47 protein-coding genes and 1 other RNA gene (2 of these 48 cut by a window edge) are annotated in these 57,671 nt (G+C 57.0%); 24 read left to right on the top strand and 24 right to left on the bottom strand.

Going from position 1 to position 57,671, the window contains the following annotated elements:
- Both AACY44_RS19100 and yjiA read left to right on the top strand, forming a co-directional pair.
- Window positions 1-30, top strand: partial view of a YbdD/YjiX family protein gene (locus AACY44_RS19100; protein ID WP_003176208.1) — the 3' end only. It extends 168 nt beyond the left edge of the window; 30 of the gene's 198 nt are visible here — the last part of the coding sequence; its start codon lies beyond the left edge, outside the window; it ends in the stop codon at window positions 28-30.
- Between the two features lie 149 nt (window positions 31-179).
- Window positions 180-1,139, top strand: coding sequence for a GTPase (gene yjiA / locus AACY44_RS19095; RefSeq protein WP_339436777.1), 960 nt, complete (start codon window positions 180-182; stop codon window positions 1,137-1,139).
- Window positions 1,140-1,325: 186 nt separating this feature from the next.
- Here yjiA and glyA read toward each other — a convergent pair whose 3' ends face one another.
- Window positions 1,326-2,579: a serine hydroxymethyltransferase gene (gene glyA / locus AACY44_RS19090; RefSeq protein WP_314564904.1), complete on the bottom strand. Its 1,254-nt coding sequence runs from the start codon at window positions 2,577-2,579 to the stop codon at window positions 1,326-1,328.
- 220 nt (window positions 2,580-2,799) lie between these two features.
- Window positions 2,800-6,651: a sensor domain-containing protein gene (locus AACY44_RS19085; RefSeq protein ID WP_339530857.1), complete on the bottom strand. Its 3,852-nt coding sequence runs from the start codon at window positions 6,649-6,651 to the stop codon at window positions 2,800-2,802.
- 315 nt (window positions 6,652-6,966) lie between these two features.
- On the opposite strand from AACY44_RS19085, the gene ettA reads away from it, so the two are divergent.
- Together ettA and gdhA are read left to right on the top strand one after the other, a co-directional pair.
- Window positions 6,967-8,631, top strand: a complete 1,665-nt coding sequence (ettA, locus tag AACY44_RS19080) for an energy-dependent translational throttle protein EttA (protein WP_339436780.1) — start codon at window positions 6,967-6,969, stop codon at window positions 8,629-8,631.
- 342 nt (window positions 8,632-8,973) lie between these two features.
- A complete protein-coding gene (gene gdhA / locus AACY44_RS19075; RefSeq protein WP_339530855.1) occupies window positions 8,974-10,311 on the top strand; it encodes an NADP-specific glutamate dehydrogenase in 1,338 nt (445 codons plus the stop codon).
- On the opposite strand, the gene AACY44_RS19070 is transcribed toward gdhA, so the two are convergent.
- The 6 genes from AACY44_RS19070 to AACY44_RS19045 all read right to left on the bottom strand — a co-directional run bounded on the left by AACY44_RS19070 (window position 10,308) and on the right by AACY44_RS19045 (window position 15,647).
- A complete protein-coding gene (locus tag AACY44_RS19070; RefSeq protein WP_339471440.1) occupies window positions 10,308-10,805 on the bottom strand; it encodes a GreA/GreB family elongation factor in 498 nt (165 codons plus the stop codon). The genes gdhA and AACY44_RS19070 overlap by 4 nt on opposite strands.
- Before the next feature lie 42 nt (window positions 10,806-10,847).
- The gene (locus AACY44_RS19065; RefSeq protein WP_339530853.1) at window positions 10,848-11,231 is read right to left on the bottom strand and encodes a hypothetical protein; all 384 of its coding nucleotides are present in this window, start codon (window positions 11,229-11,231) and stop codon (window positions 10,848-10,850) included.
- Window positions 11,232-11,508: 277 nt separating this feature from the next.
- Window positions 11,509-12,594, bottom strand: coding sequence for a type I restriction endonuclease (locus AACY44_RS19060; RefSeq protein ID WP_339416806.1), 1,086 nt, complete (start codon window positions 12,592-12,594; stop codon window positions 11,509-11,511).
- A gap of 214 nt (window positions 12,595-12,808) precedes the next feature.
- Window positions 12,809-13,108: a chorismate mutase gene (locus AACY44_RS19055; RefSeq protein WP_339416805.1), complete on the bottom strand. Its 300-nt coding sequence runs from the start codon at window positions 13,106-13,108 to the stop codon at window positions 12,809-12,811.
- Between the two features lie 101 nt (window positions 13,109-13,209).
- Window positions 13,210-15,063 (bottom strand): Lnb N-terminal periplasmic domain-containing protein, encoded by a 1,854-nt coding sequence (locus tag AACY44_RS19050; protein ID WP_339416804.1) that lies wholly within the window; start codon window positions 15,061-15,063, stop codon window positions 13,210-13,212.
- A gap of 95 nt (window positions 15,064-15,158) precedes the next feature.
- Window positions 15,159-15,647 (bottom strand): DUF3015 domain-containing protein, encoded by a 489-nt coding sequence (locus tag AACY44_RS19045; protein WP_010206666.1) that lies wholly within the window; start codon window positions 15,645-15,647, stop codon window positions 15,159-15,161.
- Between the two features lie 267 nt (window positions 15,648-15,914).
- Here AACY44_RS19045 and AACY44_RS19040 point away from each other — a divergent pair, with 267 nt between their 5' ends.
- Window positions 15,915-18,353 (top strand): Lon protease family protein, encoded by a 2,439-nt coding sequence (locus AACY44_RS19040; RefSeq protein ID WP_339416803.1) that lies wholly within the window; start codon window positions 15,915-15,917, stop codon window positions 18,351-18,353.
- A 314-nt stretch (window positions 18,354-18,667) separates the two neighbouring features.
- Window positions 18,668-18,976, top strand: a complete 309-nt coding sequence (locus tag AACY44_RS19035; protein ID WP_339416802.1) for a PA4575 family protein — start codon at window positions 18,668-18,670, stop codon at window positions 18,974-18,976.
- 3 nt (window positions 18,977-18,979) lie between these two features.
- Here the strand turns inward: AACY44_RS19035 and AACY44_RS19030 are convergent, their stop codons facing one another.
- The gene (locus tag AACY44_RS19030) at window positions 18,980-20,803 is read right to left on the bottom strand and encodes a hypothetical protein (RefSeq protein WP_339530851.1); all 1,824 of its coding nucleotides are present in this window, start codon (window positions 20,801-20,803) and stop codon (window positions 18,980-18,982) included.
- Between the two features lie 164 nt (window positions 20,804-20,967).
- On the opposite strand from AACY44_RS19030, the gene AACY44_RS19025 reads away from it, so the two are divergent.
- Window positions 20,968-21,456: a TIGR00645 family protein gene (locus AACY44_RS19025; RefSeq protein ID WP_049711466.1), complete on the top strand. Its 489-nt coding sequence runs from the start codon at window positions 20,968-20,970 to the stop codon at window positions 21,454-21,456.
- A gap of 14 nt (window positions 21,457-21,470) precedes the next feature.
- Here AACY44_RS19025 and AACY44_RS19020 read toward each other — a convergent pair whose 3' ends face one another.
- From AACY44_RS19020 to AACY44_RS19010, 3 genes are all read right to left on the bottom strand, one after another.
- Entirely contained in the window at window positions 21,471-22,904 is a 1,434-nt protein-coding gene (locus AACY44_RS19020) for an ArnT family glycosyltransferase (RefSeq protein WP_339530849.1), read from the bottom strand.
- Window positions 22,905-23,038: 134 nt separating this feature from the next.
- Window positions 23,039-23,548, bottom strand: coding sequence for a hypothetical protein (locus tag AACY44_RS19015; protein ID WP_339530847.1), 510 nt, complete (start codon window positions 23,546-23,548; stop codon window positions 23,039-23,041).
- A gap of 338 nt (window positions 23,549-23,886) precedes the next feature.
- On the bottom strand, window positions 23,887-24,156 hold the full coding sequence (locus AACY44_RS19010; RefSeq protein ID WP_339530845.1) for a DUF6124 family protein: 270 nt from the start codon (window positions 24,154-24,156) through the stop codon (window positions 23,887-23,889).
- A 644-nt stretch (window positions 24,157-24,800) separates the two neighbouring features.
- On the opposite strand from AACY44_RS19010, the gene AACY44_RS19005 reads away from it, so the two are divergent.
- The 7 genes from AACY44_RS19005 to AACY44_RS18975 all read left to right on the top strand — a co-directional run bounded on the left by AACY44_RS19005 (window position 24,801) and on the right by AACY44_RS18975 (window position 33,093).
- Window positions 24,801-25,127, top strand: coding sequence for a hypothetical protein (locus AACY44_RS19005; protein WP_339530843.1), 327 nt, complete (start codon window positions 24,801-24,803; stop codon window positions 25,125-25,127).
- Between the two features lie 210 nt (window positions 25,128-25,337).
- Complete coding sequence (locus AACY44_RS19000) at window positions 25,338-25,541, top strand: helix-turn-helix domain-containing protein (protein WP_159906430.1); 204 nt, start codon at window positions 25,338-25,340, stop codon at window positions 25,539-25,541.
- A 94-nt stretch (window positions 25,542-25,635) separates the two neighbouring features.
- A complete protein-coding gene (locus tag AACY44_RS18995; protein ID WP_339530841.1) occupies window positions 25,636-27,195 on the top strand; it encodes a type I restriction-modification system subunit M in 1,560 nt (519 codons plus the stop codon).
- Window positions 27,192-28,421, top strand: coding sequence for a restriction endonuclease subunit S (locus tag AACY44_RS18990; protein ID WP_339530839.1), 1,230 nt, complete (start codon window positions 27,192-27,194; stop codon window positions 28,419-28,421). Before AACY44_RS18995 ends, AACY44_RS18990 begins: the two co-directional genes overlap by 4 nt.
- A 1-nt stretch (window position 28,422) precedes the next feature.
- Entirely contained in the window at window positions 28,423-29,616 is a 1,194-nt protein-coding gene (locus tag AACY44_RS18985; RefSeq protein WP_159906436.1) for an AAA family ATPase, read from the top strand.
- A gap of 250 nt (window positions 29,617-29,866) precedes the next feature.
- Window positions 29,867-29,995, top strand: coding sequence for a hypothetical protein (locus tag AACY44_RS18980; protein ID WP_339530837.1), 129 nt, complete (start codon window positions 29,867-29,869; stop codon window positions 29,993-29,995).
- Window positions 29,992-33,093: a type I restriction endonuclease subunit R gene (locus AACY44_RS18975; RefSeq protein WP_339530835.1), complete on the top strand. Its 3,102-nt coding sequence runs from the start codon at window positions 29,992-29,994 to the stop codon at window positions 33,091-33,093. Before AACY44_RS18980 ends, AACY44_RS18975 begins: the two co-directional genes overlap by 4 nt.
- An 840-nt stretch (window positions 33,094-33,933) precedes the next feature.
- Here the strand turns inward: AACY44_RS18975 and AACY44_RS18970 are convergent.
- The 9 genes from AACY44_RS18970 to AACY44_RS18930 form a co-directional block, all read right to left on the bottom strand.
- Window positions 33,934-34,212, bottom strand: coding sequence for a hypothetical protein (locus tag AACY44_RS18970; RefSeq protein ID WP_256679358.1), 279 nt, complete (start codon window positions 34,210-34,212; stop codon window positions 33,934-33,936).
- Window positions 34,209-35,189, bottom strand: a complete 981-nt coding sequence (locus AACY44_RS18965; protein WP_339530832.1) for an integrase domain-containing protein — start codon at window positions 35,187-35,189, stop codon at window positions 34,209-34,211. Before AACY44_RS18965 ends, AACY44_RS18970 begins: the two co-directional genes overlap by 4 nt.
- A complete protein-coding gene (locus AACY44_RS18960; RefSeq protein ID WP_339530830.1) occupies window positions 35,167-35,526 on the bottom strand; it encodes a hypothetical protein in 360 nt (119 codons plus the stop codon). The genes AACY44_RS18965 and AACY44_RS18960 overlap by 23 nt, the downstream gene beginning before the upstream one ends.
- Window positions 35,510-36,877 carry a YfjI family protein gene (locus tag AACY44_RS18955; protein WP_339530828.1) on the bottom strand — a complete coding sequence of 456 codons (1,368 nt, stop codon included), beginning with the start codon at window positions 36,875-36,877 and terminating at the stop codon, window positions 35,510-35,512. The genes AACY44_RS18960 and AACY44_RS18955 overlap by 17 nt, the downstream gene beginning before the upstream one ends.
- A gap of 904 nt (window positions 36,878-37,781) precedes the next feature.
- Window positions 37,782-39,038 carry an integrase domain-containing protein gene (locus AACY44_RS18950; RefSeq protein WP_339530826.1) on the bottom strand — a complete coding sequence of 419 codons (1,257 nt, stop codon included), beginning with the start codon at window positions 39,036-39,038 and terminating at the stop codon, window positions 37,782-37,784.
- A gap of 185 nt (window positions 39,039-39,223) precedes the next feature.
- Window positions 39,224-39,620: a transfer-messenger RNA gene (gene ssrA, locus AACY44_RS18945) on the bottom strand.
- A gap of 104 nt (window positions 39,621-39,724) precedes the next feature.
- A complete protein-coding gene (locus tag AACY44_RS18940; RefSeq protein ID WP_033898249.1) occupies window positions 39,725-40,003 on the bottom strand; it encodes a hypothetical protein in 279 nt (92 codons plus the stop codon).
- A 150-nt stretch (window positions 40,004-40,153) separates the two neighbouring features.
- On the bottom strand, window positions 40,154-42,964 hold the full coding sequence (locus AACY44_RS18935; protein ID WP_339530824.1) for an FAD-binding and (Fe-S)-binding domain-containing protein: 2,811 nt from the start codon (window positions 42,962-42,964) through the stop codon (window positions 40,154-40,156).
- Between the two features lie 70 nt (window positions 42,965-43,034).
- The gene (locus tag AACY44_RS18930; protein WP_339530823.1) at window positions 43,035-44,729 is read right to left on the bottom strand and encodes a lactate permease LctP family transporter; all 1,695 of its coding nucleotides are present in this window, start codon (window positions 44,727-44,729) and stop codon (window positions 43,035-43,037) included.
- A gap of 251 nt (window positions 44,730-44,980) precedes the next feature.
- Between AACY44_RS18930 and AACY44_RS18925 the strand changes: the two genes are divergently transcribed.
- The gene (locus AACY44_RS18925) at window positions 44,981-45,748 is read left to right on the top strand and encodes an FCD domain-containing protein (RefSeq protein ID WP_028617983.1); all 768 of its coding nucleotides are present in this window, start codon (window positions 44,981-44,983) and stop codon (window positions 45,746-45,748) included.
- Between the two features lie 36 nt (window positions 45,749-45,784).
- Here the strand turns inward: AACY44_RS18925 and smpB are convergent, their stop codons facing one another.
- Complete coding sequence (gene smpB, locus AACY44_RS18920; RefSeq protein WP_049711476.1) at window positions 45,785-46,267, bottom strand: SsrA-binding protein SmpB; 483 nt, start codon at window positions 46,265-46,267, stop codon at window positions 45,785-45,787.
- A 168-nt stretch (window positions 46,268-46,435) separates the two neighbouring features.
- Here smpB and AACY44_RS18915 point away from each other — a divergent pair, with 168 nt between their 5' ends.
- The gene (locus AACY44_RS18915) at window positions 46,436-46,870 is read left to right on the top strand and encodes a type II toxin-antitoxin system RatA family toxin (RefSeq protein WP_339420272.1); all 435 of its coding nucleotides are present in this window, start codon (window positions 46,436-46,438) and stop codon (window positions 46,868-46,870) included.
- Window positions 46,863-47,165, top strand: coding sequence for an RnfH family protein (locus AACY44_RS18910; protein WP_339457328.1), 303 nt, complete (start codon window positions 46,863-46,865; stop codon window positions 47,163-47,165). The genes AACY44_RS18915 and AACY44_RS18910 overlap by 8 nt, the downstream gene beginning before the upstream one ends.
- Window positions 47,166-47,228: 63 nt before the next feature.
- Here the strand turns inward: AACY44_RS18910 and AACY44_RS18905 are convergent, their stop codons facing one another.
- The gene (locus tag AACY44_RS18905; protein ID WP_339420276.1) at window positions 47,229-47,756 is read right to left on the bottom strand and encodes an outer membrane protein assembly factor BamE; all 528 of its coding nucleotides are present in this window, start codon (window positions 47,754-47,756) and stop codon (window positions 47,229-47,231) included.
- 98 nt (window positions 47,757-47,854) lie between these two features.
- On the opposite strand from AACY44_RS18905, the gene fur reads away from it, so the two are divergent.
- Complete coding sequence (gene fur, locus AACY44_RS18900; RefSeq protein ID WP_003194220.1) at window positions 47,855-48,259, top strand: ferric iron uptake transcriptional regulator; 405 nt, start codon at window positions 47,855-47,857, stop codon at window positions 48,257-48,259.
- Between the two features lie 86 nt (window positions 48,260-48,345).
- Here the strand turns inward: fur and recN are convergent, their stop codons facing one another.
- Window positions 48,346-50,019, bottom strand: a complete 1,674-nt coding sequence (recN, locus tag AACY44_RS18895) for a DNA repair protein RecN (protein WP_339420278.1) — start codon at window positions 50,017-50,019, stop codon at window positions 48,346-48,348.
- A 254-nt stretch (window positions 50,020-50,273) separates the two neighbouring features.
- Between recN and grpE the strand changes: the two genes are divergently transcribed.
- The 6 genes from grpE to carB all read left to right on the top strand — a co-directional run.
- Window positions 50,274-50,834: a nucleotide exchange factor GrpE gene (grpE, locus tag AACY44_RS18890; RefSeq protein ID WP_049711480.1), complete on the top strand. Its 561-nt coding sequence runs from the start codon at window positions 50,274-50,276 to the stop codon at window positions 50,832-50,834.
- A gap of 102 nt (window positions 50,835-50,936) precedes the next feature.
- The gene (gene dnaK / locus AACY44_RS18885) at window positions 50,937-52,853 is read left to right on the top strand and encodes a molecular chaperone DnaK (protein ID WP_339471730.1); all 1,917 of its coding nucleotides are present in this window, start codon (window positions 50,937-50,939) and stop codon (window positions 52,851-52,853) included.
- 317 nt (window positions 52,854-53,170) lie between these two features.
- Complete coding sequence (gene dnaJ, locus AACY44_RS18880) at window positions 53,171-54,295, top strand: molecular chaperone DnaJ (protein ID WP_339420282.1); 1,125 nt, start codon at window positions 53,171-53,173, stop codon at window positions 54,293-54,295.
- Between the two features lie 10 nt (window positions 54,296-54,305).
- Window positions 54,306-55,112 carry a 4-hydroxy-tetrahydrodipicolinate reductase gene (gene dapB, locus AACY44_RS18875; protein ID WP_339420284.1) on the top strand — a complete coding sequence of 269 codons (807 nt, stop codon included), beginning with the start codon at window positions 54,306-54,308 and terminating at the stop codon, window positions 55,110-55,112.
- 257 nt (window positions 55,113-55,369) lie between these two features.
- On the top strand, window positions 55,370-56,506 hold the full coding sequence (gene carA / locus AACY44_RS18870) for a glutamine-hydrolyzing carbamoyl-phosphate synthase small subunit (RefSeq protein WP_339420286.1): 1,137 nt from the start codon (window positions 55,370-55,372) through the stop codon (window positions 56,504-56,506).
- A gap of 105 nt (window positions 56,507-56,611) precedes the next feature.
- Window positions 56,612-57,671: the beginning of a carbamoyl-phosphate synthase large subunit gene (carB, locus tag AACY44_RS18865; RefSeq protein WP_045060049.1), read on the top strand. The gene runs 2,162 nt beyond the window's last position; 1,060 of the gene's 3,222 nt are visible here — the first part of the coding sequence; its start codon is at window positions 56,612-56,614; the stop codon falls past the right edge of the window.

Raw genomic sequence — 57,671 nt, 5'->3', positions numbered from 1 at the left:
GGTGGCAAGGGTGGGCCTAAGTGCTGCTGACCCGGCACTCGGGCTTGCGGTGATCCACTGTGGGAGCGGGCTTGCTCGCGAAGGCGGTCTGTCAGTTTAGGTATGTGCTGACTGATCCACCGCCTTCGCGAGCAAGCCCGCTCCCACATTTGTTTTTGTGTTCCTTCAGGAGAATTTCTTTGTCCTCTCCCATCCCCGTCACCATCCTCAGCGGCTTCCTCGGCGCCGGCAAGACCACCCTGCTGCGCCACCTGCTCAAAGCCGAGCACGGCCTGAAAATCGCGGTGATTGAAAACGAATTCAGCGACGCCGGTATCGACACCCAGCTCTTGGGCGCAGAACCGGTGCAAGTCATGACCCTGTCCAACGGCTGCGTCTGCTGCACCATCCACACCGACCTGACCAAAGCCCTCTACTTGCTGCTCGAACGTCTGGACAGCGGCGAGATCGCGTTTGATCGCTTGGTGATCGAGACGACCGGCCTGGCCGATCCGGCGCCGGTGGCCCAGACGTTTTTCATCGACGAGGAACTGCGCGAGCGCTACATCCTCGACGGCATCATCACCCTGGTGGATGCCGCCCACGCCGAGCACCACCTGACCCAGACCATCGCCCAGGCCCAGATCGGTTTTGCCGACCGCCTGCTGGTCAGCAAGCGCGACCTGGTGGATGACGCCACCTTCGACGCGCTCAGCGAACGCCTTACCCGCATCAACCGCCGTGCGCCGATCCGCGTGGTGGATCATGGCAACATCGACTTGGCGGAACTGCTCGATGTGCGTGGCTTCAACCTCAATGCTGGCATGAGCCTGCGCCCGGTGAGCGCCGCGCCGTCCATCGACCGCATTTCCAGCCTGGTGCTGCGCACTGACCAGCCGCTGGATATCGACCGTCTCAGTGAGTTCATGAACGAACTGTTGGAAGACCACGGCAAGCAACTGCTGCGCTACAAGGGCGTGTTGAATATCGCCGGGGAAGATCGACGCATGGTGTTCCAGGGCGTGCTGAAGCTCTACGGTTTCGACTGGGATACCGAGTGGGCCGAAGGCGAGGCACGCGAGAGTGTGATTGTGTTTATTGCCGATGAATTGCCGGAGCAGAAGATTCGCGACGGCTTTGCAAAGGTCTACCAATCCTGAATTGAAATACGATCAAAATGTGGGAGCGGGCTTGCTCGCGAAAGCGGTGGATCAGTCAGCATATTTGTCACTGATACACCGCTTTCGCGAGCAAGCCCGCTCCCACATTTTTGAACGCATTCCAAACTGAAATTGGCATAAAAAAGCCCGGCTCAAAAGCCGGGCTCCTTATTCAAGCAACTGCAATCAAGCGCCGTATACCGGCAGCTTTTTGCAGATGGCCTTGACCTTTTCACGCACCGCGTCGATCACGGTTTCGTTGTTCAGGTCAGCCAGGATGTCGCAGATCCAGCCGGCCAGTTCCTTGCACTCTGCTTCCTTGAAGCCGCGAGTGGTCACAGCTGGGGTACCGAAGCGCAGGCCGGAGGTGACGAACGGCGAACGTGGGTCGTTGGGTACGGAGTTCTTGTTCACGGTGATGAAGGCTTTGCCCAGGGCAGCGTCAGCATCTTTACCGGAAATGTCCTGCTTGATCAGCGACAGCAGGAACAGGTGGTTTTCAGTACCGCCGGACACCACGTCAAAGCCACGGGCGATAAACACTTCAGCCATGGCCTTGGCGTTCTTCACCACTTGTTGCTGATAAGTCTTGAACTCAGGCTGCAGCGCTTCCTTGAAGCAGATCGCTTTAGCGGCGATCACGTGCTCCAGCGGGCCACCTTGGGCGCCTGGGAATACGGCAGAGTTCAGCTTCTTTTCGATCTCGGCGTTGGCGCGCGCCAGGATCAGGCCGCCACGTGGACCGCGCAGGGTCTTGTGGGTGGTGGTGGTGACCACGTCAGCGTAAGGCACTGGGTTCGGGTAGACGCCCGCGGCGACCAGACCGGCTACGTGAGCCATGTCGACGAACAGGTAGGCGCCGACTTTGTCAGCGATTTCGCGAAAACGTGGGAAGTCGAGGATCTGCGAGTAGGCAGAGAAACCGGCCACGATCATTTTTGGCTTGTGCTCGACCGCCAGGCGCTCGACTTCGTCGTAGTCGATCAGGCCGTTGGCATCGATACCGTATTGAACGGCGTTGTACAGCTTGCCGGAGGACGAAACGCTGGCGCCGTGGGTCAAGTGACCGCCGTGGGCCAGGCTCATGCCCAGAATGGTGTCGCCACCTTGCAGCAGGGCCAGGTACACGGCGCTGTTGGCTTGGGAGCCGGCGTGCGGCTGGACGTTGGCGTAATCAGCGCCGAACAGTTCTTTTGCACGGTCGATGGCCAACTGCTCAACCACGTCGACGTACTCGCAACCACCGTAGTAGCGCTTGCCAGGGTAGCCTTCGGCGTACTTGTTGGTCAGCACCGAACCTTGAGCCTCCATCACCGCAGGGCTGGTGTAGTTTTCCGAAGCGATCAGCTCAATGTGCTCTTCCTGGCGCACGGCTTCTTGCTCCATGGCGGCGAAGAGATCGGCGTCGTACTTGGCAATGGTCAAATCACGGCTGAACATGGCGGTCCTCAAGGATCGGGGGCAGAAAAGGAGGGCATTCTAACCCAGGCGCTTTTAGAAGGGGTATGAAAGGTAATCATGCGATGAAGCGCCGGCTTCAAGTTGCAAGCTGCAAGCCTCAAGTAAAAGCAGATTTGCCCTTGCTTGCCGCTTACAGCTTGAAGCTTGAAGCTTGCCGCTGCCCTCTTCATGGTCGATTGATTAGAGCTGTTAGCTCCAATCAATCGAACATGAAGAGGGCGTCGTTACTGAACTGCGCCTCAAACCGATTCGCCGGCATCGGTCGCCCAAACAGGTAGCCCTGCACTTCATCGCAGCCATGCTCACGCAGGAAGTCCAGTTGCTCATGGGTTTCCACGCCTTCAGCGATCACCGCCAGGTTCAGGCTGTGGGCCATGGCGATAATGGCCCGGGCGATCTGTGCATCCTGCTCGCCTGACGGCAGGCCATCGACAAAGGTGCGGTCGATCTTCAACACGTCGATAGGGAATTGCTTGAGGTAATTGAGCGACGAATAACCCGTGCCGAAGTCGTCCACCGCAATGCTCAGGCCCAGGTTTTTCAGGCTGTCGAGAATATGCATGGCCTCGTTGACTTCGCGCATCAGGATACTTTCGGTCAGCTCCAGCTCCAGGCACGCCGGCGGCAGGCCAGTGTCCTTGAGGATAGTGGCAATGCGCGTGCCCAACTGGCCGTCGGAGAACTGCCGCGCGGAGATGTTCACCGAGACTTTCGGCACGCGCACCTTGTTCTGGTGCCAGGTCTTGAGCTGGCGACAGGCTTCGCTGATCACCCAGTCGCCGACGTCCACCACCAGGCCCAACTCTTCCAGCACCGGGATGAAGTCCCCCGGCGGCACCAGCCCGCGACGCGGGTGACGCCAGCGCAGCAGGGCTTCGGCGCCCGTCAGGCGCTTGCCGTCGCCGCTGAACTGCGGCTGGTAATAGAGCACGAATTCGTCCTGTTCCAGGGCGTGGCGCAAATCGCTTTCCAGCTCCAGGCGCTCCAGGGCGCTGGCGTTCATGTCCGACTGGTAGAACTGGAAATTGTTCTTGCCGCGCTCCTTGGCGTGATACATCGCGGTGTCGGCGTTTTTCATCAGTTGGCTCAGCTCGTTACCGTCTTGCGGGCTGAGGGCGATGCCGATACTGGCGGTCACAAAGAATTCTCGGCCTTCCAATACAAAGGGTTTTACCAGGCTGGCGAGGATCTGCTCGGCCACATGGATCGCGCGGTTCAGCGCCATTTCACGGTTGACCCGTGGCTGCAGGAGCAACGTGAACTCGTCGCCACCCATGCGCGCCACGGTGTCGTCTTCGGCCACGCAACCCAGCAGGCGCGTGGCCATTTCCTTGAGCATACGGTCGCCGGCGGCGTGGCCCAGGGAGTCATTGATCGGTTTGAAGCGGTCGAGGTCGAGGAACATCAGCACTACCCACGACTTTTGCCGTTCGGCCGACTGCAACGCGGTGTGCAGGCGATCCTGGAACAGCGTGCGGTTGGGCAGGTGGGTCAGGGCGTCATAGTAGGCCAGGCGGTGGATGCGCTGTTCGCTGGCCTTGCGCTCGCTGATATCACTGAAAAAGCACACGTAGCTGGCCAGGTCGCCCTCATCGTCAAACACGGCAGTGATGCCGACCCACGCCGGGTAATGCTCGCCGTTACGGCGCTTGAGCCACACTTCGCCTTCCCAGGTGCTGTGCTGATGCAGTTGCTTGAGCACGTAGCGCAGGTGGGCTTCCTGCTGTTCGTCGACGGTGAGCATGGCTGGCAATTGATCGAGCACATCGCTGACCGCGTAGCCGCTGACCCGGCTGAACGCCTCGTTGGCCTGCACGATATAACCCGCCGGGTCGGTGATCAGGATCGCCGATGTGGAGTGCTCGAATACCGTGGCCGCCATGCGCAGGTCTTTCTCGGCGCGGCGCTGCTGGCTGATGTCGCGACCCACGCCGAGGATGCCCTCAAAGGCGCCGTGTTCGTCCCACACCAGCACCAGGCGCAACTCAATCGGCACTTTGCGACCGTCGGCGCGCAGGCAATCGAACAGGAACAACTGGGTTTGAATGTCATCACGCAGCTTGTTCAGCGCCTCGGTATCGCCCAGCGCGCGGCTGACCTGCTCCATCAGGCTATAAATGCCGGTCAGTTGCTGCGGGTTGGCAATGATCGACTGCCAGCCGTTCTTGAACACCCAATCCACGTCATAGCCCAGCACGGCATTGACCGACGGGCTGACATAGTTGAGGGCCAATTGGCTGTCGGTGGAGCAGATCACGTCGCTGATGCTTTCGGCCAGCATGCGGTAGCGCTGTTCGCTGTCGCGCAGGGATTCACTGGCTTCGATCTGGTCGGTGATGTCCTTGGCCACGCCGATGATCCGGCTGATCTGCGCGGTTTCTTCGCGGGCCAGGGCTTGTTCACGGATATCGAAACGGCGCCACTGGTTATCGCGATGACGGAAGCGCAGTTGGCAGTGCAACTGAGTGGTGTAGCCGACATTGCGCTGCTGCTGGCGCAAATCGTGGTAATGCTCGCCGTCCTCGGGGTGCAGCAGGATTTCCCAGAAGTACTCGCCCATTTGCTGCAGTTCGGCCTTGTTGTAGCCGAGGGTGTGGCCCAAATGGTGGTTGCTGAAGATCATGCGCTGGCTGATCACATCCTGCACATACAGGTGGTCGGGCACGGTGCGGACCACGTCTGACCAGAAGCTTTCCCGTTCGACCAGCGACAGCTCGATCAGCTTGCGGCTGGTGATATCGCTGATACTGAGGATCACTGCCTTGAAGTCGTCTTGTTGCTCTGGCATGCGCATCACCAGCCACAGGTATTGGTCGTTGCCGGCCACGTCCTTGAGCTGGATTTCCAGCTCCAACTGGTTCTGTTGGGTCAGGACAGCATCGAGTATCTGGTAACCGATGGACGTGGCATTGCGCGGGCAGTCATCGATCAGGCGTCCCCAGGCCTCCTCGCAGGAGCCCACGTTCAACAGGCGCACCGCCACCTGGTTGACCTCGGTGATGCGCAACTCCTTGAGCAGTCGCTGGCGCTCGTCGGGGTTGGCCTGCATCCAGGTGTGCAATTGCTCGCGGGTCTGCAACCCGGTCTTGTCGAAGAAACCGTTCAGGCCCGACAGGTCAAGCACGCACAGGGCCACGCCGGTGCCTTCGAAAATATCTTGGTAGCGCCGCCGGCCTTCATGCACTTGGCGCTGGCGGCGCCGCATGTTCAACAGCACGATCACCGGGATCAGCGAGAACGCCAGGCCCAACAGGCATTTGCCGATAAACGCCGGCAGCAGTTGCTCCAGCACGGCGGTGCGGTCGAATAGCCCACGCAATTGCCAGTCGCTCTTGCTCAGAGGCGTGATCAGTACGCTTTTATTCAGTTCGTCCGGTGTGAGGGCGCTGGCCCACTGGGCCGGCATGCCGCTGTCACGACTGATGACGCGGTGGTTGATGCGATTCTCGATGACCCACATCGGGCGTTGGCCCTGGCTGTCCTGGGGGGTGAGGTTGGCCAGATAGTTGGGTGCCAGGCGCAACGCCCAGTACATCCTTGAACCGCCGCTGGGCTGGTGCAACAACAGATAGATGAGGGTGCCGTTGTCGTTGTTGCTCAGGTAATAGGACTGGGAGTGGCTGCGCTGCACCAGCTCTTCAAGCCAGGCGCCGTCCTGGCTGTCAGTGGCGCTGTCACTGATCATCGCGCCGCTGGGGGCGAGCAGGGCAATGCTGCGTAGCTCCGGCAGCGAGCGCTGCAAGGTGCGCATCAAGGCCTGTTGCTGTTCGCTGTCGCGCGGTGGCTCGACCATCGGTAGTAGGTTCAGAGCGATTTTTGCGCTCAGGGCCATGTTCAGGCTGATCTGTTCTGCCAGGTCGGCACTGTAGTCGATGGTGTATTGCTGCTGGTTCTTCTGGTTTTGCTGCAACTGGTCAAGCAGTTGCCAGAACAATAAGGCGAGCAGCATGAGGACGAGCGTCGCCAATGCGCCTTTGAGGGTGCCGTGCAGGGGCGCTCCCGGCGCTATATGAGCGGCGCGCAGGGGAGTAGGCGGCGTGACTTTGGACAAGCTGTGATCCTGCGGTTTGGCTGGACTGGCGCGCGACATGCACTATAAGCCGGACGCCCGGAGGGCGGCTAGCATGCCCTGACTTGTGGCAAAGTGCCAGCCCCGCCTGGCGGGACACAAGTCAGGCACCTGTGTGGATCAGGTTGTCTGCCAAGCATGAGGGGGGGCTGGAACCTCTGAAGGTATGGGCGGCTAATCTAATAGATAGATTTCGATACGCCCGGCCACTTAGGTTAACCTTGAGGATTCGCAATGCTATGTACAGCGCCATGACGCTACGTAGGCCTGTTCTCACTTTTTCATGAGGTCCACATTTTGGCTCAATACGTCTTCACCATGCATCGGCTGGGCAAAGTTGTCCCTCCGAAGCGGGAAATCCTGAAAAACATTTCGCTGTCCTTTTTCCCTGGCGCCAAGATTGGCGTGCTCGGCCTCAACGGTTCGGGTAAGTCCACGCTGCTGAAAATCATGGCCGGCGTCGACACCGAGTTCGAAGGCGAAGCCCGCCCGATGCCCGATCTGAACATTGGCTACCTGCCGCAAGAACCGATCCTGGACCCGACCAAGACCGTGCGCGAAGTGGTTGAAGAAGCCGTCAGCGTGATCAAAAACGCCCAGGCGCGCCTCGACGAGGTTTACGCCGCGTACGCTGAAGAAGACGCCGACTTCGACAAACTGGCGGCCGAACAAGCCAAGCTCGAAGCCATCCTGCAGGCCAGCGACGGTCACAACCTGGAGCGTCAGCTGGAAGTTGCCGCCGACGCGTTGCGTCTGCCGGCATGGGACGCCAAGGTCGAATTCCTGTCCGGTGGTGAAAAGCGCCGTGTGGCCCTGTGCCGCCTGCTGCTGTCGGCCCCTGACATGCTGCTGCTTGACGAACCGACCAACCACTTGGACGCCGATTCCGTCGCCTGGCTGGAGCATTTCCTTCACGATTTCCCGGGCACCGTGGTTGCGATTACGCACGACCGGTACTTCCTGGACAACGTGGCCGGCTGGATCCTCGAGCTCGACCGTGGCGCCGGTATCCCTTACGAGGGCAACTACTCCGGCTGGCTGGAAGCCAAGTCCGACCGTCTGGCTGCCGAATCCAAGCAACAATCGGCCCATGAAAAAGCCATGAAGGAAGAACTGGAGTGGGTGCGCAAAGGCGCCAAGGCTCGTCAGTCCAAATCCAAAGCACGTCTGCAACGCTTCGAAGAAATGCAATCGCAGGAATTCCAGAAGCGCAGCGAAACCAACGAGATCTACATCCCGGCCGGCCCACGCTTGGGCGACAAGGTCATCGAGTTCAAGAACGTATCCAAAGGTTATGGCGACCGTGTGCTGATCGACAACCTATCGTTCTCGATGCCAAAAGGTGCGATCGTTGGCGTTATTGGCGGTAACGGTGCGGGTAAATCCACGCTGTTCCGTATGCTGATGGGCAAGGAAGCGCCGGATTCGGGCTCTATCGAAGTCGGTGAAACCGTGCAGCTGGCCTGTGTGGACCAGAGCCGCGAAGACCTCGACGGCAGCAAGACGGTGTTCCAGCAGATTTCCGACGGCTCTGACCAGATCCGCATCGGCAACTATGAAATCCCGTCGCGTACCTACGTGGGTCGTTTCAACTTCAAGGGCGGCGATCAGCAGAAGTTCGTCAAGGACTTGTCCGGCGGTGAGCGCGGTCGCTTGCACTTGGCCCTGACCCTGAAAGAGGGCGGCAACGTCCTGCTGCTCGACGAACCGTCCAACGACCTCGATGTTGAAACCTTGCGTTCCCTGGAAGAAGCGCTGTTGGACTTCCCTGGCGCCGCCATTGTGATCTCTCACGATCGGTGGTTCCTTGACCGCGTCGCGACTCACATCCTGGCGTACGAGGATGACTCCCAGGCGGTGTTCTTCGAAGGTAACTACACCGAGTACGAAGCGGACCGCAAGAAGCGTTTGGGCGATGCTGCTGCCCAGCCGCACCGTGTGCGTCACAAGAAACTGGCCTGATTGGGTCAGTGGTTTGAAAGAGCGGAGCCTTCGGGCTCCGTTTTTTTTTGCGTGCTTTCTGAAAGACCTGGGTGGATTCATTCGCGAGCAAGCCCACACATTCGACCGCATTCCAGCGTTGAAACCGATCAAATGTGTGCGGGCTTGCTCGCGAGTGCGGTTTGGCTGTTGGTGCATGCTCCAAGCCTGATTCCCTTATTTGGTGCAGATAAACGCGGTTATTTATATCTAATGCACCATTTAAATTCATAAAGGCGACATCTTGCGCTTTTCAGGTGCATGACGAGTTGCTAAGGTCCGGCTCAATCTCATTTAAAAACAATCAATCTGCCGAGACTTTTCATGATCGAATCCGTCGAATCCTTCCTCGCTCGCCTCAAGAAACGCGACCCTGACCAGCCCGAATTCCACCAGGCAGTAGAAGAAGTCCTACGCAGCCTGTGGCCGTTTCTTGAAGCCAATCCTCACTACCTGGCATCGGGCATCCTGGAGCGCATCTGCGAGCCGGAACGCGCCATTACCTTCCGAGTGTCGTGGGTGGATGATCATGGCAAGGTCCAGGTCAATCGCGGTTTTCGTATCCAGATGAACAGCGCCATTGGTCCCTATAAAGGTGGCCTGCGCTTCCACCCTTCGGTGAACCTGGGCGTGCTGAAGTTCCTCGCCTTCGAGCAGACCTTCAAGAACTCGCTGACCTCGCTGCCTATGGGCGGCGGCAAGGGCGGCTCGGACTTTGATCCCAAGGGCAAGAGCGATGCTGAAGTCATGCGCTTCTGCCAATCCTTCATGAGCGAGCTGTATCGCCATATTGGCGCGGACGTGGACGTGCCGGCCGGCGATATCGGCGTGGGCGCCCGTGAAATCGGCTTCCTGTTTGGTCAGTACAAGCGCCTGAGCAACCAATTCACCTCGGTGTTGACCGGCAAGGGCTTGACCTACGGCGGCAGCCTGATTCGCCCGGAAGCCACCGGCTTCGGTTGCGTGTACTTCGCCGAGGAAATGCTCAAGCGCAATAACCAGCGTGTCGAGGGCAAGCGTGTGGCAGTGTCCGGCTCCGGCAACGTGGCGCAATACGCGGCGCGCAAGGTCATGGACCTGGGCGGCAAGGTGATTTCCCTGTCCGATTCCGAAGGCACCCTGTACGCCGAAAGCGGTTTGACCGAAGAACAATGGTCGGTCTTGCTTGAGCTGAAAAACGTGCAACGCGGGCGCATCAGCGAACTGGCCGAGCGTTTTGGCCTGGAGTTCCGCAAAGGCCAGACCCCATGGGAACTGGCTTGCGACATCGCGCTGCCTTGCGCCACTCAGAACGAACTCAATGCCGATGCTGCGCGCACCCTGCTGCGCAACGGCTGCCTCTGCGTGGCCGAAGGCGCCAATATGCCAACCACGTTAGACGCTGTGGATATCTTTATCGAGGCGGGCATTCTCTTCGCACCGGGCAAAGCCTCCAACGCCGGCGGTGTCGCGGTGAGTGGCCTGGAAATGTCGCAGAACGCCATGCGCCTGCTATGGACGGCGGGCGAAGTGGACAGCAAGCTGCACGCCATCATGCAGTCGATCCACCATGCCTGCGTGCATTACGGCGAAGAAAACGGTCGGATCAACTACGTGAAAGGCGCGAATATCGCGGGCTTTGTGAAAGTGGCCGACGCGATGCTGGCCCAAGGCATCGTCTAAGCCTCGGGCTCGATGCGCAGCACCTCGATCAACTGATCGCCGACGGGGCGCTTCCACAGCACCTCGTCGCCGACCTGAGCGCCCAGCAATGCAAGGCCCAGGGGCGAGCCCCAATTGATCAAGCCTGCACCGGCGTCGGCCTGGTCTTCACCGACCAACTGAATACGCTGCTGCTCGTCCTGATCATTGGCGAAGGTCACCCAACTGCCGATCTGCACCTTATCGCTGGAAGTGGCCGATGCGACCACTTGGGCGCTCTGCACCCGTTGGTTGAAGTAACGCAAATCCCGTTCAAGGTCGGCCTGGCGTTGTTTGTCAGCGTGCTCGCCCTTGGCGGATTCTGCGCTGTGTTCCTGCTGCAACTGCGCAACCTTGGCCTGCAACTGCGCTAACCCTTGCGCAGTTAGGCGGTTGGGCTGCTGGCTCACTTGACGCTCCACCGGCGGGTCGGCCTGGTCGGCGGCGTTGTCCTCGTTTACAAAAGCTCGGCTCATGGTGTTCTCCCTCTATGGAGTTTGGGCCATGTTCGCCGCGCATTAGTTTCGATGGATGTCTGAAAGCGACCTATTGGAGCGATAGGCCCTGGCGGCGTCGCGGTCTTTCTCGTGCTGCCAGGCGCGCTCTCGGTCATCCCAGTGGTTGTCCTTGTAGTTTCGCAACTCTTCGTTTTCACGCATGGCCTTGCACTGGCGAAAGCCATCCTCCCAGCCTTCGGCATATTGCCGATCCTTCAGATAACGCGGCACATTTTTGCGAAACTCCCCGGTAATCACCCCGGCAGCCTGGCGACCGCTGCTGCAGCCATCGTCAAAACCGTCGGCAAAAGCCGGTGGGTACCCCTTGGCCAGCAAATCCTGATGGGTCGTTTGACAACCCGCCAGCCACACCACCGCACACAGCAATAACGCAAACCGCCACATGGCGTACTCCCTGGCCGTTTCACGGCTGATAGGGAGAGTTTAGAAGGGGGGTTGTCAGGGCGGTGTGAAAGGGAAGTGAGAAAGGTGTTGGGCGGTGAGCGCGGCACTTGTAGTGAGCGGGCTTGCCCCGCGCTGGGCTGCGAAGCGGCCCTAATTAAGACAACCGCGGTATGACTGGCGGTCCCCTCTGAGTAGTTTTGGGGCCGCTGCGCAGCCCCGCTCACCACACGGTTATCGACGATTTCGGGAGCGTATTCTAACTAACGCTCTGCGGCCTTCAGTCGTAATAACCCACTGTTTTTTTCAACTGATCGGCGTACTCGTAAATTTCATCAATGGATGAAATCGCGTGCCGTGTTTCATTTTTTTCCTCGTCGAATATTCCGAGGTATTTCTGACTGCGATTGAAGTGAAGACGGCAAATCGGCTTGCGATTATTGTCGTCCAGTAATATCCCAAAATAGCTTTGCGTATCTCTTTGAACAATCCGCTTGGCATCGACCACCGATCGAACAACGGCTCGGACGATGTGATAGCCCTCCAGCTCTTCAAGCGTCGTCAGAATTTTATCTTCTGACTCGTCTCTATCCTGCGCATCTGAATTGGCACTGTGCGCGACGGGCATTGATGCCATTGTTGGTTGGATGGCTCCGCTCATCGCTGACTTGAGTCGATCATTGATCTGATCGTTCAAAAACTGAGCTAACGCTTTTCGTGTCAGTTCGAAAAACTGCTCGCGCACTTTCTGTGTGATGACACCTTCGTAAACTCGGGAAGCGAAAAATTTAACGAAGTCGTCTTCCGGTTTGCTGACCTGTAAGCCAATGAGCTTTTTGAGTTGACTGACGTATTTCAACTCTCCAGCGGCATTGATTATTGAGTCAACGTCGAATGCCGACTTGGTGAGTTTGATCAACTCTGGTACGGAGTACTCATCAATGTCTAATAAATCCAATTCTAGAAATGGCTTTTCATCCATTTTATTTGGAGCGTCCAAGTCGGTAAAAAATCTGTAGACCTGGCCGTTTGTGAGGATTGAGATTCTTGCGCTCGTGACATGAAAGTATCGAAAAAGCTGCGATGCATGATTGATGCTCAATGACTCACCGATTTTTTTGCATTCGATCAGTATTTGGACCTCACCCTCTTTCATGATCGCATAGTCGATCTTTTCGCCTTTCTTCGTCCCTACATCACAGACAAATTCAGGCATCACTTCTTGTGGATCAAATACGTCGTAGCCCAACACCGTATTGATAAAGGGCATTACGAAAGCATTTTTTGTCGCTTCTTCTGTTTGAATGGCAGGGCCTTGCAGACGAACCTTCGCTGCCAGGCTGGTGAGTTTTTCAAAAAAATCCATATAAGCCTCTACCTATTCAGATCCGTGGATAGACGTGGTGGCGATTTGATTGCTACCCGAGACTAGACACAAATCCTCATAAAGCGAGGCTTCGTCGAAGCAAGTTTGTGAATGTTAAAAAAAGCTAAAAAATCCTCTGATTATTCTCGTTTGAAAATCAATAGGTTAAATGTGTGTGAAGGATTTCTGTAGAGATGAATATAGTTGGCAATTCTTAACTGGTTTGTACGAGCGCAGCATGCTCAGCCAACTCCTGCTGAATAAACGCCGCAATCATTGACCGATACACCTGCTCAGTGACCTCTGGATTGGCGCCTACTGTCTGCGACAAATCCCGGACTTTGGCGATTACCTGTTCAACTCGCTGGGGAGCCTTTACGTCATCGGCATCTTTTTTGAAGCGCGCTGCCTGGAAGACATAACGACCTCGCTCGGCGAGCAGGGTGACAATTTGCTGGTCGAGTCGGTCGATGTGGGTTCGGACTTCTTCCAGCGTTGTGCAGGTAACGGCCATGTCGTTTGAACTCCTTGAGAGGTCTCTGAATAAACTCGGGCCAAATGTGGGAGGGGCAAGCCCCTCCCACATTTGATCTGTGTTGAGCTTTAGGGGCCGGTTCAGTAGTGATACCACTTCACCTCAAGCATCACTTCGTTGACTGGCGTGGAAAGGTGGCTGTACTCGCGCTGCGCACTCAACCGCAGCCCCAGGTTGCGTGACAGCTCCCACTGCTGGTTCAAGCTGATGCTGCGCCGCACTTCGCCATTGGTGAAGAAATCACCCTTGGCTTCCAAACTCAAATTACCCAGCGGATTCCTCCACAACACCCCGGTATTGAACCCGGCTGCCGGGGAGATGGCTTCGTTGAAGTCGTTGTTATGTTCCACGCGTACGGTGCCAAGGGCGAAGCCGAGCATGTCGTCGCGCAGTTGCCAGGTGCCGCCGGCACCGCCGTTGACGTGGGCGACCAGGGTTTCGTCGTCGTGTTTGCCAGGCACGCGCTCCAGACCGCCGGTGACTTGCCATGACCAGGGTTGCAACAGCGCGTTGCGCGGGGTCAGGGAGCGGATGGTGGCCAGGTCCAGTTGCTGCAGTTGCCAGTGGTTGCCTTCGTACTGGCGCAGTTTCATTTGCAGGATTTCGATTTGCGCGCCGAGGGGGAAGCCTTCGGCGTTGTCGTTGAGGTCGTGGTAGGCCATGCGCAGGCCGTATTCACCAAAGGCTTTGTCGCCACGGGTGCCAATGCCGGCTTGCCATGTGCGCGATTCATGGCCGTTTTCCGGCAGGCCGGGCGGCACGATTTTAAGGTCGGGCGCAGGGTTCTGATTGATCGCGCGCAGCAGTTCGAAGCTGCGCTGGGAACGTACCGTGTCGCGCTCCAAGCCATTGGCGCGGTAGCGGCCCAGGCGGTAAGCGGCGTCGATGATCAGGGCCTGGCGCTCGCGGGGCAGGGCTTTGAAAGCGGGCTCCTGCAATTGTTTCTGGTCTTCGCTGACCTTCAATACCCATTGCTGCTCGTCGCTGTCGAGTGGCTTGGCGCGCTCCAGCAGTTCACGTTCGCGGGAAGGGCGGTAGTCGATCTTTTCTACCAGGCCGGCCTCTTTCACGGCCTTGACCGTGTCGGTCGGGATGGCGGTCAGCGGAAATTGTTCGGTCAGGCGTAGGCCAGGGCGCGCCACTTGCAGCAATTCCAGCAGACGATAGGAGCAGTTTTCGTCAAAGAAGAAGTAGTCGAACTGGATCTGCTTGAGCTCCCACACGTGCTCGACCATGCGTTCGGTCTCGACCTGGGTGAGGTTGAGGCGGTATTCCCACAGGTCGCGGTTCTCCAGGCTACGGTACTCGGAGAGTTTTTCCTGGTAGGGCACCAAGGCGAACAGGCCGGGATAACCCCCCATCAGGCCCTTCCAGGCGTAGAGAATGCTGTTGTCGGAGCCCTCGATATAGGCGCCGAAGTTAATCGCGTAGCTGAGCAGGGCGGTGTTGTTGCTTTGCACGTCGGCCTGGTCGATGCGCAGCAGGGTGTGGCCGAACATCGAGGAGGGGCTGTTGAGGTAGGCCGCCGGGAAGATCATCACCGCGCTATGGGGGGCGACGTCCTTGAACCACTGCTTGAATTCTTTGCAGTCCACGGCAGGCAGGTCAGTGAGCTGCAACTGATCCTTGAGCCAGCGGGTTCGTGCGGGGTACACGCACTGGGCATGTTTTTCACCCAGGCTGGCCGGCGCGTAAAGGGCGTCGACGGTGGCCTTGAGTTCCGCATCCGGGTGATGGGCGCCGTCAGGCGCGAGGAAAAACTTTTTATCGCTGACATAACTGCGCCAGCCGCTGATCTTGCCGGCTTCGTAGTGGCCCAGGGACAACCAGAAGGGGTCATTGGCCAATTGCTGCAAACGTTGATCATCGAGGTGCGGTGCCGCGTGCAGCGGGGCGCAGGCGAAGAGAGCCAGGCAAGCGAGGCGTTTGAGCATGGGGGCTACTTAAGTCGAAATAAAAAAAAGACCCAAGGGGGGGGATAGGTCGAAAAAATAAAACCCGCGCCTCGAAAGGCGCGGGCAGGTCGAGCTTAAGCCTGGGTAGCGTATTTCGCCAGACGGGCATCACTTTTCAGTACAGCAATGGTGTTGTTGTGCACGTCATCAGCCGTCACGTCAGCCTTGCTGAAGATTTGCTGGAAGTGCTCGTGAGTCACGGCAGCAAAGTGCTCGCGATCTTCCGGCGCAACACCCAGTACCACAGCGTAGGTAGTCAGCGCTTCGCCGTTACCCTTGGCCATGTCTTCGGACAGCTCGTTCATCATGCCATTCATGGCAATCCAGGACTTGCCGCCATAGCTCAGGGCGCTGTTGGTGCTGCAACCGTTGGTGCCCGAGGTCATGCCGAAGGTGGCGTTACCCGAAGTACCGTTGGTGGTAGAGGCCAGGAAGTGAGCTGGAGTACCGCGCTGGCCTTCAAACAACATGTTGCCCCAACCGCAGTTCGGGCCACCTGGTGCTTCTGCCATTGCATTGAGGGAGACGACGGTGAAGAGAGTACCGAGAAGGATCCGTTTCATAGCTTTGTTCTCTTTGTGTGCAAACCAATGGACAAGGGTTCAGGCACGTCAACGCGCCCTAGGGATCGGTTATTAGTCCAACCCGCGCAGTTTGGAGTTTAGGCACGTTCTAAGGGTTCCGTGTATTTTTATAAAACAATTCGCGATGTCGCACTAATTTTGCGGGGCGCATCCCGCGTCTGTGCTTTCCCTCAAGCGCGCCTTGCCAGAGCGCGTAACCGGGAGCCAGAATGCCGTTATCTGCCCCGCCTGATGTAAGGAAGCCCGATGCCTGATCCTGTTGCTGCCAGCTTGCGTCTAGCGCCCGATGCGCTGACTCGCCCTTTCTCCGCTGAACAGTTCAGCTTCTCGACCACCAATGATCTGGAGCCCTTTCGCGGTGTGCTTGGCCAGGAACGTGCGGTTGAAGCACTGCAGTTCGGTGTGGCCATGCCACGCCCCGGTTACAACGTATTTGTCATGGGCGAGCCCGGCACCGGCCGCTTTTCGTTCGTCAAACGTTACCTGAGGGCCGAAGGTAAACGCCTGCAGACTCCGGCAGATTGGGTTTACGTCAATAATTTCGATGAGCCTCGCGAACCCCGCGCCCTTGAATTGCCAGGCGGCGCTGCGGCGGCGTTCATTGCCGACATCAATGGCTTGGTCGACAACCTGGTTGCCACCTTCCCGGCGGTCTTCGAGCACCCGACGTATCAACAGCGCAAAAGCGCCATCGACCGCGCCTTCAACCAGCGCTACGACAAGGCCCTGGACGTAATCGAACGCCTGGCCCTGGAAAAAGGCGTAGCGCTGTACCGCGACAGCTCCAACATCGCCTTTACCCCGATGCTCGACGGCAAGGCGCTGGACGAGGCCGAGTTCTCGCAGTTGCCGGAAGCCGATCGCGAGCGTTTCCACACGGATATTTCCGAGCTGGAAGAGCGCCTCAACGAAGAGCTGGCCAGCCTGCCGCAGTGGAAGCGTGAGTCCAATAACCAACTGCGCCAGTTCAACGAAGAAACCATCACGCTGGCCCTGCAGCCTTTGCTCGCACCGCTGTCGGAAAAGTACGCGGAAAACGCCGCTGTCTGCGGTTATCTGCAAGCCATGCAGGTGTACCTGCTTAAGACCGTAGTCGAGCAATTGGTGGACGACGCCAAGACCGACGCCCAGGCGCGCAAGCTGCTTGAAGAGCAGTACTGCCCAAGCCTGGTGGTGGGGCATGCGGTCAACGGCGGCGCACCGGTGGTGTTTGAACCGCACCCGACCTACGACAACCTGTTCGGCCGTATCGAATACAGCACCGATCAGGGCGCGCTCTACACCACGTATCGCCAGTTGCGCCCAGGCGCCTTGCACCGCGCCAATGGCGGTTTCCTGATTCTTGAAGCCGAAAAAATGCTCAGCGAGCCGTTTGTCTGGGACGCCCTCAAGCGGTCCTTGCAGTCGCGCAAGCTGAAGATGGAATCGCCGTTGGGCGAGTTGGGCCGCCTGGCGACCGTCACCCTGAACCCGCAGATGATCCCGCTGCAGGTCAAGGTGATCATCATCGGCTCCCGCCAGTTGTACTACGCGTTGCAGGACGCCGATCCGGACTTCCAGGAGATGTTCCGGGTACTGGTGGATTTTGATGAAGACATCCCGATGGTCGATGAGAGCCTGGAGCAGTTCGCCCAGTTGCTCAAAACCCGCACGTCGGAAGAAGGCATGGCGCCGCTGACGTCGGATGCCGTGGCGCGGTTAGCCACCTACAGCGCGCGATTGGCCGAGCACCAAGGGCGCTTGTCGGCGCGCATTGGTGATTTGTTCCAACTGGTCAGCGAAGCGGATTTCATTCGCCACCTGGCGGGCGACGAAATGACCGATGCCGGCCATATCGAGCGCGCACTCAAGGCCAAGGCCACGCGCACCGGGCGCGTGTCGGCACGGATTCTCGACGACATGCTGGCCGGGGTCATCCTGATCGACACCGCCGGCGCCGCCGTAGGCAAGTGCAACGGGCTGACGGTGCTGGAGGTGGGTGACTCGGCGTTCGGCGTGCCGGCGCGGATTTCCGCCACGGTGTACCCGGGCGGCAGCGGCATTGTCGACATCGAGCGTGAGGTTAACCTCGGCCAGCCGATTCACTCCAAGGGCGTGATGATCCTCACCGGTTACCTGGGTAGCCGTTATGCCCAGGAGTTCCCGCTGGCGATCTCGGCCAGCATCGCGCTGGAGCAATCCTACGGCTACGTGGACGGCGACAGTGCGTCCCTGGGCGAGGCGTGCACCTTGATCTCGGCCCTGTCGAAGACGCCGCTCAAACAGTGCTTTGCCATCACCGGTTCGATCAACCAGTTTGGTGAAGTGCAGGCGGTGGGCGGGGTCAACGAGAAGATCGAAGGTTTCTTCCGCCTCTGTGAAGCACGCGGGTTGACCGGCGAGCAAGGCGCGATCATTCCGCAAGCCAACGTCGCCACGCTGATGCTTGATGAGAAGGTGCTGCAGGCTGTGCGCGCCGGGCAGTTCCATATCTATGCCGTGCGCCAGGCGGATGAAGCCTTGAGCCTGCTGGTGGGCGAGGACGCCGGTGAGCCGGATGCGCAAGGGCAGTTCCCGGAGGGCACGGTCAATGCGCGCGTGGTAGAGCGCTTGCGCGCGATTGCCGAGATGATCAGTGAGGACGACTTGAAGGAGGCGGAGAAGGAGTTGGCACAGGAGGCGCTGGCCGAAACCAAACCCACCTGACTTTTTGTCGTGAAGCGGTCAAGTGTGGGAGCTGGCTTACCCGCGATAGCGGTCTACCCGTCAACAGAATGTTGCCTGGACGTCAGTCATCGCAGGCGGGCCAGCTCCCAGATTGACGGTGGTGTATTTGAATAAATCCTGAAGCCGCCATAAATTTGACTGGGTTTGAGGGGCTAGCGCCGTTGGTCCCTACAGCCTTGGTTTGTCGCGGTTTTCTTCTATTCTGTGTTCAAGGGATATCCACAGGAGTCGCTGGATAGAGACAGCCTCGCCCCAGGCGCAGGTTGAACACCGATCTAACGAGGGTCGCCGCCATGCCGCGCAACCTTTGCCTCACCCGTCAGTGCTTTGGCCTGGTTACCCGTATCGAATGCTCCATTCGCCCTCTTGCGGGGGATAACGGCATGTGGACGTTGTTGTTTGCCGCCGGAATGACCGGCGAACAACCCTCCACTATCAAGTCCCAGGGCCCGTTTCACGGCCCCGTCGTGGCGGAAAACATTCTGGAATCCATCGTTGATAGCCTGACCCTGCATGGCTATGAGCAGGCGGGCGATCCGCAGATCTGGAGCCTGCACATGCAGGCCCATCTGCGACAGCTCAAGGGTGATACCCAGCACTGAGTGCTATTTGCTCTCGGGCTTGTCCAGCTTGACTTCAAAGCCGTACTGCACGGTGCTGAGGTCGGTGCGTTGGTAGCTTTCCAGTGACGTCGGCTGGCCGTAGAAATAATGCACATCAAACAGCGCCGTGCCGTATTCCTCGGCGCGGTGGCTCACACCCAGAATTTCCTTGAGGTAGTTGCCGCTGGTGTCCTTGGCGTAGAAGCGCCAGCTGTCGGCAGGGAATTCCTTCTGCTCCACGACCAGCGCGTTGTCCTTGAGCGACAGCCCTTTGGGTAGCTTGGCTACCTCAATGTCGGTTTTTTCAATGGTCGCCAGGAGCAGTGGAATCGAGCCCACCACAAAGGCCGGGTTTTCCGGGAACAGGTTGAGGTCATAGGTGAGGGTGCCGCGCGCCGGGTTCAGTTCGAAGGCCTCAGTCGGCAATTCGATAGGCTCCCCCCGTTCGCCCTTTTCGTCGGCGGTAAAGAAGGTCACCGGCGATTCGCTGCTGTTGCGCTCACTGCCCACCAGGTCGTCATTAAAGGTGAACGGGTGGTCAAACACGATGTGTGCGGCGCTGGCGTCCTCGACCGACTGGCTGATGGTGACGCTTTTTTTCAGCTGGTCTTCGGTCATGCTCGCGTCTTTGAGCCAGCTGGCGGCGCTGTCGTCGTACACGGTAACCGGCATCGGCAAGGCCTCTACGGTTTGCTGCAGGCTGTTCTTGTCAAAACGCAGCACGGGCAGGTCGAGGTCTTTGCGGGTAAGCGTAGCGGTGGAGAAATCCAGCACGTTGACCTGCAGGCTGTCGATCAAACCGTTGAAATACACCTTGGCGTAATGGCTGCCCTGCTTGTGTTCGAAGGCTTTTTGCTGATCGGTGAGCTGTTTTTCAAACGCGTCCGACCAGACTTTCTGCTTTTGCATCTCGGCCAGTTGCTTCTCGTAGAACGCCACCTGTGCGCTGCTTTCGTTGATCGAGCCCGAGCGTGTGAGGAATTGCCCAGTGCTGTCCCGTGCCTGTACCAGCAGCGGGTTGGGCGACTCGTCACCCACTTCCGGTGCCAGTGGTTGGCTGTTGGTCAGCTCGATCTCGGCGTAGTTTTTCTCCAGGAGCAGCAGGTTGAGGGTGATATTGCCTTCCGTACGCTTGTGGCCGACGTCCTTTTTCGACAAATCAAACGTCAACACCTTGCCCGGCGCGACCACTTCAACGGTGCCCTTTAGGTTGACGGGTTGCGGCTGGCGCTTGTTGTCGGTTTCGATGCCGTCGATAAACGGGTAGGTCACCGTCAAATCGTCGGGGTTGGTCAGGTTGGAACTGCTGGGGCTCAGTTGGATGCCCGGATCGGTTTCCGACCATTCCGGCTGAAAGGAGATGACCTTGTTGTTGCTCAAGGTGACGGACCGCCATTCCAGGCTATGGGGAAACGGGAATGGGTTCGGGATACTGAAATTAAACGGGAAGACCGGCTGCAAGTCCGTCAAATAGTCGGAGTGTGAGGTTTTACGCAGCACGAACAGGCCATTGATGTAGGTGTCCACCAGCGCCTGGGGCGTGGGGTAGTGCCTGAGCAGGGCCAGGCTGTCTTCGCCGTATTCGGCTTCGATGGGCTTGGTGGCAAGCTTGACCCGTGCCCGTTCCAGAAACAGCAGCGAACCGCCAAGTTCGGCAACGGCTTCGTGCAGCTTGGGGTCCTGGATGCTGTCGAGGGAGTGTTCGAATTGTGCGGTTTTCTCTTCGAGGGTGGCCTGCTTCTGCTCGTCGCTGGGCGAGCAGCCGCCGGCCAGCAGCAATGCCGCGCACAGGCCGAGATTGGCCAAAGGGGATCGCACATCCATCATCTGAGTTTTCCTGTCCGACGTCATCGAGCCGATTTTTATTGGGCTCGACACTAGCAGAAAAATTCTCTTACAGATGCCGCCCAGCTCAGTTTTCTCGTGGTTACAGGTGTTTTGGAACCGCTGGTATACTCGCCACCATTTTTAGCCAAGCTGTGTGAGATCCCATGGAACGCTTTATCGAAAATACTATGTACGCCTCACGCTGGCTGTTGGCGCCCATCTACCTGGGGTTGTCCCTGGGCTTGCTGATCCTGGCGCTGAAGTTCTTCCAGGAAATCATTCACGTCATTCCCACTGTTTTTACCATGCTGGAATCCGAGGTGATCCTGCTGCTGTTGTCGTTGATCGACATGGCGCTGGTCGGTGGCTTGCTGGTGATGGTGATGATTTCCGGCTACGAGAACTTCGTTTCGCAACTGGATATCGATGAAAACAAAGAAAAGCTCAACTGGCTCGGCACCATGGACTCTTCGTCGCTGAAGATGAAGGTCGCGGCCTCGATCGTGGCGATCTCGTCCATCCACCTGCTGCGCATCTTCATGGACGCCAAGAACGTCGATCCGGAGCATTTGATGTGGTACGTGATCATCCACATGACCTTTGTGGTGTCGGCGTTCGCCATGGGCTACCTGGACAAACTCACCAAGCACTGATGTTTGCGCCAGCCTTACTGCTCCACAAAATAGTAAGGCTGGCGATTGATCGACATCTCCTTGGCTACCCTCACTGGCGTGCTCAAACCGTTGGTATGGTCCAGCAACGCAACGTTGCCGGGCTTGGCGGCGAGGTAATCGTGCAACTCGGCCTCGGTTTGCAGGATGGGCAGGTAGCCCCGCAGATAGAACACGCTGGCCCCGGCGATGCGTTCATTGGGCTGAAACAGCACAACTTCTTTGCCTTCGTCTTTGAGCGCCTGGATCTGGCTGATCACCGGCACGAACGATTGGCGCACGTCGGCCTTGGGCGCGAACCAGAAGGCGGCTGCCAGGTAGCAGGCCACGACCAGGGTGAAAGCGCTGCTGACGAGTGTTCTATGGTGTTTATACAGCGCGGGCTTGTGGTCTTTCAGCCAGCCCAGCAGCACCCGCGCATATTCCGCCGCCAACACGGCGGCGGCCGGCGTCAGTGCCATCAGGTACACCGTGCGCTTGCTGGACGCCAGTGTCAGCAGGATGAACTGCGCCACCAGCCAGACACTGAAAAACAGCCGGTAGCGGTTGCGCACCAGGCTTTTACGCAAATGCCACAGGCCCAGGTACACCAGGATATTCCAGGGCAGGAACGCCTCGGGCAGCTTGGCGATGTAGTAGTAGAACGGCTCGTAATGCCCAGCCTCGACAAACGAGCCGCTGAAGCGCCCGACGCTGTTGGTCAACAGCACTTCGGCCACCGCTTGCATACCACCGCGTTGGAACAGGAACCCCAACCAGATCACCAGCGGCACAAGCGCCAACAAGGTAAACAGCGCCGGCTTGAGCCAGTCGCCGATGCGCAGGCGCTTGTCCATCAGGCTGGTGCTGGCCAGGTACACAAAAATCACAATGCCCGGCATCGCCAGGCCCAGCACGCCTTTACTTAGCGTGGCGATCACCATGCCAGCGGTAAACAGTGCCCAAGCGGCTGTGCTTGAACCTTGGCGCTCGGGCCGCACGGCTTGGTAAAACGCCAGCAGCGCAGTGGTCACGCCCAGGCTGAGCAGCGAGTCTTCCCCCACGCCGCGCACATTGCTCCAGTAACTGGCCATGGTCGCCAGGATCAATGCCGCGCTGAACGCCAGCGTCTGCGGCCGGCCGAACCTGCGCAGCATGGCGTAGAGCAGCATCACGCTGAACAACCCGGCAAATGCCGAGGCCAGGCGCACGGCCCAGGTGGTGCCGCCAAACAGGCGAATGGCCCCGGCATCGATCCACAGGCTCAGGGGCGGTTTTTCCAGGAAGGGCTCACGAAACAACTGGGGCACCACCCAGTTATTGTCCAGGTGCATGGCCATGGCGATCCCGGCGACGCGGGCTTCGGTGGAGCCTTGCAGCTCGTGGTTGCCCAGGGCAAAGAAGAACAACAGGCCTGCGAGCAGGAGCAGCAGGGGAGCGGGACGTGTCATGGGTTGTGGCTACCGAGGCGGGGGACCGCTCGGGGGAGCGGTCATTGCTATCGGTTAGTATCTGTCAGTGTTTCTGAACGTTTCGTGAACAGATGGGAGAATAGTGAGGGGCGCCTATTGGGCGGTATAGGAAGTCACAGGCGCGTGGTGTCTATTACAACAATTCCCAACGGCCCACTACGTTTTTCCACCCTTACCCAACCCTGTTCACCGTAGTAGCGGGTACGGCAAATTTTAATCTGTTTGTTCACTTCCGTATCGAATACTCGGATGCCTGCGCAATTATGCCTGCCTCCCGCTGCATATTCGTACGAAGTCACATAGCTGCTGAATACCGTGCTCGTAAGCAGAATAACCACCGATAGCAGCGCATCCATCACCAGGCCACTGGCGATGAGCAAGCCGAAAAAGACTTTTAATCGATCCAGCGGTTTTTTGCGCAGGAACCTGGAGTTACTGGTATGCCACCCCCACACCATCAAGATGATTGCCAGCGCTGGCGATGAGATCAGGGCGATCTTTTCAGCTACCGGGTTGAAATGTGCAGACGGCCAGATAATGAATATCCAGACCAGAATCAGCGCGGTGAAGAGTAGCAGGCCAATGGTGGTTGGTATCAGGTAGGCATAGGAGTTTTTGTTCAATGCGACGTTCGTCCTTGTAGTCAGAGCCTGCCGCTGGTGTCTCTCGGAGACAGGGCAGTAATGCATCATTGAATTGTAATGGATGTACCCCTTGGGTGGTGCGCTGAGAGCGGGAGCCGGGGAAATGAGACGATGGCAAATCGCAGACAAAGAAAAGCCCGCGATGGGGAAAAGCGGGCTTGAAAGGGATATTCACAAGGAGCTGGGATTACCATAGACGCTCAAGTGTGAAAGGGGGGTGAAAGCCTGAGCTCAGTATGAAGTGGTGATTGCCAGGGTGAGTTGTTGGACCGTTATCCGCGGCGTCAGCCTGCACGCGACTCGGCTTTTTTGATTTGCTACTGAGGTTGCGTCGGGAACGGTTGCGCGTCAGCGGTGGAGGCCAGCGTGACGAGCACACGCTCAATGAGTAATCCGCCCAGCACCACTAGTTGCTGGCTACCCAAGAGTTTTTGACGGGCTAATCCGTCGAGTTCGAAGGCCAGGTCTGTGATGATTGCGTCCAGCGATGCAAGGGTTTCGCTGGCTTGGATCAGCAGTGTTTCGGGATCGATGTTTGGCGCGATGGTGAAGAGAGTCGCTGGAGGATTGGGCGTGATTTTTTTCATGGCTGAATCTCCTTGATTAATGGAGTCGCCAGACATCGCTGCTAAACGAAAAGGGTGGCGACCGTACGCGGGTTAGCAGACCAGGAATCAAGGAACCCAGCGCACCCGAAAGTGCCCCACGCACAGCCGCCATAATGCGAACCAGCGGATGCTGAAAGCATCGCTTGAACGGATGGTGGCTTTGCAGGCCTTGATATTAACCGAGCTGCTAAACCCGGTCGCTGATTTTGCAGCGACGTGGAGAGGTTAGCCGGGTGTGGGGAGTGGAACCAGTTCACCATGGGCGCGACATCTTGAAGGAAAATTCCGAGGCGAGGTTTTGCGGTGATCTTCGAACCCCAGGAACAACAAAACCCGCAGTAGGCGGGTTTTGTCGATGCTTTGAAGTGCCGGGGTAGTCTGAACCAATCATGTAAGTTACTGATATAAATAATATATTTAGGTTAGGAGAACTGCATGGGATACTGTTTGGAATACAGAGTTTTGATGCTGTTGCGTCAGGGCAGTGTCGGGTGATGTGAGTGCGTCACCTATCAGCGAAAGGAGGCTCATGGGGGGCTGGCTAATAATCAAGGTGTATCCCTGCTTCGAATTCACCGGTTATCAGCCGCACTATGACTTGCGGTCGCTTCAGTTTGTGCTTTGTGGCCAATTCATCCAGCTGGGCGAGCCGGTTGCTACATTTCGAAAAAGCAGCCAGTGTCGAGCTGCCGTTACACCTCGCTAGTCATAACCCAGAAACCGTCAAAAGGGCGATTCGCTACGCGAAGCTGTTTGAGCGTACGGAGTCGCCGCTCTGGCTTGCCATGCGTGCGTTGCTCGCAGGGGATGAGTGGCAAGTTTTCTTCGGTGTTTGCGACCGTTTATTGGATCAACTCAAGCCTTTTGATGAGCTGATTGCCCGCTCTGAAAAACAGCTTAAGCATTTATCGCTGCTTGGGTTGTTTTCCTACCTCAGCGTGCTGGCTTAGGGGATAACCCACGAAGGTGCTTGCCGAATAGTGGCTGGAGCGGATCTCCTGCTTGGACTCGATCTTGCGCTGGTCTCCAGGGAAACCCAAAGCCGATAAGAAGTTAGTTTTGGCTGCAAAATTTTAGTTTGACTAGCAAAATGTCACGCTAAGAAAGCCACCGTGTTACCCTCGGGGTTCACGAGATGACCAATTTCCAGGGGCACAGCCATGATCCGCTGCCATCTCGCCCGCATGATGGGCGAGCACAAAATGCGTATTGCTGACGTAGCCAGAGAAACGGGGCTCAGCCGCGCCACGGTGACCCTGCTCTACAAAGAAACAGCGCAGAAAGTGGATCTGGAAGCCATTGAGAAACTGTGCCTAATGTTTGAATGTCAAGTAGGCGACCTGCTTGAGCTAAAACCAGCATAGACAGCGCTGCTTCCACAGCTCCGGATCACACAGCAAGCGCCTTAACGACATCCAATAAACGACTAAATCCTAGAAAAATTAACAGGGAAACCGCATGACCAGCACCCAACAACGCGCCGCTCTGCAGCGCCAGATATGGGCCATTGCCAACGATGTCCGTGGCGCCGTCGATGGCTGGGACTTCAAGCAGTACGTGCTCGGCACCCTGTTCTACCGCTTCATCAGCGAAAACTTCGCTGATTACATGACGGGCGGCGATGAGTCAGTCGATTACGCAGCCATGGATAATGGCGACAAAAATATCGCGGCAGTCAAAGACGATGCCATAAGGACGAAGGGTTACTTCATCTACCCCAGCCAGATGTTTGCCAATGTCGTCGCCAGCGCCAATACCAACGAAAGCCTGAACACCGACCTGGCTAACATTTTTAAAGACATTGAAGCGTCCGCCAATGGCTACCCCTCCGAACGCGATATCAAAGGCCTGTTTGCCGACTTCGACACCACCAGCAACCGCTTGGGCAATACCGTCAAGGACAAGAATGCGCGCCTCGCTGACGTGCTCAAAGGCGTAGCCGGGTTGGATTTTGGCACCTTTGACGAAAGCCACATCGACCTGTTTGGCGACGCTTACGAATTCCTCATCTCCAACTACGCCGCCAATGCCGGCAAATCGGGCGGTGAGTTCTTCACTCCGCAGCAGGTCTCCAAGCTGATCGCCCAGCTCGCTATGCACAAGCAAACCAGTATCAACAAGATCTACGATCCCGCTTGCGGCTCGGGCTCGCTGCTGCTGCAAGCCAAGAGGCACTTTGATGAACACATCATCGAAGACGGTTTTTTCGGTCAGGAACTCAACCACACCACGTATAACCTGGCGCGGATGAACATGTTCCTTCACAACGTCAACTACGACAAATTCAACATCCAGCTAGGCGACACCCTAGCCGAGCCACACTTCGGCGATGATAAACCTTTCGATGCCATCGTCTCCAACCCGCCCTACTCGGTGAAGTGGAAGGGCATGGACGACCCCACCCTGATCAACGACGACCGCTTTGCCCCGGCCGGCGTGCTTGCGCCGAAGTCCAAGGCCGACTTTGCTTTTGTGCTACACGCCCTCAGCTACCTCTCGGCCAAAGGTCGCGCTGCCATCGTCTGCTTCCCCGGCATTTTCTACCGGGGCGGAGCCGAGCAGAAGATCCGCCAATACTTAGTGGACAACAACTATGTGGAAAGCGTGATTTCGCTCGCCTCCAACCTGTTTTATGGCACCTCCATTGCTGTGAATATTCTGGTGCTGTCCAAACACAAGACGGACACCACCACTCAATTTATCGACGCCAGCAGTCTGCTCAAGAAAGAAACCAACAACAACGTGCTGCTGGACATGCATATCGAGCAGATCATGCAGGTGTTCGACAGCAAGGCGAATGTGGATCACTTTGCCCAATCCGTTCCTTTGGAGAAGGTAGCAGCCAACGACTACAACCTGTCCGTTAGCAGCTATATCGATGCCAAGGACACCCGCGACGTGGTGAATATCGCTCAGCTCAATGCCGACCTGAAAACCACGGTTGCTAGGATCGATCAACTGCGGGCCGAGATTGATGCCATCGTTGCGGAGATTGAAGGCGAGGAGTTGGGGGGATGAGCGGCGTGAGCTTTTTGGAGAAGCTGCTGGATGGCGTAGTGGTGGAGTGGCTATCACTTGGTGACGTTACGAAATATGAACAACCAACTAAGTATTTAGTAGCAACAAAGAACTACAGCGACGAATTTGAAACCCCCGTTCTGACTGCTGGAAAAACCTTTGTACTCGGCTACACGGACGAGGCTCACGGTATCTATAAGGCTTCTGAAAGCCCTGTAATAATCTTTGATGACTTTACGACCGCTAATAAATGGGTGGACTTTGACTTCAAAGCCAAATCATCGGCCATGAAGATGATTACCTCAAGTGACGAAGGTAAGACGTTAACTAAATATATTTATTTCTGGCTTAACACATTGCCAAGCGAACTGGTTGATGGCGACCACAAGCGCCAGTGGATCAGTAATTATGCATGCAAAAAAATCCCGATCCCTTGCCCAGAAAACCCCAAGAAATCGCTTGAAATCCAGGCCGAAATCGTTCGCATACTGGATACTTTTACTGAACTGACCGCCGAGCTGACCGCCGAGCTGACCGCGCGAAAAAAGCAATACAACTATTACCGTGACCAACTGTTGAGCTTTAAAAATAGGAATGTAGAATGGAAGGCGCTGTGCGAAGTTGGTGAGTTTATTCGTGGCAAGCGTTTTACCAAGGCTGACTATGTGGAAGACGGAATCAGCGTTATCCATTACGGCGAAATATACACGCGTTACGGCGTTTTTACGACACGAGCTTTTTCTCAGGTCAGAAACAATATGGCTGGGTCACTGCGCTATGCAGAGCCGGGCGATGTAGTGATAACTGACGTGGGTGAGACTGTTGAAGATGTTGGTAAGGCAGTAGCATGGCTCGGAGATGAAAAGGTCGCTATTCACGACCACTGCTATGCTTTTCGGCATTCAATGAATCCGAAGTTTGTTTCCTATTGCATGCAAGCGACATCGTTCGTTGCCGAGAAGGCGAAATATATAGCCAGAACCAAAGTGAATACATTGCTGATTAATGGATTTTCAAAGATTAAAATCCCTGTTCCGTATCCAGGTGATTTTGATAAATCCCTTGCAGAACAAGCCCGCATCGTCGCTATCCTCGATAAATTATACGTGTTGACAAACTCTGTCAGTAAAGGCTTGCCGTGCGAAATTGCGTTGCGCCAAAAACAATACGCGTATTATCGCGACATACTTTTGAATTTCCCCAGGCCAGAAGAGGTAGCGGCGTAATATGGGCAAGACGCTATCGGAAATAGCTCAACAGTTGAGCACTCCTAAAACGGTTCAAAAAACCGTTCCTGAAAAGACGAAGGTGATAGAAGAGGCTAAACCTGTGCCCAAGGTGCAGCTTATCTATGCCTTTAACGGTACGGGCAAAACACGCCTGTCGCGTGAGTTAAAGCAGCTAATTGCACCGAAGGGCGATGGTGGAGACGGAGCTGGTGAGGCAGATCAGCTTGAGTTGTCTCGTAACAAGATTCTTTATTACAACGCGTTTACCGAAGACTTGTTCTTTTGGGATAACGATTTGGCGGGAGACGCAGAGCCCAAGCTGAAGATTCAACCGAATTCATACACGGATTGGTTGCTCGCGCTACTTAAAGATTTGGGTCAAGACGGAAACATCGTCAAGTATTTCCAGCGCTATGCGAATGACAAACTAACGCCACATTTTAGTGAAGATCTCACAGAGGTAAGCTTTTCTCTGGAACGTGGCGACAACGAACGATCTGGCTATATCAAGATATCCAAGGGGGAAGAAAGTAATTTCGTATGGAGTATCTTTTATGCCCTGTTGGATCAAGTAATCACGATTTTAAATTTCGCCGAGCCTGAAGGCCGGGAGACCAACCAGTTTGACCGCCTGGAATACGTCTTTATTGATGATCCGGTCAGCTCTCTTGACGACAACCATTTGATCGAATTGGCGGTCAACTTAGGAGGGTTGATCAAATCCAGTCGATCCGACCTGAAGTTTATCGTTACGACGCACAGTCCTTTGTTCTACAACGTATTATTCAATGAGTTGAAAAATAAGGTCTGCTATTTGCTAGAGCATCTTGATGATGGAACTTATGCTCTCACTGAAAAGCCCGGCGACTCTAACAAAAGCTTTTCCTATCATCTACATTTGAAGCAAACGATAGAGCAGGCGATTGCTGAAAACAAAGTTGAAAGGTATCACTTCACTTTGCTGCGCAATCTCTACGAAAAAACTTCCAGCTTTTTGGGGTATCCCAATTGGTCGGAGCTCTTGCCTGATGACAAGCAGCTCTATCTGGGCAGGGTCATGAATTTTACAAGCCATAGCACGTTGTCTAATGAGGCCGTTGCAGAACCCACTCCAGCAGAAAAAGCCATGGTCAAGTTGTTGCTCGATAATTTGAAGGACAAATACGGCTTTTGGAAGCAAGAGGGCGTATGAAGGCATGACCGCCATCATTCCCAGTGATTACCACCGACGCCGGTAGCCATCAAGCAGCGCCCATGCGCTTAGGTGAATGTACGAACCCTGCGTGCCATAACACGAGAGAACGACCATGTCCAAGTACAACCTTACATTGCGCGATCAAACCACTGAGTTCTGCTCTACACCGCGTCTAATGGCGCTATAAAGGTAGAGGTATTGCTCAGCAATGAGAATATTTGGCTGACGCAGAAGCGGCTACGGCACGGTGTCGCGCCAGCAGGCGGAACAGAAAACCGTTGCCGAGTATGAAAAGTTCAATACACAGCAGCGCATCGAATCTGATTTCGACCGCGACGTGAAAAAGCTGTTGCAGAAAAGGGACGCGCAAGAATGAGTGATTACACGACCATCGCCGAATCGAAAAGCTTCATCGTTCTGGACCAGTACACAAAGGAATCGCAGGTAGCCGAAAGCTATCAGAGCGAAGTCGATTTGGAGCGTGAGTTTATTGAGGATCTGGTCAATCAGGGTTATGAATACCTGCCCGGCCTGAACACGCCCCAAGCCCTGCTGGTCAATGTGCGCATGCAGCTGCAAACGCTTAATAACGCGCAGTTTTCCGACAGTGAGTGGCAGCGCTTTGTTGAGAGCTGGCTGGACAAGTCCAGTGATGGCCTCAATGAGAAAACCCGCAAGATCCATGACGACTACATTCATGACTTCGTCTTTGACGATGGCCGTATCCAGAACATCTACCTGCTGGACAAGAAAAACGTTCTGCGCAACAAGATGCAGGTGATCAAGCAGTTTGAGCAAAAGGGCAGCCACGCCAATCGCTACGACGTGACGATTCTGATCAATGGCTTGCCCCTGGTGCAGGTGGAATTGAAGAAGCGTGGTGTGGCGATTCGTGAGGCCTTCAATCAGGTGCACCGCTACAGCAAGGAGAGCTTGAATAGTGAGCATTCCTTGTTCAAATACCTGCAGCTAGTCGTGATCTCCAACGGCACCGACAGCCGTTACTTTGCCAACACCACTCAGCGCAACAAGAACAGCTTCGACTTCACCATGAACTGGGCGAGGGCCGATAACAGCCTGATCAAAGATCTGAAAGACTTTACCGCCACCTTCTTCCAGAAAGACACCTTGCTGAAGGTGCTGCTGCGCTATTCGGTTTTCGATACCAGCAACACACTGCTGGTGATGCGCCCGTACCAGATTGCCGCCACAGAACGCATTTTGTGGACGATCAACTGCGCGTATCAGGCCAAGAACTGGAGCAAGCGCGAAGGTGGCGGCTTTATCTGGCACACCACAGGCTCCGGCAAGACGCTGACCAGCTTCAAGGCGGCTCGTCTGGCCACTGAGCTGGCGTTTGTCGACAAGGTGTTCTTCGTGGTGGACCGCAAGGATCTGGATTACCAGACCATGAAGGAATACCAGCGCTTTTCCCCGGAAAGCGTGAATGGTTCGGACAGCACGGCGGGCCTGAAGCGTAACCTGGACAAGGACGACAACAAGATCATCGTCACCACCATCCAGAAGCTCAACAACCTCATGAAGAGCGAGCCCGACCTGCCCATTTACGGGAAACAGGTGGTGTTCATTTTCGACGAGTGCCACCGTAGCCAGTTTGGTGAAGCGCAGAAGAACCTGAAGAAGAAGTTCAAGAAGTTTTATCAGTTCGGCTTTACCGGCACGCCGATCTTTGCAGGCTATAACGCCTTAGGTGCGGAAGATACGGCAGGCGTGTTTGGCCGTGAATTGCACTCGTACGTGATCACCGATGCGATTCGCGACCAAAAGGTGCTCAAGTTTAAGGTCGATTACAACGATGTGCGGCCGCAGTTCAAGGCCATTGAAACCGAGCAGGATGAGAAAAAACTCAGCGCGGCTGAAAACAAGCAGGCGTTGCTGCACCCCGAGCGTATCCGAGAGATCACGCAGTACATTCTGAACAGCTACCGGCAGAAAACCCATCGCCTGCACGCGGGAAATAAGGGCTTCAACGCCATGTTCGCGGTCAGCAGCGTGGACGCTGCCAAGCTGTACTACGAGTCTTTCAGGGCGTTACAGAAGGGCAGTGACAAGCCTTTGAGGGTGGCCACTATATTCTCGTTCGCGGCCAATGAGGAGCAGGATGCGGTCGGTGAGATCGAGGACGAAAGCTTCGATGTTTCTGCCATGAACAGCAGCGCCAAGGAGTTTTTGAATGCGGCTATTGCGGACTACAACGGGCTGTTCAAAACCAACTTCAGCGTCGACAGCAACGGCTTTCAGAACTACTACCGCGACCTGGCTAAGCAGGTCAAAGCCAGGGAAATTGACCTGTTGATCGTGGTGGGCATGTTCCTCACCGGCTTCGATGCGCCCACGCTCAACACGCTGTTCGTCGACAAGAACCTGCGCTACCACGGCCTGATACAGGCCTATTCGCGCACCAACCGGATTTTTGATGCGACCAAGACCTTTGGCAATATCGTGACTTTCCGCGATCTGGAACAGGCGACCATCGATGCCATCACCTTGTTCGGCAACAGCAATACCCGAAACGTGGTGCTGGAGAAGAGCTACAAGGAGTACATGGAGGGCTTTACCGATGTGCTAACGGGCGAGGCGCGGCGTGGTTTCGTTGAGGTCGTTACAGAGCTGGAGCAGCGCTTCCCCAATCCTGCAGCGATTGAAAAAGAGTCTGATAAAAAGGCCTTTACCAAGCTGTTTGGCGAGTACTTGCGCGTGGAGAACGTGCTCCAGAACTACGATGAGTTCGCCAGTCTGAAGGCCTTGCAAAGCTTGGACATGAGCGATTCGGCGGCAATTGAGGCGTTCAAGGCACAGCATTATTTGAGCGATGAAGATCTTGCCGCATTGCAAGCGATCAAGATGCCGGCGGAGCGGAAAATCCAAGATTACCGCTCGACCTATAACGATGTGCGTGATTGGCTACGCCGGGAAAAAGCGGGCGCAGAAAAGGAAAAATCCACCATCGATTGGGATGATGTGGTCTTTGAAGTGGACCTGCTCAAATCGCAGGAAATCAATCTAGATTACATCCTGGAGCTGATTTTTGAGCACAACAAGAAGATCAAGAGCAAATCGGACCTGGTGGATGAAGTGCGCCGGGTGATTCGTGCCAGTTTGGGTAATCGCGCGAAGGAAAGCTTGTTGGTCGATTTCATCAACCAGACCGATCTGGATCAGATTGGCGACAAGGCAAGCGTGATCGACGCCTTCTTCAGCTTTGCTCAAGAGGAACAGCTGCGTGAGGCACAAGAGCTGATCTGCACCGAGAATCTGAATACCGAGGCGGCTAGACGCTATATCACCACCTCGCTCAAGCGTGAGTTTGCCAGTGACAGTGGTACTGAGCTGAATGCCGTTTTGCCCAAGATGAGCCCGTTGAATCCGCAGTACTTGACCAAAAAGCAGAATGTTTTCCAGAAAATCGCAGCATTTGTTGAGAAGTTTAAAGGGGTGGGCGGGAGCGTTTAAAAAATGAAGCTTAGCTCTTGAACTTTTTTCAGCCTGATCATGGCCAATTTTTTAGCTGCTTAAGCCCAGGCTGCCCGCACTGCGGCACTGGGGTTGGATCAAAGTGGTATTGATCGACGGTGTTGAGCTGGCGCGATTGATAGTAGAGAACAACTCGGGCGTGAGCGTTAAGCAGGTGTACGAGGTGAAGCAACTCGACAGCGATTATTTCGCGGGCGAGTGAGTTGCAACGTAGCTAGCAGGGTTAGTGATTTTCAGATCGGTGACGCATGGGCGGTCTGTGGCAAAAAGTTGTTTTCGACTTTGGCTGGAAGCTCGAGCTGAGTTTGGCAATGACATCGTTGCGCGAAATTTGTGACACGTGGGGGCTTTGTGCTACTCCCTTCCAATTTGGAGCGCACTGCGTACCAAATTGAGCCCGACCCCGCTAAGCGATAGCGCCCATTCTTGATGTTCCACCCTGACGATCTATCTGTCGCTCATTGCAGAATATCTTTGTGGGCGGGCGATTGGACCAGACTTTCCGCGGAGGACAATTTTTGCACGGGCACAGGCTAATTCAAGCATCTGAGAGTCTGCCGCATAGACCGCGTCGACCTGACGGTCACGCGAGCTGCTTTTAACGCTCATCATCTCTGCAAAGTTGAGTTCTTCTGAATGCAGGAGGTCGTTGATCATAATGAAACTAGCCATAGTAGGGGGCGTTGAACTTCGATTTGAGATTAACACGCTGATTCGGGGTGTAAGCAGTTGAAAGTCTTTGATCGCGAGGCTTTAGCCGACGAAATGCATCGCCGTCAGTTCAACGATAGGGTTGGGATTGATTAGCTGAACGGTCAGCTACGATTTCAAAAAAAACCAGCTCCGGCCTAGTCTTTTCAATATTAGCTGTGCAGTGAGTCGGTAGTAATAACGGGTGGTTTCTGAATGGTCCTTCAGATGGTGTACCAAAAACCAACGCACATGCTTGAAGTGCCAGCCCCAAGGGTTATCGCGCTGCCACCTCTGTTGGATAGCTGCCTGCATGATACGAGCTTGTCGGATGTGTCTTTGCTGTGTAGCTGTCGAGCCGGTCAATACGCCGCTCAGGAAAAGCGTCATATCAAAAGGCTCGCTCACGCTCTCCCCCCAATGTAGGCCGAAACCACATCGATTCGGTTATGCCCAAGCTCAAGGCTGATTTGCCATCGCGCCTTTTGTTCCAGAGCGTGGTCGATGCGATAGCAACGGCCACCGTTGACGGGGGCCGCGTGGCCAGTGAGTTGTGCGTAGCGCTCGCACGCATAAGCTGCTCGCAATTCATGAACCCCCTTCAGTCCTAGCTTCTGAAGCAATTCACGCGCTGGCCTCACCGTCTGCTGCTGGAACTTGGCGTAGCTTTCGCCTTGGGCCAGCAAGTTGCGGCTGTGGGGCGGCGAAGCGTGACGAGCTATCTGCAACGCTGCCTTCACCTCTTTATTTGCGATGATCCAGCGCGGTGCCGAAGCACCAGCCCGGCCGCCTTTGGTCCCATCTTGAATATTGATGCGGCCTAAGTGTTTAGCCTCGCGCTGCAAGCGTGGCAAGTCAGCCAGGATTGCTTCGCGCAAGCGCATGCCGGTTGCGCGGGCCAAGCAGACAATCGCAGCGACGCGGTGGTGTTGCTGTTCGCGAAGCGTTTCAATCACTCGACTCAGTTGTTGGCTGTCTTGGCCATTCGGTGCGCGGGTGCGTACGCTTGATCGCTGCATGCCAAGTGCCTTGCTCGGGCTGGCGATTTTCACGTACTGATCACCGCGTAGCGCTGCGAGGGTGCGGTTGACGCTACTCAGGCGGTTCTGCGCGGTGGCGATGCAGATTTCACCTTGTTGGATCTGCTTGCGCAGGTGCGCGGCGTAGCTGTGCAAGGTACTGCGATCTATCTGGCGGGCGTCGTTGTAACCGGGGCCGTCCGCTGACCGACACCACTTCACAAACGCCTGCCAGCGATCACTGTGTGCTTTGACCGTAGCGAAGTGGCCGCCGGCAAACATATCTTTCAGCGCTTGTGGGCCGGCATAGCTGAGCTGACGGCCGTAGCCAAAGTTGCGGCCATCACGCCGGCCGACCAATGCCATCGGCTTCACCGTTTTCCGTGTCTTGCAGAAAGCGCAGCACCGCTTTCCAGTGGGCGCTGATCTTGTTCACTTGTTGCCAATGTGTGGGACGAATAATCAGGGCGTTTTGCTGATGCCGCAGCATTGCTCCCTCTTCGCGCAGTTGGTGGATCAGTTGGCCGATGTCGACGGGCGCTAAGGCGGGTTTGGCGACAACGGCGACAGTGGCGACAACCCTTGTAGTTGATGCTCTGAAGCTTGGCGACAAGGCGGCGACGGAAGTGGCGACACTCCGCAATGCAGGTCGTGTCTGATGCTGTGCCTGGTAACGGCGCACCGCGTCATTGAGGCGGAACATGGCGCACCTCGAAGGTCTTTCCGTCAGGAGAGTCCAGCCAGCTATGTGAGATCAATTCGACCAGCAGCGTAATGGTGTGATGACTGCTTTTGCGGGCAAAGCGGGGGCCATTGCGATTGAGGTCGCGGACGGTAAATTGGGTCCAGCCTTTTTGCGTCAGCCAGCGCAGCAGTCGATCCGCCTCCTCGCGTAACGTGTTGATGGGCTCTTGCTCCGTCAGCCGCTGGATTTCGGCCAGGTAGTAATCCATCAGCGTCGAGGCGCGCTGAATATGGGGTTCGTCCACTGCATGCGCGTCTTCAATCACCGTCAATACCCCGGCGATACGCAGTACGTTGGCGGCCGCTTTCCCCGCGACAGATTGAATACCGGCCAGCTCGCCAAACTCACCAGATTGGCATTCGATGGTGTCGTGAATATCGATCCAGGCAGTGCGAGCGCTGGGTGTCAGTTCCAGCCTGTCAGGGTTAAGTGAGCCGTCGTTGTGTAGCGACAGCGGCTTATCCAGCAGAGCGGTAATGCGCGCTTGGTAGCGCTGGATCCTGGCATCTCGCGTGAGGTCGACTGCCTTGTACAAGCGCCGCCCCACCAGGCGTTCGGGCCAACTGATCAGGCAACGGCCAAGGATGCCTTGGCCGTTGATCATTCGATCTGTGAGTAACTGGTTGGCCAGGTAAGGTTGCAGCATCAGATGCAGACTGAGACGGCGATCATAAGCTCGTAGGCTTTCGCCAGGCATGGAGCGCGCCCGGTCGATGGGGCTGCCATCCCAGAGCGCTGACAGGGTGGTGATGGCCTTGAGTTGGTTCTCTTTGCTCATCGTGCTGCTGCCCAAAAACTGGCCGCCCTCATCGTTGAATAACCCCATGCTGGGCAAGCCCTGGCATAGGTTTTTGATCAGGGCTTCAATGGTGGGCTCGGCGATGATCAACCTGGGCGGGACGGGGTCGGATAACTCACGAGCGTCGTGCTTTCCTCGAATGGCGGCGCGATTGGCTTTCAGTTGCTCCAAGTACAGCGTCCACTGCCGTCGCTCCCACTCACGCGCAGCCGCCAGCGCAAGATGATCCACTGCGCTTTTCCGATCACCCGACGATGCCACCGTCAGCATGTACAGGGACAACGGATAAACACGGCCATCGAGCTGCACATTGGCGTGCGACTGGGTCACCAGGGCGGCAGTGGCCAACACCGATTGCGCAGCAATAGCGCAGGGCACGCCGATCACCTCGGCCATGCGTTCGACGGCTGGTCCTAATATCTGTCCCAACGCTTCGACCGGATACGCCAGCGGCTCGGGCCGGTATTCCAGCAGCGGCTGTGGCAGGTCAAACGCTTCGCACAATTGCATCGTCATTCTCCTGGTGCTTCGAATTTCCCCTCACTCTCCCCGCCACGGTTGTTGAGTGTTATCAGGGATCAAGGCCCCTGCAGCCTGTGAGGGTTGTCCACTTACGCGGGACGGGCGGCTCTTTACGACCGGGAGCTTGGGCATCTCATGATCTGGCCTCCTGAGCACCGATAACGGTGGGCGGGTGGAGGCTGCGTTGGCTGACGAGACCAGCGCCGCGAGATCCTGAGTCTGTTGCAGGAAGTAATGCGATGACCAGGGCGTGCCTGACTGTCAGTCAGGTGCAGTCCATTCCGTGGGCTGCGGCACCATCATCTGCATTGCTGCTGCGGGTGACATCGGGGTTTGTCACGCCGATTGTCACAGTGACAAACGCTGCAATGTGTTGCCCGGCAAGGGCTGCGGCAGTAGTTTCGGCGCCCGTCTCTTTCCTGGAGAAAGAGACGGGCGTGGGCTGCCGCATTTGCACTGTGGATAAGTTGGCTTCGATCACGTTGGGCGTGACTGCGCGCCTAATTGGAAGCGAGCGCGCATGGCTGGGACCACCACTGTAGGGCGTAGCCTTAAAGATCCCTGGCTACCTGGGCAATGCTGTCGATGACAGCGCTGTACAGCTCAGGTGTAACGCGTGCTCGGAGGGTGGTCAACTGGGTGTGCGGTGGGGTTTTTAGTCGTTGGACGTGCGTGGAAGAACGTGGCCTTGAATGGACGATAGGCCGTTCGTCGGTTTTTAAAGTGAGCCCCTGAGGACGGGAAGGCGAAGCCTTCCTGCCCTCAGGGGCTGTGCCTTAAAAGCTTATGGGCGATGCAGATGGTGGCGACTGTCGCCACGTTGTCGCCCTACGAAGGACCGCTAAATACGTGGGTTGTCGCCAGTGTCGCCGCTGTCGCCAGCAGGAACTGATTAACGAAACGGGATGACGTTCCCGTTTGTGTTTTCATGAATGGCCGTCACCGACAAATTGCCGGTGGCGGCTTTTTGAATGTACTCGCTCCACCAAGTCATCATCGGGCGTCTTCGCTCGATGTAGTCCGCTCGGTTGTACGCGCTTCGGACTTCGTCTTTGTCGACATGGGCGAGTGCGACTTCAATCAACTCCGGGTCCCATCCATGTTCGTTGAGGATGGTACTCGCCATTGATCGCAGGCCGTGGCTGACCAGCCGATCCTGAAAACCCATACGTTTTAACGCCATGTTCGCGGTTTGGCTGTTGGCGTGAGTACGCGGATTTCGGTCTGCCGGAAACACATGTTCCCGGTGGCCACTATAGGGTTTGAGTGTCTCCAGCAGCGCGAGCGTCTGGTCGCTCAGAGGGATGGGGTGCGCACGGCGTTTTTTCGTGCGCTCCTTTGGGATGGTCCAGATGCGTTTCTCGAAATCTATTTCTGCCCAGGTCGTCCCGGCAGCCTCGGCAGGGCGGGTCATGGTGTGCAGTTGCCATTCGATGAGGCAGCGGGTGATGCGTTTAATGCTGGCGTTGGCAATCGCCACCATGAGGTCGGGTAGTTCTTCGGGGGGAAGTGCCGCCATGTTTTGTTTCTGCGGTTTCTTGAAGGCTGCGCGAATGCCACTGAGCGGGTTCGCAAAGATCAGCCCGCAATTGACGCCGTAGGCCATGATTTCGTTGAGCCGTTGGGAAAGTCGCTTGACCGTCTCCAGGCTGCCTTTGGCCTCGATCGGGCGTAGGAGCTTGATGATCATGGGGGCGGTAATGTCTGCGAGGGGTGTGGCTTTGAGGCTGGGGAAAACATGCAGCGTGAGTGAGCGCCAGATGTCTTCGGCGTAGGCCGTTGTGACGGAGTGTTTTTTCAGTTCGAACCAGGCGGTGGCCACCTTCTCGAATGTGTGTTCGGTCTTCGCCAGCTTGGCTTGCCTGAGCTCATCGCGGTGAGCCTTGGGATCAATGCCTTGCGCCAGTAGTTCACGTGCTTCTTGAGCTTTCTTTCTGGCGTTCGCCAACGAGAGAGCCGGGTAAGGGCCCAGAGCCATATTGAGGCGGTTTTTGGTTACCGGCTCGCGATAGTTGAAATTCCATATCATCGAGCCACTAGCTCTGACCCTGAGTTGAAGGCCGTCGCCGTCAGTGAGAACGAAGTCTTTCCCTGTTGCCTTGACTGCCTTGAGTTGGCGGTCTGAGAGGCGGGTTGCATTAGTAGGCATGAGAGCTACCTCCGACACCGTTTTGGTATCCCAAAAATAGCACCGGCGGGTCCGGGATACCAAATGGGATACCAAAACGCCTGGAACTCTAAATTCTTCTACGGAAGCCAATGGCCCTGAAGCCCTTGATTTCATTGAATTTCAGGCACAAAAAAGACGTCCTTGGACGTCTTTAGATGTTGAAGTGGTGGAGCCGGGGGGATTTGAACCCCCGTCCGCCAGTACTCCGCTGTCGGTACTACATGCGTAGCCGTTTCTATTAAGTTAACCCTCAGCGACCCGAAGGGCAGGGTGCTTTGGGCGAGTTGTGTAAGTTTTAGCCGCTTCGTCCACAACGTACTGCACGGCGATTCTGTTCTATATGACAATCACTTTGGGTTTACAGACATCCCCTGGTGATTGCTGGACCCGAAGGTACCAGAAGCTCAGGGCTAAGGCTGCTTACGCAGCGAGAGCGAATTCCTGGCCGTAGTTTTCGTCATTGGCAACTATAAGAAGTTGCAACAGTGGATTTACGAGTTCTGTTACCAACTCGGCATGCACCTAAAGTTTCGCGACCGGCGTCGAATCCTAAACGGCCCCGTGCTTGTAACTCGTTGTTTCTTAGTGAGTGACAAGCCTGTGCAGTGTACGCCAAACCGTCACGGAAGGCCAACCCGAAGGTTAGCCGTCCCTGACCGTGCTGCCTATTGGCCGCCTTTTTCGCTGTTCTGCAGGTCTTGCAGCGCCTTCGAGGTGATCTCAATGCACTTTTTGTCATCGCCGGCGGCGTGGGCTGCTTTAGCCGAAGACACAGCGGTGTCTATCTCGCCACTTTTACCACTGGTGTCGGTGGCGAGCAGCGCTTTACCGTTGTTGATTTTGTCCAGGTTGATCTGGCACAGGTCTTTATCACCTGCCGCGAAAGCAGGGGACGCCAGCATCGCAGCGGTAATGAACAAGCCAGCAAGAGCGGAACGCTTCATAGGGTATCTCCTTGCGCAAAAGGGCTCGACGCTGCTGGCATTGAACGGCTGCCAGCGACATCAGTGATGAGCCTCGTTTGTCGAGGCCTATGCAGATGACTACACCGGCGCGCAGGGGTTCTGTTTATTTGCAGGCTCATTTTTGCAGGCTCAGTGGGCGCGAGCCTGCGTGACACGGTCCACCAGGTAGACCAGCCCGTGATAATCAATGCCGCCATGCTGGCTCAGGCCGATCTCGCAGGTGCGGCTGGTGGAGATACCCTCGCTGCAATGCTGCACCGCGTCCTTGAGGGTGCGCAGTGAGTGGGCGTTGAGTTCCGGCGTGGTGAAACCCTTATCGCCAGCAAACCCGCAGCAATGAATGCCTTCCGGGATGACCACGGTGTTAGAGCAGCGCCGGGCCAGGTCGATCAGCGCCTGGCTCTCGCCTAGATGCTGGGTGCTGCAGGTGACGTGCACGGCGATGGGGGCTGCCTGTGGTGTGAAATCGAGGCGATCCATCAGGTGAGTGCGGATAAAACGCACCGGATCGTAAAGATCCAGCCGTGTTTCAGCCAGATCCTGCACCAGACGCAAGGTGCACGGGCTGGTGTCGCAGTAAATCGGGTCGAGCCCGCCGCGGCTGGCGTGGAGCAGGGCGCCGATCAGTTCCTGGCGCTTGTGTTCGGCCTGTTCAGCGTAGCCTTTGGAGGCAAAGGGCTGGCCGCAGCACAGGTTGTCCTGATTGTCGGGGAAGACGACTTGGTAACCGGCCTTTTCCAAGAGACCGCGGGTTTTGTCGTACAACGACATCTGTTCTTTATCTCCCGCCGCCGGGCCCATGGCGCGTGAGACGCAGGCGGCCAAGTAGACCACCCGTGGCCGCTCGTCCGTGACCGCCGGGCTGAAGCGGATGGCTTTCTCCGGCTGCGGCATGGCGTTTGTCCACTGCGGAATCTGCCCCTTGGACAGCTTGGTGACGGTGGCCGATAGCGTCGCCAGGCGCGGTGCGCCCAGCAGCATGCGTGCGCCGTTGGCGACATGCAGGGTAAAGCGCGCGCCCTGCAGCGCAGTGGCGAAATGATTGGCGAGCCATTCGGCCGTTTTCGTACGGTCGGCGTCACGGCTGCGTAGTTTTTTTACCAGGTCGCCGGTATTGATTCCCACCGGGCAGCGTTGAGCGCAAAGGCCGGTGGCGGCGCAGGTGTCGATGCCTTGATAGTGGTAGGCGGCTTCTAGCTCGGTGGTGTCGACGCCCGCTCGTTTCTTCGCCTGGATATCGCGCCAGATCACGATGCGTTGGCGTGGACTCAAGGTCAGGCCTTTCGACGGGCACACCGGCTCGCAGAAGCCGCATTCGATGCACTTATCCACAAGCTCGTCGGCGGCGGGTAGCGGCTTGAGGTGTTTGAGGTGGATTTGCGGGTCTTCGCTGAGCACCACGTCCGGGTTGAGAATGCCATTGGGGTCGAGCAGGCGTTTGAGTTGCCACATCAATTGATAGGCGTCGCTGCCCCACTCCAACTCAACGAACGGCGCCATGTTGCGGCCGGTACCGTGTTCAGCTTTCAACGAACCACCAAACTCCACCGCCACCAGGTGCGCCACGTCGTCCATGAACGCTTGGTAGCGTGCGACTTCTTCCGCGCTGTTGAAGCCTTGGGTGAACACGAAGTGCAGGTTGCCTTCCAGCGCGTGTCCGAAAAGGATTGCTTCGTCGTAGTGATGTTTGTCGAACAGTTCGATCAAGCGATTTACACCGATTGCCAGTTGCTCGACCGCAAAGGTGACGTCTTCGATGATCACCGTGGTGCCGGTTTTGCGTACGGCGCCGACGGCGGGAAAGGTGTCTTTGCGAATGGCCCACAGGCGCGCATTTTCTACCGGGTCTTCGGTGAAATCGACCTGTTTCTCCACAGGGAAGTCGGCCAGGGAGGCCATGATCAGAGCCAATTGCTCGTGCAACAAAGACGGCGACGCTGCGCGAGATTCGATCAATAGTGCGCAGGCATTTTCCGATAGATGTTGTACGAAGGCGGGCATTCCCGGCTTGTCTTGAACCGAGCGCATGCTGCGTCGATCCAACAGCTCGACGGCCGAGACCGGTTGGGTCTTGAGGACGGTCACCGCGTTGCAGCAGGTCTCGACATCCGGAAACACAATCAAGGCCGAGGCTTTGTTCGGATGATCGACCACCGTGTCATAGGTGACCGCACTGATAAATCCAAGCGTACCCTCGGAGCCCACTAGCAGATGGCTGAGGATATCCAGCGGCTCATCGAAATCCACCAGGGCATTAAGTGACAGCCCGGTGGTATTTTTCAGGCGGTATTTGTGGCGGATTTTTGCCGCCAATTCAGCGTTTGCCCGCGTCTCGCGGCCCAGTGTCGCCAGGCGTTCCAGCAGCGAGCCGTGTCGTTCGCGAAACGCCGCCACGCTGGCCGCGTCTTCGGTGTCCAGTCGGCTGCCGTCAGCCAGTACCAAGCGGATGCCTGCCAGGGTGTGATAGGTGTTCTGCGCCGTGCCGCAGCACATGCCGCTGGCGTTGTTGGCGACGATGCCGCCGATCTTGCAGGCATTGATCGACGCCGGATCCGGCCCGATCTTGCGCCCAAAAGGCGCCAGCCATGCATTGGCCTGGGCGCCGATCACGCCAGGTTGCAGGCGAATTTGGGTGCCCTGCCCACGAATTTCGCGGCCGTTCCAATTGTCCCCCAGCACGATCAGCACTGAGTCGCTGATGGCTTGGCCAGAAAGGCTGGTGCCGGCTGCGCGGAAGGTGACGGCCACACGGTCGCGTTGGGCGAGTTGCAACAGCGCCACCACCTCGTCTTCCGACTCCACGCGGATCACCAACTGTGGGATCAGTCGGTAAAAACTAGCGTCGGTGCCGAAAGCGAGGGTGGAAAGTGGATCGTCGAAACGCCGATCTTTCGGGATCAGTTGTGCGACGTCGCTCAGAAAAGCAGCAGGCAGGCTCATCGGTCCTCCAGAAATAGCAGACGCCGGAATGGGTGTCCGGCGTCGATTCTTACCCTATTACGTACCGGCCTTAATGCACCAGCATTCCGGTTAACCAGTAGGCCTGAGCCAGGGTGATCAACCCGACGATCGTCGCAAAGAACAGGCTGTGCTTGAGGGTAAAGCGGAACAGGTCGGATTCCTTGCCCACCAACCCCGTGGCGGCGCAGGCCACGGCAATCGATTGTGGCGAGATCATTTTGCCGGTCACACCGCCACTGGTGTTCGCGGCGACCAGCAGCGTGTCGTTGACACCGATCTGATGCGCGGTGGTGGCTTGCAGTGAGCTGAACAGCGCGTTGGACGAGGTGTCGGAGCCTGTCAGGAAAACGCCCAGCCACCCGAGGAATGGCGAGAAGAATGGGAAGGCTGCACCTGTGCCGGCCAATACCAGTGCCATGGTCGAAGACATGCCGGAGTAGTTGGTGACAAAAGCGAAGGCTAGCACCATGCCAATGGACAGAATTGGCCAGCGCAGTTCGTAGAAGGTCTCTTTTAAAGTGGTAAGACCAGTTTTTAGGTTGATCTTCAGCACCAGCATTGAGATCAGCGCAGAGAAGAAAATTGCTGTGCCGGTCGCCGAGATGGGGTCCAGCTTGAACACTGCCGCAATTGCAGTGGGGTTGGTCACAATCGGCGCAACTTTGATCACTAATTGGTCCAGGTGCGGGATCGCGAAGTTGAATACCCAGCTATACATCGAGCCGCCGGCGGCGAACATGGCCTTGAACGGCTTGAGGGTCCAGATAGTGACCAGCACGGTCAGAATAAGGAACGGTGACCAGGCCTTGAAAATTTGCCCCAGGCTGTACGGCGAGACAACCGTGTTGCGTGGCAGACCAAAACCGCCGGCGCTGGCGACGACCGCTGCGCTTGAAGTCGCACCGGCAATCTGTGCACCTGCTGTGCGCTTGGGTTGCCAGACTTTCAGGAACAGGGTCAGGGAGATCAAGCTGGCGAGCGCCGAGGTGATGTCCGGCAGTTCCGGGCCGATGAAGTTGGAAGTGAAGTACTGGGTGATGGCAAAGCTCAAGCCTGCTACCAGTGCGGCCGGCCAGGTTTCACGCACGCCGCGCAAGCCGTCCATCATGAACACCAGCCAGAACGGCACGAACATCGACAGTAGGGGCAACTGACGGCCAGTCATGGCGCCGATTTTGAACGCATCGATGCCGGTCACTTGGCCTGCAACGATGATCGGGATACCGAGTGCACCGAAGGCCACGGGGGCGGTGTTGGCAATCAGGCACAGGCCAGCGGCGTACAGTGGATTGAAGCCCAGGCCGACGAGCAGTGCCGCGGTGATTGCCACGGGCGCGCCGAAACCGGCAGCACCCTCCAGGAAGGCGCCGAAGCAAAAGCCGATCAGCAGCACTTGCAGGCGTTGGTCGTCGGTGATCGATAGGACCGAGCTGCGAATGACTTCGAACTGGCCGCTTTTGACGGTCAGTTTGTACAGGAACACGGCCGCGACAATGATCCAGGCGATAGGCCACAGGCCATAGGCAAAGCCGTACCCGGCGGCGGCCAGTGCCATGTCCACCGGCATCTGGAAGGCAAAGATCGCTACCAGGATCGACAGCGCCAAGGTGATGCTGCCGGCTACGTGACCTTTGAGGCGGAACACGGCCAGGGCCAGGAAGAAGAATACGATCGGAATAACCGCCGCCAGTGCGGACAGGCCGAGGCTGCCGAGTGGGCTGTAGAGCTGTTGCCAGGTTTGCATATGGGGTGGCCCCTGATTGTTGTTGTTTGGTCAGCTTGGATAATTGGTAATACCAATTTACAATCGCTGTTGGCTAGAGTAAAAGCCTTGGCAGGCGTGTGTCAATTTGCCGCTCGCGAAACTTTGGTCGTAGGTCCGCGGGCAGGTTGTTCTGATCGGTTGAAACGAGGGCGTTCTGATAGGTGCTGCAAGCGCTGCGATAGGCCAGAATAGAGGCCCCGGCGAGTGGTCGGGATGGTGGAGAGTGAGTTATGGGGTTTGATCAGGTGCGTCAGCGCCGTTTGTCTGACGATATCGTCGAGCAGCTTGAGGGCATGATCCTTGAGGGCACGCTAAAGTCCGGCGAGCGCTTGCCGGCCGAGCGCGCCTTGGCTGAGCAATTTGGTGTGTCGCGCCCTTCCTTGCGGGAGGCAATCCAGAAATTGTCTGCCAAAGGCTTGCTCGTCAGCCGCCAGGGCGGGGGGAACTACGTGGCTGAGTCATTGGGTTCTACTTTCAGTGATCCGCTGCTGCACCTGCTGGAAAACAATCCCGAAGCTCAGCGTGATCTGTTGGAGTTTCGCCAGACCCTTGAGGCATCTTGTGCCTATTACGCAGCGCTGCGCGCCACCGAAGTCGATCGTGAGCGTCTTACGGCGGCTTTCGAAGCGCTACAGGATTGCTACACCCGTTCCGATGAAGTAAGTCGTGCGGAAGAGGGGGCGGCGGATGCGCGGTTTCACTTGGCTATCGCCGAGGCCAGCCACAACGCGGTTTTGCTGCACACCATTCGCGGGCTGTTCGACCTGCTCAAGCGCAACGTGGTGACCAACATCGGTGGCATGTACCAGCAGCGTACGGAAACCCGCGACATGCTGATCAGTCAGCACCGGGATCTGTACCTGGCAATCATCGAGGGGCGGGCCGAGCAGGCGCGAGAAGTTTCCACACGTCACCTGCTGTATGTGCAGGAGGTGTTGGAAGAGGTGCGTCAGGAGGTTCAGCGTGTGGCGCGTGCGGAGCGGCGCAAGGGGATGTAGCCGAGGGGAGCTCCCAAGGCTACTTCGCAGCAAGGGTCAGTCTTCCTTGCCCTTGTTACGCACAGCGCGATGCAGCTCGCGATTGGAATCGCGCTCGCGCTCGGTATCACGCTTGTCGTATTCCTTCTTGCCTTTGCCCAAGGCGATCTCGCACTTGACCAGGTGCTTGCTCCAGTACCAGGACAAGCAGATGCAGGCGTAGCCCTTCTGCTGTACGGCGGAGGCGAGCTTTTCCAGTTCGCGAGCGTTGAGCAGCAGTTTGCGCGTGCGTACCGGGTCGGCAATCACGTGGGTGCTCGCGGTGGTCAGCGGGGTGATATGACTGCCTAGCAGCCACGCCTCGCCATCCTTGAGCAGCACATAACTGTCGACCAGTTGCAGCTTGCTGGCACGCAGACTCTTTACTTCCCAGCCGGCCAGGACCAGACCAGCCTCGAACCGATGCTCGATGAAGTAATCGTGTCGCGCCTTTTTATTTTGCGCGATGGTCCCTGTGGGGTGTTTCTTTTGTTTAGCCATAGGGGCGGCATTATAGGGAGTTGCGAGCGTATCGGCTACGGTCAACCTGCGTGCTTGAGCGTGTTGGACGAATCCCGGACAATGCGGGCAGTTCTCTTGTTTTTTTCTTTCGCGGATCGGGCTGTTCTTTCGCGATGTTTGCCGCTCAGCTGTGGAAATAACGCACACATGACGACGCATATTCAACGTTCGGCGCTGCTGCCTTATCCGGCACAAGCGCTTTATGACCTGGTCAACGACGTGGCGCGTTACCCGGAATTCTTGCCGTGGTGCTCGACAGCCGAAGTGCTGGAGGGCAGCGATGAGTACATGGTCGCCAGCGTTGGGGTCGCGAAGGGCGGCCTCAGTCAGCACTTTGTAACGCGTAATGTGCTGGTGCCCGGGCAATCCATCGAAATGAATTTGCAGGAAGGGCCGTTTACCCAGTTGCATGGCGTCTGGGTATTTAAGGCGCTGACCGATAAGGCCTGCAAAATAAGCCTCGATCTTTCCTTTGATTACGCCGGTCCTGTCGTGCGTGCGACGTTGGGGCCTTTATTCAACCAGGCGGCCAATACGTTGGTGGATGCGTTCTGTCAGCGAGCCAAGCAACTGCATGGTTGAGATTGAGGTGGTATATGCCGCCATGGATCGCCAGGTTTTGCTGGTGGTGATGGTGCCAGCAGGCACCAGCGTGCGCTCGGCGGTTCAGGCGTCAGGTATTGCCGTGCACTTTCCAGAGCTGGATCTGGCTGACTGCCCTTTGGGGATATTCGGCAAGGTGGTCGCGAACGCGCAAGTGCATGCCGTGCAGGCGGGTGATCGTATTGAGATTTACCGGCCGCTGCTGGCGGACCCGAAAGAGGTGCGCCGGCTGCGCGCAGCCAAGGCTGCTTTGGCCAAGCAGCAGGGCTCGTAGGCCCTCCAAATGGCAGGCAACAAAAAGCCCGGCATGCCGGGCTTTTTGTTGGGCGCCGCAAACTTACTGCGGGCTGGTGTCCAGAGGCTGCGGCGTCGGGACGGGAACAGTTTCCACGCCGTCGATGTCTTTCTGGATCTTGTCGAGCAAAGATCCAGGCTTAGCCGGTACTTCAGACTTCGGCTTCTCGCCTTCCTGCGCAGGTGCGGTCACGTTAGTGCCGTTATCCTTGCCGAGCAGGGCTTCATCACGGCTTACGCCAGGCATGAAGTCGCCGGACAGGCTGACAAGCTGGTCATTGCCATTGAAGCTGACACTGACGCGCTCCTGCTGGCGTTCACCGCCACCTGGCTGCAGGCTGTAGAGATAATCCCAGCGATCGGCGTGGAAAGTGTCGGTCAGCAGGGGGTTACCCATAATAAACCGTACTTGCCGTCGGGTCATTCCGGGGCGTAACTGGTCTATCATGTCCTGCGTGACGACATTGCCCTGCTGGATGTCGATTTTGTAAACCCCGGGGAATGAACAACCGGCGAGTGCGAGCAGTCCCACAAAGGTGAAACTGGTTAGCAAGAGCTTGGTGTTTTGCATCGGTGGGCGACTTCCACTATCTTGGCTGGGACAACGTAAACGCCGATCATACCCGTATTAAGAGAAGCTGCGAAGCAGCATCCGCGAGAAAGCTAACCATGGTTGAAAATAGCGAACTACGCAAAGCCGGTCTTAAAGTGACTCTGCCACGAGTCAAGATTCTACAAATGCTCGATTCTGCTGAGCAGCGCCACATGAGTGCCGAGGATGTCTACAAGGCGCTGATGGAGTCTAACGAGGACGTTGGCCTGGCCACGGTTTACCGTGTGCTGACCCAGTTTGAGGCCGCAGGGCTGGTGGTTCGTCATAATTTCGACGGCGGTCATGCGGTGTTCGAATTGGCTGACGGTGGGCATCATGACCACATGGTTGACCTGGATACCAATGAGGTTATCGAGTTCACCAGCCCGGAGATCGAAGCCCTGCAGCATAAGATTGCTGAGGAGCATGGCTTCGATTTGGTTGACCATAATCTGGTTCTGTACATCCGTAAGAAAAAGTAACAAGCGCTGCAGATTGACGTTGCAAAACGATCGAAGGCGACCTTAGGGTCGCCTTCGTGCTTTCTATAATAGAGAAAACTGTCCGCTTAGGCCTTCGCCGCCACGACCATCTTCTTCGCGTGCGCCAAAGACTCCTTGGTCAAATCGATGCCACCGAGCATGCGCGCGACTTCTTCCACGCGCTCCGACTTATTCAGCTTGGACACGGCTGTGTGTGTTGCATCACTGCCGCGTACCTTATGCACAAACAAATGCTGATGCCCTTGGGCCGCGACTTGCGGCAAGTGAGTCACCGTTAGCACTTGGCCTCGGTCCCCCAGGCGCCGCAGCAACTGGCCAACAATTTCCGCCGTCGGTCCGCCAATACCCACATCGACTTCATCGAATACCAGGGTCGGCACCCGAGAGGTTTGCGCGGTAATTACCTGGATCGCCAGGCTGATCCTCGACAGCTCGCCACCAGATGCGACTTTTGCCAGTGCTTTGAGCGGCTGTCCAGGGTTGGCGCTAACCAGTAGTTCCACCTGTTCCAGGCCGTGGGGCTGCAGTTCGTTGCTGGCGTTGGTGCGCAATTCAATGGTGAAGCGTCCGCCGGGCATACCCAGGCGCTGGATTTCCAACTCCACTGCGCTGGCCAGGCCAGTGGCTGCTTGTTGACGCAGGTCGCTCAGTTCGCGCGCTTTCTCTTGGTAATGACGGGCGAAAGAAGCGAGCTCGTCACCCAGGCGCTCGATAGATTCATCGTTGGCGTTCAGGGTCTCGATTTCATCCAGTAGCTTCTGCTGCATCGTCACTACTTCGGTGGGCTGAATTCGATGTTTGCGCGCCAGGGTATAAATGGTGTCCAGGCGTTCTTCTATGTCCTGCAGGCGTGCCGGGTCGGCATCGAAGTGATCCAGGAAACGGTTCAGTTCGCCTACCGCTTCTTCTACTTGAATCTGTGCACTGGTGAGCAGGGTGGTGGCCTCACTTAGCGACCCGGAAGCGTTGTTCACGCTCGACAAGCGATTGAGGCTGGCCGTCAGTGCGTTGAGCACATTGCCGGAATCGCTCTCGCTACATTGCTCCACCACCTGTCGGCAGATACCCAGCAGGGTTTCTGCGTTGGTGAGGTTCTTATGTTCTTGCTCAAGCTGCTCTAGTTCGGTCTCGCCCAGGCCCAGGCTTTCCAGCTCTTCGAGTTGATAACTGAGCAGCTGATGGCGAGCACGTTGTTCATCGCCGGAATTGGAGAGCCGCTCCAGCTCTTGGCGAGTCTGGCGCCAGCGTTGAGCGGCAAGTTGCACCTGGCGGGCAAGGTCTGTCGCGCCAGCGTATTCGTCGAGCAGGCGGCGATGGGTGTCGGTTTTCAGCAGGGACTGGTGTTCGTGTTGGCTGTGGATATCTATCAGCAACTCGCCCAGAGCTTTAAGGTCGCCCAACGGGCAAGGTGTGCCGTTGATATAGCCACGTGAACGGCCTTCCGCCGTGATGACCCGACGCAGGATGCACGGACCTTCATTATTTAGGTCGCGCTCGGCTAGCCAGACTTCCGCCTCGGGTATGTCTGCCAGGTCGAAGGTGGCCAGGATGTCGGCCTTGTCCGCACCGGGGCGAACCACGCCGCTGTCGGCGCGATCACCCAGGGTCAGGCCCAGGGCGTCTAGCATGATCGACTTGCCGGCGCCGGTTTCGCCTGTGATTACGCTCATCCCGCGATCCAATTCAAGATCCAGGTGTTCAACGATGGCGTAGTTATGTACGGACAGGTGCACGAGCATGTTGGCCGCTCCCAGGCTTTAGGTCTGGTTATTTATACAGTGTTTTCTTTGGCGCTGACAATCCTGACGCTTAGCTCGATTTGCTTGATTCAACGTCTTTTTAAGTGCTGCCAGGAATTAATGGGCAGGAATTGATGAAGGTCAGTCGAAAGACTTTTGGTAACGCCTTCGCCCTTGAACCTGGAAATTGTGGCCCCATATACCGGAACAGAAGCGCGAGTTGAGTTCGCGCATGATTTTGAAAGGAGAAAACTATGGCTGACGAACAGACGCAGGATACGCAAACTCCAGACGCTAATTCGGCTGTCGGCGATGAGCTGGCAACTCGTGTGCAAGTGCTCGAAGAGCAATTGGCTGCTGCGCAGGACCAGTCTTTGCGTGTTGCCGCCGATCTGCAGAACGTCCGCCGCCGTGCCGAGCAGGATGTAGAAAAGGCTCACAAATTCGCACTGGAGAAGTTCGCCAGTGACTTGCTGCCGATCATTGACAGCCTGGAGCGTGGCCTTGAGTTGTCCAACCCGGACGACGAAAACATCCGCCCAATGCGCGAAGGGATCGAGCTGACCTTGAAAATGTTCCAGGACACCCTGAAGCGTTATCAGTTGGAAGCCATCGATCCAATGGGCGGTGAACCGTTCAACGCTGAGCACCACCAAGCCATGGCCATGCAGGAAAGCCATGACCTGGAGCCTAATAGCGTGTTGAAAGTGTTTCAGAAGGGATATCAGCTCAACGGTCGCTTGCTGCGCCCGGCGATGGTTGTGGTGAGCAAGGCTCCTGCACCGGTTTCGCCTTCTATTGATGAGCAGGCTTGAAATACGCCGTAAGGCCCCCATCTATAAGTCAAGCGTTTAAGTGCTACCGCAGTTAGCCACCACTGCTGCGGCATCCAAATTCAAGTTTCGGGAGAGTAAATCATGGGCAAAATTATCGGTATCGACCTGGGGACCACCAACTCCTGTGTCTCCGTCATGGAAAACGGCAAAGCTAAAGTCATCGAAAACGCCGAAGGCGCGCGTACTACGCCGTCGATCATTGCTTATGCAAATGATGGCGAGATCCTGGTTGGCCAGTCGGCCAAGCGCCAGGCTGTGACCAACCCGCACAACACTCTGTACGCGGTGAAGCGTCTGATCGGTCGTAAGTTCGATGAAGAAGTCGTACAGAAAGACATCAAGATGGTGCCTTACAAAATCGCCAAGGCTGACAACGGTGACGCCTGGGTTGAAGTAAATGGCAACAAGATGTCTGCACCGCAGATCTCGGCGGAAGTCTTGAAAAAGATGAAAAAGACTGCCGAAGATTACCTCGGTGAGGCAGTGACTGAGGCGGTGATCACTGTTCCGGCCTACTTCAACGACAGCCAGCGTCAGGCGACCAAAGACGCCGGCCGCATCGCGGGCCTGGACGTAAAACGCATCATCAACGAACCCACCGCAGCGGCTCTCGCTTACGGTATGGACAAGGCCAAAGGCGATCACACCGTGATCGTTTATGACCTGGGTGGCGGTACTTTCGACGTTTCGGTAATTGAGATCGCTGAAGTTGACGGCGAGCACCAGTTCGAAGTGTTGGCCACCAACGGTGACACGTTCCTGGGCGGTGAAGACTTCGATATTCGTCTGATCGACTACCTTGTTGACGAATTCAAGAAAGAAAGCGGCATGAACCTCAAGGGTGACCCGCTGGCCATGCAGCGCCTGAAAGAAGCTGCTGAGAAGGCCAAGATCGAGCTGTCCTCGAGCATGTCGACCGACGTTAACCTGCCGTACATCACTGCAGATGCCACCGGTCCTAAGCACTTGAACGTGAAGATTTCTCGCGCCAAGTTGGAAGCTCTGGTTGAAGATCTGGTTCAGCGCACCATCGAACCTTGCCGCATCGCTTTGAAAGATGCCGGTATCGACGTTGGCGCCATCAACGACGTGATCCTGGTGGGCGGTCAGACCCGCATGCCACTGGTTCAGCAGAAAGTCACCGAGTTCTTCGGCAAGGAAGCGCGTAAAGACGTGAACCCTGACGAAGCAGTTGCCATGGGTGCTGCTATCCAGGGTGCGGTATTGGCCGGTGACGTGAAAGACGTACTGCTGCTCGACGTCAGCCCGCTGACCTTGGGTATCGAAACCATGGGCGGCGTGATGACTGCGCTGATCGAGAAAAACACCACGATTCCTACCAAGAAATCCCAGGTGTTCTCGACTGCCGATGACAACCAGGGTGCTGTGACCATTCACGTGCTGCAAGGTGAGCGTAAGCAAGCGGCTCAGAACAAGTCCCTGGGCAAGTTCGACCTGGCTGAGATTCCACCTGCACCCCGTGGCGTGCCACAGATCGAAGTGACCTTCGACATCGATGCCAACGGTATCCTGCACGTTGGCGCGAAAGACAAGGCGACCGGCAAAGAGCAGAAGATCACTATCAAGGCCAACTCCGGTCTGTCTGATGAAGAAATTCAACAGATGATTCGTGATGCTGAAGCCAACGCTGATGCGGATGCCAAGTTTGCTGAGTTGGCTGGCGCCCGCAACCAGGGTGATGCACTGGTTCACTCGACGCGCAAAATGGTCGCTGATGCTGGCGATAAAGTGAGCGCTGAAGAGAAGGCCGCGATCGAAGCTGCCGTAGTTGCCCTGGAAGCCGCCGTTAAAGGCGACGACAAGGCTGCTATCGAAGCCAAGATCGAGGAGCTGTCCAAAGTCTCCGCGCCGGTTGCACAGAAAATGTATGCCGAACAAGGTCAGCCAGCTGACGGTGCAGCGCAACAGGCAGAGCCTGAAGCCAAGCACGACGATGTTGTCGATGCCGAGTTCGAAGAAGTTAAAGAACAGAAGTAACTTGGTCGCCCGGTTGACCGCTTTTAAGCGGTGACTGGTAGGATGTCGCCGCGCGGGAGCTTGCTCCCGCGTTGGCGTGTCTGGGGTAAGCGAATTTTTACAGCATGCGACAGCGTTCGGGTGCTGGCGGTGTGATCGGGAATGCTCCTGCTTTCCGAGCAATAACTACCGTATTTTTGGCCGGGTCCTTGGCTAAAAGTAGTAATGACCAGGATCGTTGAATTGACGTGAGTTGGGTCCGGGCCTGTATTGGGGCTCAACGAGTTTGGCGGGGCTCAGGAGGGTCTGGCCGAACGTCCTTAAGAGTGCAAAGACTTATGGCAAAGCGTGACTATTACGAAGTGTTGGGTGTGGAGCGCGGCTCCAGCGAGGCGGACCTGAAGAAGGCCTACCGTCGCCTGGCGATGAAGCATCACCCGGACCGTAATCCGGATAGCAAAGAATCCGAAGAGATGTTCAAAGAGGCCAATGAGGCCTACGAATGCCTGTCTGATCCCAACAAGCGTGCGGCCTACGACCAGTATGGCCATGCCGGTGTCGACCCGAACATGGGGGGCGGCGGTGCCGGTTTTGGTGGTCAGAACTTCTCCGACATTTTCGGCGATGTATTCAGCGATTTCTTCGGCGGTGCCCGGGGTGGTCAGCGTGGCGGCGCCCAGCGTGGCAGCGATTTGCGCTACACCCTGGAATTGAACCTGGAAGAAGCCGTGCGCGGCACCAGCGTCAACATTCGCGTGCCGACGCTGGTCAACTGCAAGCCGTGCGATGGTTCGGGTGCCAAGAAGGGCTCCTCGCCGATCACCTGCCCGACGTGTGGTGGTATCGGCCAGGTTCGTATGCAGCAGGGCTTCTTTTCGGTGCAGCAGACCTGCCCGCGCTGTCATGGCCAGGGCAAGATCATTTCTGATCCGTGCGATTCCTGCCACGGCGAAGGACGTGTCGAAGAGTACAAGACGCTGTCGGTAAAAGTGCCGGCTGGCGTGGATACCGGTGACCGCATTCGCCTGTCGGGCGAAGGTGAGGCGGGTGCTCAAGGCGGACCTACGGGCGACCTGTACGTTGTAATCAATGTGCGCGAGCACTCGATTTTCCAGCGCGACGGCAAGCACCTGTTCTGTGAGGTGCCGATCAGCTTTGTCGACGCAGCCTTGGGTGGCGAGCTGGAAATCCCGACGCTGGACGGACGGGTCAAGCTCAAGATTCCTGAAGGCACGCAGACCGGCAAGCAGTTCCGTATTCGTGGCAAAGGCGTTGCGCCGGTGCGCGGTGGTGGAGCGGGCGACCTGATGTGCCGTGTGGCAGTTGAAACGCCGGTCAATCTGGGGCGTCGTCAGCGCGAATTGCTTGAAGAGTTCCGCAGTTCGCTGGAAGGCGATGACTCACACTCACCGAAAACCACGGGCTTTTTCGATGGCGTGAAGCGCTTCTTCGGCGACCTGTAAGGAATTGAATATGCGACGTATAGCCGTAATGGGCGCTGCCGGGCGCATGGGCAAGACGCTGGTCGAAGCGGTGCAGCAGCGCTCGCCGGCCTCCGGGCTGACCGCGGCGATTGTGCGTCCGGGTAGCACGTTGATCGGTGCGGATGCCGGTGAGTTGGCTTCTCTGGGGCGTATCGGTGTTTCGTTGTCCGGCCACTTGGAGCAGGTGGCTGATGAGTTCGACGTACTGATCGACTTTACGCTGCCGGACGTGATGCTGAAAAACCTGGCGTTCTGCCGCAGGGCGGGTAAGGCCATGGTGATTGGCACCACCGGTTTGACAGCTGAGCAGAAGCAGTTGTTGGTGGAGGCGGGGAAGGATATTCCGGTCGTCTTCGCGGCGAACTTCAGTGTCGGTGTGAATCTGTCGCTCAAATTGCTGGACCTGGCGGCGCGCGTGCTGGGTGATGAAGCGGATATCGAGATCATCGAGACCCATCATCGCCACAAGATCGACGCGCCGTCGGGTACTGCATTGCGCATGGGTGAAGCCATCGCCGATGCGCTGGGTCGCGATTTGTCGAAAGTGGCGGTGTACGGGCGTGAAGGTCACACCGGTGCGCGTGCGCGTGACACCATCGGCTTTGCGACTGTGCGCGGTGGCGACGTGGTCGGTGATCACACTGTGTTGTTCGCTACTGAAGGCGAGCGCCTGGAAATCACGCACAAGGCGTCTAGTCGGATGACCTTTGCCAAAGGTGCGGTACGTGCTGCGCTGTGGTTGGAAGGGCGCGAGCCAGGCCTCTACGACATGCGCGATGTGCTGGATCTGCACTGATCAGTCGCTCAAACAGGGCTTCAAGCTTATGCTTGGGCCCCGTTTTTCCCGCTAAGCGACGTCCTGTCGCATTCCCCTGCCTTTTAGACTCATTAGCGGTGGACCAAAAAAGCCTTTTTCTGTAAGCTACAGCTTTAGTGTGTTCACTAAAAGCGCGCAGAATAATTCAGTGAATGAGCGGGGTGACGTGTCCATACGTCACTCCGCTTTTTTACACCTGCGATCGCCCTTTCAGGCTTTATTTACGGGAGGTCTTCTTGACTAAGCCAGCCATACTCGCCCTTGCTGATGGCAGCATTTTTCGCGGCGAAGCCATTGGAGCCGACGGTCAGACCGTTGGAGAGGTGGTGTTTAACACTGCCATGACCGGCTATCAGGAAATCCTTACCGATCCTTCCTACGCCCAACAGATCGTTACCCTGACCTATCCGCACGTCGGCAACACCGGTACTACACCGGAAGACGTCGAGTCTGATCGTGTCTGGTCGGCTGGTCTGGTGATTCGTGACCTGCCACTGGTTGCGAGCAACTGGCGTAACACGATGTCGCTGTCCGACTACCTCAAAGCCAACAACGTTGTGGCTATCGCGGGTATCGATACGCGCCGCCTGACACGCATCCTGCGTGAAAAAGGCTCGCAGAACGGCTGCATCATGGTCGGTGACAATATCTCCGAAGAGGCGGCGATTGCCGCAGCGCAAGGTTTCCCTGGCCTGAAAGGCATGGACCTGGCGAAAGTCGTCAGCGTTAAAGAGAAGTACGAGTGGCGCTCCACTGTCTGGGACTTGAAGACCGACAGTCACGCGACTATCGATGCCGCTGAGCTGCCGTACCACGTTGTCGCCTACGACTACGGCGTCAAATACAACATCCTGCGCATGTTGGTAGAGCGCGGTTGCCGCGTGACCGTGGTGCCGGCGCAAACTCCGGCCAGCGATGTATTGGCCTTGCAGCCAGACGGCGTGTTCTTGTCCAACGGCCCGGGTGACCCTGAGCCATGCGACTACGCTATCCAGGCCATCAAGGACGTGCTGGAGACCGAGACTCCGGTGTTCGGCATCTGCCTCGGCCACCAGCTGCTGGCACTGGCTTCCGGCGCCAAGACCCTGAAAATGGGCCACGGCCACCACGGTGCCAACCACCCAGTGCAGGACCTGGACACCGGTGTTGTGATGATCACCAGCCAGAACCACGGTTTTGCGGTGGATGAAGCGACCTTACCGGCTAATGTCCGCGCCATTCACAAGTCGCTGTTCGACGGTTCCCTGCAAGGCATCGAGCGCACTGACAAGAGCGCGTTCAGCTTCCAGGGCCACCCTGAAGCCAGCCCGGGCCCGAACGACGTAGCGCCGCTGTTCGACCGTTTCATCAATGAGATGGCCAAGCGACGCTAACTGAGCGGTCTGCGGGCGGCCCCCTACTCCGGCGGCCCCTGCAGGCTCTCTAAAGATTGTTCAAGACGGCTTGCCGACTGACCTGCGGATTTGAGTGACAAACCCATGCCAAAACGTACAGACATAAAAAGCATCCTGATTCTCGGCGCTGGCCCGATCGTGATCGGCCAGGCCTGCGAATTCGACTACTCCGGCGCCCAGGCCTGTAAAGCCCTGCGCGAGGAGGGCTACCGCGTCATCCTGGTGAACTCCAACCCAGCCACCATCATGACCGACCCGGACATGGCCGACGCCACCTATATCGAGCCGATCAAGTGGCAGACCGTTGCCAAGATCATCGAGAAAGAGCGTCCGGACGCGCTGCTGCCGACCATGGGCGGCCAGACTGCTCTGAACTGCGCACTGGACCTGGAGCGCGAAGGCGTCCTGGAAAAGTTCGGCGTAGAGATGATCGGCGCGAATGCCGACACCATCGACAAAGCAGAAGACCGTTCGCGCTTTGACAAGGCAATGAAATCCATCGGCCTGGACTGCCCGCGCTCGGGCATCGCCCACAGCATGGAAGAAGCCAACGCAGTGCTCGAGAAGCTGGGCTTCCCGTGCATCATCCGTCCGTCCTTCACCATGGGTGGCACCGGCGGCGGTATCGCTTACAACCGTGAAGAGTTCGAAGAAATCTGCGCCCGTGGCCTGGACCTGTCGCCGACCAAAGAGCTGCTGATCGACGAATCCCTGATCGGCTGGAAAGAGTATGAGATGGAGGTTGTCCGCGATAAGAAGGACAACTGCATCATCGTCTGCTCTATCGAAAACTTTGACCCAATGGGCGTGCACACCGGTGACTCGATCACTGTTGCGCCGGCACAGACCCTGACGGACAAGGAATACCAGATCATGCGTAACGCCTCCCTGGCGGTACTGCGCGAGATCGGCGTGGAAACCGGCGGCTCCAACGTCCAGTTCGGCATCTGCCCGGACACGGGTCGCATGGTCGTCATCGAGATGAACCCGCGGGTATCCCGTTCCTCGGCTCTGGCCTCGAAAGCCACCGGTTTCCCGATTGCGCGTATCGCTGCCAAGTTGGCGATCGGCTATACCCTTGACGAACTGCAGAACGAAATCACCGGCGGCGCTACTCCAGCGTCCTTCGAGCCGTCGATCGACT

This window comes from Pseudomonas sp. RA_15y_Pfl1_P11, from assembly GCF_963970975.1.
GTDB classification, from domain to species: Bacteria; Pseudomonadota; Gammaproteobacteria; order Pseudomonadales; family Pseudomonadaceae; genus Aquipseudomonas; species Aquipseudomonas tritici.
The sequence above is the reverse complement of the archived record's forward strand: the minus strand, read 5'-3'. Positions and strand labels throughout refer to the sequence as shown.

Bases quoted from the DNA above. Each gene is read 5' to 3' on its own strand.
- glyA (WP_314564904.1), bottom strand. From the start codon at position 2,579: ATGTTCAGCCGTGATTTGACCATTGCCAAGTACGACGCCGATCTCTTC.
- gdhA (WP_339530855.1), top strand. From the start codon at position 8,974: ATGATCGAATCCGTCGAATCCTTCCTCGCTCGCCTCAAGAAACGCGAC.
- AACY44_RS19070 (WP_339471440.1), bottom strand. From the start codon at position 10,805: ATGAGCCGAGCTTTTGTAAACGAGGACAACGCCGCCGACCAGGCCGAC.
- AACY44_RS19065 (WP_339530853.1), bottom strand. From the start codon at position 11,231: ATGTGGCGGTTTGCGTTATTGCTGTGTGCGGTGGTGTGGCTGGCGGGT.
- AACY44_RS19060 (WP_339416806.1), bottom strand. From the start codon at position 12,594: ATGGATTTTTTTGAAAAACTCACCAGCCTGGCAGCGAAGGTTCGTCTG.
- AACY44_RS19055 (WP_339416805.1), bottom strand. From the start codon at position 13,108: ATGGCCGTTACCTGCACAACGCTGGAAGAAGTCCGAACCCACATCGAC.
- AACY44_RS19050 (WP_339416804.1), bottom strand. From the start codon at position 15,063: ATGCTCAAACGCCTCGCTTGCCTGGCTCTCTTCGCCTGCGCCCCGCTG.
- AACY44_RS19045 (WP_010206666.1), bottom strand. From the start codon at position 15,647: ATGAAACGGATCCTTCTCGGTACTCTCTTCACCGTCGTCTCCCTCAAT.
- AACY44_RS19040 (WP_339416803.1), top strand. From the start codon at position 15,915: ATGCCTGATCCTGTTGCTGCCAGCTTGCGTCTAGCGCCCGATGCGCTG.
- AACY44_RS19035 (WP_339416802.1), top strand. From the start codon at position 18,668: ATGCCGCGCAACCTTTGCCTCACCCGTCAGTGCTTTGGCCTGGTTACC.
- AACY44_RS19030 (WP_339530851.1), bottom strand. From the start codon at position 20,803: ATGATGGATGTGCGATCCCCTTTGGCCAATCTCGGCCTGTGCGCGGCA.
- AACY44_RS19025 (WP_049711466.1), top strand. From the start codon at position 20,968: ATGGAACGCTTTATCGAAAATACTATGTACGCCTCACGCTGGCTGTTG.
- AACY44_RS19020 (WP_339530849.1), bottom strand. From the start codon at position 22,904: ATGACACGTCCCGCTCCCCTGCTGCTCCTGCTCGCAGGCCTGTTGTTC.
- AACY44_RS19010 (WP_339530845.1), bottom strand. From the start codon at position 24,156: ATGAAAAAAATCACGCCCAATCCTCCAGCGACTCTCTTCACCATCGCG.
- AACY44_RS19000 (WP_159906430.1), top strand. From the start codon at position 25,338: ATGATCCGCTGCCATCTCGCCCGCATGATGGGCGAGCACAAAATGCGT.
- AACY44_RS18995 (WP_339530841.1), top strand. From the start codon at position 25,636: ATGACCAGCACCCAACAACGCGCCGCTCTGCAGCGCCAGATATGGGCC.
- AACY44_RS18990 (WP_339530839.1), top strand. From the start codon at position 27,192: ATGAGCGGCGTGAGCTTTTTGGAGAAGCTGCTGGATGGCGTAGTGGTG.
- AACY44_RS18985 (WP_159906436.1), top strand. From the start codon at position 28,423: ATGGGCAAGACGCTATCGGAAATAGCTCAACAGTTGAGCACTCCTAAA.
- AACY44_RS18975 (WP_339530835.1), top strand. From the start codon at position 29,992: ATGAGTGATTACACGACCATCGCCGAATCGAAAAGCTTCATCGTTCTG.
- AACY44_RS18965 (WP_339530832.1), bottom strand. From the start codon at position 35,189: ATGGCATTGGTCGGCCGGCGTGATGGCCGCAACTTTGGCTACGGCCGT.
- AACY44_RS18960 (WP_339530830.1), bottom strand. From the start codon at position 35,526: ATGTTCCGCCTCAATGACGCGGTGCGCCGTTACCAGGCACAGCATCAG.
- AACY44_RS18955 (WP_339530828.1), bottom strand. From the start codon at position 36,877: ATGCAATTGTGCGAAGCGTTTGACCTGCCACAGCCGCTGCTGGAATAC.
- AACY44_RS18950 (WP_339530826.1), bottom strand. From the start codon at position 39,038: ATGCCTACTAATGCAACCCGCCTCTCAGACCGCCAACTCAAGGCAGTC.
- AACY44_RS18940 (WP_033898249.1), bottom strand. From the start codon at position 40,003: ATGAAGCGTTCCGCTCTTGCTGGCTTGTTCATTACCGCTGCGATGCTG.
- AACY44_RS18935 (WP_339530824.1), bottom strand. From the start codon at position 42,964: ATGAGCCTGCCTGCTGCTTTTCTGAGCGACGTCGCACAACTGATCCCG.
- AACY44_RS18930 (WP_339530823.1), bottom strand. From the start codon at position 44,729: ATGCAAACCTGGCAACAGCTCTACAGCCCACTCGGCAGCCTCGGCCTG.
- AACY44_RS18925 (WP_028617983.1), top strand. From the start codon at position 44,981: ATGGGGTTTGATCAGGTGCGTCAGCGCCGTTTGTCTGACGATATCGTC.
- smpB (WP_049711476.1), bottom strand. From the start codon at position 46,267: ATGGCTAAACAAAAGAAACACCCCACAGGGACCATCGCGCAAAATAAA.
- AACY44_RS18915 (WP_339420272.1), top strand. From the start codon at position 46,436: ATGACGACGCATATTCAACGTTCGGCGCTGCTGCCTTATCCGGCACAA.
- AACY44_RS18910 (WP_339457328.1), top strand. From the start codon at position 46,863: ATGGTTGAGATTGAGGTGGTATATGCCGCCATGGATCGCCAGGTTTTG.
- AACY44_RS18905 (WP_339420276.1), bottom strand. From the start codon at position 47,756: ATGCAAAACACCAAGCTCTTGCTAACCAGTTTCACCTTTGTGGGACTG.
- fur (WP_003194220.1), top strand. From the start codon at position 47,855: ATGGTTGAAAATAGCGAACTACGCAAAGCCGGTCTTAAAGTGACTCTG.
- recN (WP_339420278.1), bottom strand. From the start codon at position 50,019: ATGCTCGTGCACCTGTCCGTACATAACTACGCCATCGTTGAACACCTG.
- grpE (WP_049711480.1), top strand. From the start codon at position 50,274: ATGGCTGACGAACAGACGCAGGATACGCAAACTCCAGACGCTAATTCG.
- dnaK (WP_339471730.1), top strand. From the start codon at position 50,937: ATGGGCAAAATTATCGGTATCGACCTGGGGACCACCAACTCCTGTGTC.
- dnaJ (WP_339420282.1), top strand. From the start codon at position 53,171: ATGGCAAAGCGTGACTATTACGAAGTGTTGGGTGTGGAGCGCGGCTCC.
- dapB (WP_339420284.1), top strand. From the start codon at position 54,306: ATGCGACGTATAGCCGTAATGGGCGCTGCCGGGCGCATGGGCAAGACG.